The sequence below is a fragment of the Pseudomonas sp. JL2 genome (genome assembly GCF_031570495.1).
GTDB classification, from domain to species: Bacteria; Pseudomonadota; Gammaproteobacteria; order Pseudomonadales; family Pseudomonadaceae; genus Aquipseudomonas; species Aquipseudomonas rhizophila.
This window is the reverse complement of record NZ_JAKUDH010000019.1, coordinates 57,672-114,010: the sequence shown is the minus strand read 5'-3', so window position 1 is coordinate 114,010 and position 56,339 is coordinate 57,672. Positions and strand designations below refer to the sequence as shown.

The following is a 56,339-nucleotide window of genomic DNA, read 5'->3' as shown; positions in this document are numbered from 1 at the left end:
TGGCGCGAAGGTGCATTGCCATCGAACGTCACGGCCCAGGACCCCCGCCTGGAAGATGCTTTGGAGCGGGAACGGTTGCGCAAGGTCTTCAGTCAGGGCCTGGATAAAGTGATCGGGCAGGTCCTGCCGCTGGCGCGTACCGCCAAGGGCGATCAATGGCAAAGCGGTCGATGGTACCTGCGCGATAGTCACTGCCGGTTGGTACCGGGGGATTCGCCCCTGGGCTATCGCCTGCCATTGGCTTCCCAGCCCTGGGTGACAGCGGCCGAATACCCCTTCATTCATCCCACCGACCCGAACCAGGACCTGCCGGTGCTGCCCGATGCCGAACGCCTGGCCCGTCATGGTGAGCCGGCAACCGAGCAGGATCGTGCCCCGCAGATTGACGAATCCGCCGACTGGCTGACCCGCACGGCGTTTTGTGCCGAGGCTCGCGAGGGGCGTTTGTACCTGTTCATGCCGCCCCTGGAGCGGGTCGAGGATTATCTGGAACTGGTCAGCGCCATCGAAGCGACAGCCGAGGAGCTGCATTGCCCGGTACTGTTGGAAGGCTACGAGCCGCCGAGCGACCCGCGCCTGAGTAACTTTCGCATCACCCCCGATCCGGGTGTGATCGAGGTTAACGTGCAGCCGTCCGCGACCTGGGATGAACTGGTCGAGCGCACCGAGTTTCTTTACGAAGAGGCGCGACAGACCCGGCTGACCACCGAGAAATTCATGATCGACGGTCGGCACACCGGCACCGGTGGTGGCAACCATTTCGTACTAGGGGGCGCAACCCCGGCCGACTCTCCCTTTCTACGGCGCCCTGACCTGCTGCGCAGTCTCATCAGCTACTGGCATAACCACCCGTCGTTGTCCTACCTGTTTTCCGGCTTGTTCATCGGCCCGACGTCCCAGGCGCCCCGGGTGGACGAAGCGCGCAACGATGCGTTGTATGAGCTGGAAATTGCCTTCGCACAAATGCCGCAACCTGGCGAAGAGTGCCCGCCCTGGCTGGTTGATCGGCTGTTGCGCAATCTGTTGATCGACGTGACCGGCAACACCCATCGTGCCGAATTTTGCATCGACAAGCTCTATTCGCCGGACGGCGCCACCGGGCGTCTCGGTCTATTGGAGCTGCGGGCTTTTGAAATGCCGCCCCACGCCCGTATGAGCCTGGCCCAGCAGCTATTGCTGCGGGCGCTGGTGGCGCGGTTCTGGCGTGAGCCCTACCTGCCTGCGAAGCTGGCGCGGTGGGGGACCGAACTGCATGACCGCTTCCTGTTGCCGCATTTTATCGAACAGGATTTTGCCGACGTCATCAATGAACTGAACGCCGCCGGTTACCCGCTGCGGGCCGAATGGTTCGCCGCGCACCTGGAGTTTCGTTTTCCCAAGGTGGGTGATTACGCGGTCAGCGGCATCGAACTGCAATTGCGCCAGGCCCTTGAACCCTGGCATGTACTGGGAGAAGAGGGGGCAGCGGGCGGCACCGTGCGGTATGTGGACTCTTCTCTTGAACGTTTGCAGGTCAAGCTTAGCGGCCTGGCGCCGCAACGGTATCTGCTGACCTGCAACGGTGTTCCGGTGCCGCTTCAAGCCACCGGCCGGGTCGGCGAATTTGTCGCCGGGGTGCGTTTTCGCGCCTGGCAACCGGCCAACTGCCTGCAGCCGACCATTGCGGTCCATGCGCCGTTGGTCTTCGATTTACTCGACACCTGGACGCAACGTTCGGTGGGGGGGTGCCAGTATCATGTGGCCCATCCGGGGGGACGTAATTACGACAGCCTGCCGGTGAATGCCAATGAGGCGGAGAGCCGGCGAATGGCGCGTTTTTTCCGTCTCGGACACACGCCTGGGAAACTTCCGATACCTCACCTGACAGTGGACGACGAGTTTCCCCTCACGCTCGATCTGCGACGTTTTTGAGAGCGCTCCCTAAGTCGTACACGACACCCGGATATTTCAACTATCCGGGTGTCATGCGCTTGCGCTAGTCTCACGTTTCATTGCTGTCTGCCGAGCTTTCCATGCCTGACCTGCTTGACCGTTACCCGCTGACGACGGGCACCTATCACGAATTGATGGACGACAGTGGCGCGGTGCGCGGGCACTGGCGCCGCCTGCTCGACCATTTGCAGCGCAGTACGCCGGCCCAACTGCTCCAGCGTCAGGCACTGTTGGCCCGGCAGATCCAGGAAAACGGTGTCACTTACAACGTCTATGCGGACCCGAAGGGCGCCGACCGGCCGTGGGAGCTGGACCTGCTGCCCCACGTGATCGATGCGCAGGAGTGGAAGCAACTGTCGGCGGGCATCGCCCAGCGTGCACGCTTGCTCAACGCAGTACTGGCCGACCTGTACGGGCCGCAACGGCTGATCAGTGAGGGGCTGCTGCCGGCGGAGCTGGTGTTCGGGCACAACAATTTTCTCTGGCCGTGCCAGGGCATCACGCCACCGGACGGCATTTTCCTGCACCTGTATGCCGTGGATCTGGCCCGTACGCCCGACGGTCGCTGGTGGGTCACGGCGGATCGGACCCAGGCGCCTTCGGGGGCCGGGTATGCGCTGGAAAATCGCATGATCGTCTCCCGGGCCTTTCCCGACTTGTATCGTGACCTGAAGGTCAAGCACCTGGCCGGTTTCTTCCGCACCTTGCAGCAAACCCTTGCGCGTCAGGCCCCCAGTGATGGCGAGTCGCCGCTGGTGGTGCTGTTGACGCCTGGACGGTTCAACGAAAGCTATTTCGAACACCTTTACCTGGCGCGCCAGCTGGGCTATCCGCTGGTGGAAGGGAGCGACCTGACCGTTCGCGACGCCACGGTGTACCTCAAGACCCTGAGCGGGCTACGACGGGTTCACGCCATCATGCGCCGGCTCGACGATGATTTCTGCGACCCGTTGGAGCTGCGCACCGATTCGGCCTTGGGTGTACCGGGATTGTTGGAGGCGGTGCGCCAGGGCCGGGTTCTGGTGGCCAATGCCTTGGGCAGCGGCGTGCTGGAATCACCGGGCTTGTTGGGCTTTTTGCCAAAGATCAGCCAGTTTCTGTTCGGTGAGGAACTGATACTGCCGTCCATCGCCACCTGGTGGTGCGGTGAGCCGCCGGTGCTGGCCCAGGCCTTGGAAAAACTGCCGCATTTGCTGATCAAACCGGCGTTTCCTTCCCAAAGTTTCAGCCCGGTATTGGGGCGCGACCTGAACGAACAACAGCGTGTACTTCTGGCCGCGCGCATGCAGGCGCGTCCCTACGCCTATGTCGCCCAGGAACTGGCGCAGCTGTCCCAGGCACCGGTCTGGCAGGCCGAAGACGGTCAGCTTCAGCCGCGGGCCATCGGCATGCGCGTGTATGCCGTTTCCGGGGAGGATGACTATCGGGTGTTGCCGGGCGGCCTGACCCGCGTGGCGGCCGAGGCCGACGCCGAAGTGGTGTCGATGCAGCGAGGCGGCGCCAGTAAGGACACCTGGGTCCTGGGCGAACAGGCGCCCAGTGGCGAACAATGGAAGGCCCAGCGAACCGTGGGCGTCCACGATCTGGTTCGGCGTGATCCCTATCTGCCGTCCCGCGTCGTGGAAAATCTGTTCTGGTTCGGTCGCTACTGCGAGCGCTGTGACGACAGTGCGCGGCTGCTGCGGATCATGCTGGCGCGCTATGTCGATGGCGACGACCCGCAAGCGCTGCAGTCGGCGGTGTCCCTGGGGGAAAGCCTGATGCTGTTGCCGGAGGAGGGCGAGCTGCCCGAGCGACTGCTGGCGGCGTTGTTGGGGGACGATTGGTCGTTCAGCCTGCGTTCCAACCTGCAGCGATTGCAGTGGGCGGCCTCCCAGGTTCGCGGCAAGCTGTCCCGGGAGAACTGGCAGGCACTGGTGGAGCTGCAGCGCGAAGCCATGGAGCTAGAAACCGCGGAGCCGGATTTCGGTGAGTTGCTGGATTTTCTCAACCGTTTGGTGATGTCCCTGGCGGCGTTGTCCGGATTCGCGTTGGACGACATGACCCGCGACGAGGGCTGGCGTTTCCTGATGATCGGTCGTCGTCTGGAGCGCCTGCAATTTCTCAGCAGCAGCCTGGCGGCGTTCCTGCGAGGCGAGGCGGTGTTCGATCAGGCGGGGCTGGACTGGTTGCTGGAACTGGGCAACAGCAGCATCACCTATCGTTCGCGTTACCTGGCGGTGGCCCAGTTGATTCCGGTGCTCGACCTGCTGTTGCTGGACGAACAAAACCCTCACGCGGTGCTCTTCCAGTTGAAACTGGTGGCCCGTACCCTCAAGCGCTTGAACGATGACTTCGGCGCGCCCAGGGAAACCGCCTTGCCAGAGCTGGTCGCTCGCCTGTCATGCTTTGACCTGCGTTGCCTGGAGAGTCCGCTGTTCGGCGAGGCCAGCCTGCGCGCAGCCCTCGATGGCTTGGCCGATCTGTTGCAGGAAGTGGCCGACGTCAGCGGCCAGGTGTCCGATCGCCTGGCCTTGCGTCATTTCGCTCACGTCGATGACGTCAGCCAGCGTACGGTGTCCGTCTGATGAGCGCTCGTTACAAGATCTTCCACGACACCCACTACCATTACGACAGCCCGGTATCCCTGGCCCAGCAGCTTGCTCACCTGTGGCCGCGCCCCTGTGAGTGGCAGCGGTGCACCGAGCAGCAGTTGTTGATCAGCCCGGAGCCGACGACCCGCCGCGATGAGCTGGATGTGTTCGGCAACCCACTGACCCGCTTGGCGTTCGAACGGCCCCATGACGAGTTGCTGGTCAACGCGCGTCTGAGCGTGGAAGTGTTGGCGCGTCCTGTGCTGGACTTCAGTTTGTCCCCTGCCTGGGAGTCAACCTGCCATGCGTTGACCTACAGCGGCCGGCCACTGGCTGCTCCATTGCTGGATGCGTGCCGCTATCGTTTCGAGTCACCCTATGTGCACCTCAAGCGCAGCTTTGTCGAGTTTTCCGAAAGCTGTTTCGCGCCGGGGCGCCCATTGATGCTCGGCGTGCGGGCGCTGATGGAGAAGATATTCGAGGAGTTCACCTTCGATGCCGAAGCCACCCAGGTGGCAACGCCGCTGGTGGAGGTGCTGGAACGGCGGCGGGGCGTTTGCCAGGACTTTGCTCACCTGATGCTGGCCTGTGTGCGCTCCCGCGGGTTGGCGGCGCGTTACGTCAGCGGCTACCTGTTGACTCAACCGCCGCCGGGTCAGCCACGGTTGATCGGTGCCGATGCCTCGCACGCCTGGATCTCGGTGTTTTGCCCGGTGCTGGGCTGGGTGGACTTCGACCCGACCAACAACGTTCAGCCGGCGCTGGAACACATCACATTGGCCTGGGGCCGGGATTTTTCCGATGTGTCGCCGTTGCGGGGAGTCATTCTGGGCGGCGGTGATCATGACCCCGAAGTGCGGGTGACGGTGATGCCGCTTGAATCGTAAACAGATCCCAGTGTGGGAACGGACTGGGCTGTGAGGGCCGGCAGCGAGGCTGCCGACCCTGGACACAGAACCGGGGGGCCGGATCAGATCATCGGGCCCTGAGGGTATCAGGCGTCGGGCGTCTGATCTTTCGGTGCATCAACATCTACGTCTGCTGCCACGTCGCCTTCGGTATCCGGGGTCAGTGCTGCTGCTTCTTCTTCAGCGGTAGCTTTCTTGCGCTGAAGCTTTTCCTCTTTCTTCTGCTCCTTGGCCAAGTCTCTCTGACGTTTGGCGAAGGAATAATTGGGTTTGGCCATGGGCGATCCTCTGGGGTCGAAGGTGAGGTTGAGCGGCGCGTATTCTGCCCTGTATCGGGGTCGAGCCGTTAGCTGGGTTTTTGTTCGGCCCACTTTGGCTGCACCGACGGTTGCCATTCGTCCAGCGCATCGAGCAGGTGGTGGGGTGATTCGCTCACTTGCAGCATGTCACGGTGGGGCCCACGGACGAAGCCTTCGCCGACGATATGATCAAGAAAACCGGTGAGTTTGCTGTAGAAACCGTTCACTTCCAGCAGCCCCAGCGGTTTGCTGTGATAGCCGAGCTGGCCCCAGGTCCAGACTTCAAACAACTCCTCCAGCGTGCCAAGGCCGCCGGGCAGGGCGATGAAGGCATCGCTGAGCTGAGCCATGCGTGCCTTGCGGGCGTGCATGCCGTCCACCACTTCCAGGCGGGTCAGGCCGCTGTGGCCGATTTCCTTGTCTTTGAGGCTCTGCGGGATGATACCGATCACTTCGCCGCCGGCCGCCAGGGCCGCATCGGCGACGATGCCCATCAAGCCGACCGCGCCGCCGCCATAGACCAGGGTCAGTTTTCGTTCTGCCAACGCACGCCCCAAGGCCTGCGCCGCTTCACGATAGGCTGGGTGGCTACCGGTGCTGGCGCCGCAAAATACACAAACAGACGCTAAAGACATGCCTTACTCCGTGGTCAGTAACTGGACCAGAGTAAAGCCTGGCTTTGGCTGCGCAAAGCAATTAAACCTCGCGCCGGGGTTTTTCGTAGGTGCCACTGGCACCGCAGGCGTAGGCGGCAAGCAAGCTGCACAGCAGGCTGTTGAGGTTCATGATGCGGTACTCCAGAGAGGTGATGGAGCTGATCATATGGCCGCCTCATACCTTTGGCTGGTTGATTATGCTCATCAGGCTGATAGCCTTAAGTTGTATACAATCTTTGACTCAGGTCATAGGAACTTGTCTGAAATTCAGGCAGTCTTCCTCATTGACGGAATTTTTCTAACCATGCCTTGGAGATTCACCATGTTTGCCAAACTTGCTGCAGTATCCCTGTTGACGCTGGCCAGCAGCCAGCTGATGGCAGCCGAGTGCAAGACCACCATCGACTCGACCGACCAGATGTCCTTCAGCACCAAGGCCATCGAGATCGACAAGAGCTGCAAGACCTTCACCGTTGAACTGACTCACTCAGGCAGCTTGCCGAAGAACGTCATGGGCCATAACTGGGTACTGAGCAAAGAGGCTGACATGCAGCCGATTGCTACCGATGGCCTGGCAGCCGGCATCGACAAGAACTACCTGAAAGAAGGCGATGCGCGCATCATCGCTCACACCAAGCTCATTGGGGCCAAGGAGAAGGACTCGGTGACTTTCGATGTATCGAAACTGAGCGCCGATGAGAAATACGGCTTCTTCTGCTCGTTCCCGGGCCACATCTCGATGATGAAAGGCACGGTTACCCTGAAGTAATCACATCAGGCATAAAAAAAGCGTCCGTTTCAGGGCGCTTTTTTGTGCCTCGCCAATAACCGCACATCCTGTGGGAGCGAGCCTGCTCGCGATGACGGCAGCACATTCAACATCAATGCAAACTGACCCACCGCTATCGCGAGCAGGCTCGCTCCCACAGGGATTGCCGGTCACNCCAATAACCGCACATCCTGTGGGAGCGAGCCTGCTCGCGATGACGGCAGCACATTCAACATCAATGCAAACTGACCCACCGCTATCGCGAGCAGGCTCGCTCCCACAGGGATTGCCGGTCACGGCGCGTACGGCATCACCCGCTTGTGCTCGGTCTTGCGATAGGTCTCGCAAATGATTCGAGCGGCTTCTTCGCGCACCGGCAGCCCATGCAGGAACGCATCGATCTCGCCATAGGTCACGCCGTGGGCGGCTTCGTCGGGCTTGCCGGGCGACAGGTCCTCAAGGTCGGCAGTGGGGACTTTTTCCACCAGCGATTCCGGCGCGCCGAAGTCTCGGGCAATAGCCCGGACCTGGTTTTTCACCAGGCCGCTCAACGGGGCCAGGTCACAGGCGCCGTCACCGAACTTGGTGAAGAAACCCATCACGGCTTCGGCCGCATGGTCGGTGCCGATGACCAGGCCTTGCTCGGCACCGGCGATGGTGTACTGCGCCACCATGCGCATCCGCGCCTTGGTATTGCCCAGCACGAAATCCCGGGAGCCCGGCCCTTTGCCTTCGAACGCCAGCACTTCCTTGGCCAGTGCCTTGACTGCCGGACCGATGTTGACGGTATGGCGCTCGTCCGGCTCGATGAAGTCCACGCAGGCCTGGGCTTCATGTTCGTCGAACTGGGTTTCGTACGGCAGACGCACGGCAATGAACTTGTAGGCGGCGTTGCCGGTTTTCTCCCGCAGTTCACGCGCTGCGCGTTGGGCCAGCAGGCCGGCGGTCAGCGAATCGACCCCGCCGCTGATGCCCAGTACGAGGGTCTTGAGTCCGGAGTTGACCAGACAATCCTGGATAAAGCCCACCCGACGAGCGACTTCGGCCTTGAGGGCAGCGTCATCGGCGAACGGTGGCTGAACCTTGAGCTGTTCAGCAATCTCACGCTGTACGGCTTGCATGAATTCACTCCTTGCTTGGTGTGTCAAAGGGCGGCAGGTACTTGGAAAACGTGTCGCATGTAGGCGACGAAATTCGGGTCTTTGCAGTGGGTCTTGCCGGGCTCGTCTGAAATCTTGGCCACGGGTTGCCCGTCACAGCTGATCATTTTAAGCACGATGCTCATCGGCTCCACACCCGGGATGTCACACGTCAGGTTGGTGCCGATACCGAAGCTGACATTAATGCGACCACGCAATGCCCGAAAAATCTCCAGGCATTTGGGCAGTGTCAGGCTATCGGAGAACACCAGTGTCTTGCTCATCGGGTCGATACCGAGCTTGTGGTAGTGAGCAATGGCTTTTTCGGCCCAGATGACCGGGTCCCCGGAGTCATGGCGCAAGCCGTCGAACAGCTTGGCGAAGAACAGATCGAAGTCCTTGAGGAAAGCGTCCATGGTGATGCAATCGGTCAGTGCGATTCCCAGCAGGCCCCGGTACTCACGCACCCAGCAATCGAGGGCGGCGATCTGACTGTCGATCAGCCGCGGGCCCAGTTGCTGATGGGCCATGATCCATTCGTGGGCCATGGTGCCCAGGGGTTTCATGTCCAGCTCGCGGGACAGGTGCACATTGCTGGTACCGACGAAGCGTCCAGGGAAATCGTGCTTGAGCACGTTGACGACTTCTTCCTGGACGCGATAGGAAAACCGCCGGCGGGTGCCGAAGTCCGCGACCTGCAGTTCGGATAACTCGTCGGCGCTGGCGTTGGCGGTCAGCCAGTCGAACTTGCGATACAGCTGTTCGCGCGCCTGCTCCAGAACGATCTCGCGGTAGCGATAGCGATTACGTACCTCGCTGACGATGGCCAGCAGCGGCACTTCGAACAGAATCACATGCAACCATGGCCCACGCAGGCGGATAAACAGCTCGCCGTTCTCGATACCGGTGTGCACATAGCGCAGATTGAAACGGAACAGGCCCAGAAAACGCAGGAAATCGGGTTTGAGGAAGCTGATGCGCTCCAGGAAGCCCAACTGGTCGACGCTCAGACTCAGCTCGGCCAGGCGTTCGATCTGAAAGCGGATCTCTGCCAGATACGGGCGCAGGTCTTCGCTGTTGCGGCAGCGAAACTCCCATTCGACTTCGACGTTGGGGTAGTTGTGCAGCACCGCCTGCATCATCGTCAGTTTGTAGAAGTCGGTGTCGAGCAGGTTCTGCACGATGCGATCGGCAAATACACTCTCGCTCATGGCGGGAATCTCCAGACAGGCCGCTGCGGCGGGCAGCGGGGTGCAGCGGTTGGTGGTGAAGGGGCTAGTGGCGCATAACCGTGGTGAGTATTGCCAGCGATTTTTTAGCAACAGGTACCCCGCTGGAGTGTCTGGATAGGCCAACGGGCCTCATCGCGGGTAAGCTCAAGGTGCCATCGAAACCTCGTTCTGCTCCAGCATCCACTCCACAAAAAGCCTGACCTTGGGCACTTCCGCCGAATGTTCAGGATAGGCCAGGTAATAGGCATCGGTACTGGGCATCGCATAGTGCCAGGGGATCACCAGCTTGCCGTCAGCCAGTTCTTCTTCCACCAGAAACCGCGGCAGCAGGGCGACGCCGCAGCCAACCTGGGCGGCGCGGATGCACATGTAGAACGTTTCGAAGCGCGGCCCGTGGTAGCTGTGTTCGGTGTGATAACCCTGGCTGGCGAACCAGTCGTGCCAGGCCTGGGGGCGTGAGGCGTTTTGCAGCAGCACCAGATCGGTCAGTTGCGTCGGGTCGCTGAAGGGCTGGGCCGGCAGATTGCCAGGCGCGCAGACCGGCACCAGTTCTTCGCCGAACAGTTTCAGGGATTCGGCGCCGGGCCGTGAGCCCTGGCCGAAATAGAACGCCAGGTCGCTGCGCCCCTGAAGCAAGTCGTCGGCCTCCTGCTCGCTGCACAGGTCCAGATGAATTTTCGGGTGCCGCAGGCGCCAGCCTTTGAGCCGTGGGACCAGCCAGCGAGCTCCGAAGGTTGGCGGTGTGGAAACCCGTAGGACTTCGGTATCGCCGCCGTAGGAGCGCAAGTAGTGGGTCGACATCTCCACCTGCGTAAGGATTTTTCGTACCTCCCCCAGGTACAAATCCCCGGCCGGTGTCAGCTGCAAGCGTCGACGTACGCGGCGAAACAGCAAATGCTGTAGCAGTTCCTCCAACTGTGCGACCTGTTTGCTGACGGCGCTCTGAGTCAGGTTCAGCTCTTCGGCGGCGCGAGTGAAGCTCAGGTGTCGGGTCACCGCTTCGAAGCACTGTAGCGCCGTGATCGACGGCAAATAGCGTTTATTGATCATGATGAGGCCTTATTTCTTGTGGCGCTGCTTATCCGGTCATGGCCAGCATGAATAAACGGAATGATATCTCGCTTAAAGGTCGTTTGTTGGCAAGTCTCGGGCCAGCTACAACTACAGGTCTGATCAGCCGTGATCGTCCGGCTGCCAATTCTTTGTCTTTTGTTTGAGGAATTAACCATGGTTGCTGCATTGCTTGATCGTCTGGGTGTTGAACCGGCCTTGTACCAGAGCGGCACACAACCGGTGCATTCGCCCATCGACGGCAGTCGCATCGGCGCCGTGAACTGGGAGGGCGCCGCAGAGGTTGAGCAGCAGGTCAGCCGCGCCGAGCATGCGTTCGACCTGTGGCGCCAGGTGCCGGCCCCTCGCCGCGGCGAGCTGGTACGTCAATTCGGTGACCTGCTGCGCGAGTACAAGGCCGACCTCGGCGAGCTGGTGTCCTGGGAAGCCGGCAAGATCACCCAGGAAGGTTTGGGTGAAGTGCAAGAGATGATCGACATCTGCGACTTCGCGGTCGGTCTGTCCCGTCAGCTGTACGGCCTGACCATCGCCTCCGAGCGTCCGGGCCACCACATGCGTGAATCCTGGCATCCGCTGGGCGTGGTCGGCGTGATCAGCGCTTTCAACTTCCCCGTGGCGGTCTGGGCCTGGAACACCACGCTGGCCCTGGTTTGCGGCAATGCGGTGATCTGGAAACCCTCGGAAAAGACCCCGCTCACCGCCCTGGCCTGCCAGGCGTTGTTCGAACGTGTGCTGAAGAACTTCAGCGATGCGCCACCGTACCTCAGTCAAGTGATCATCGGCGGTCGCGATGCCGGCGAAGCGCTGGTGGACGATCCGCGCGTCGCGTTGATCAGCGCCACCGGCAGCACCCGCATGGGTCGTGAAGTGGCGCCGAAAGTCGCCGCGCGCTTTGCCCGCAGCATCCTCGAACTGGGTGGCAACAATGCGATGATCCTGGCCCCCAGCGCCGATCTGGACATGGCCGTGCGCGCCATCCTGTTCAGCGCCGTCGGCACCGCCGGCCAACGTTGCACGACGCTGCGCCGCCTGATTGCCCATGAGTCAGTGAAAGAAGAGATCGTCAGCCGGCTCAAGGCCGCTTATTCGAAAGTGCGCATCGGCCATCCGCTGGAAGGCAACCTGGTCGGGCCGCTGATCGACAAGCAGAGCTTCGAAAACATGCAGGATGCACTGGAGCAGGCCTTGAGCGAAGGCGGGCGAGTATTTGGTGGCAAACGCCAGCTTGAAGACCAGTTCCCGAATGCCTACTACGTATCGCCGGCCGTCGTCGAGATGCCGGAGCAGAGCGATGTGGTGTGCCACGAAACCTTCGCCCCGATCCTTTATGTGGTCGGCTACAAGGATTTTGCCCAGGCCCTGCAACTCAATAACGCGGTGCCTCAAGGCCTGTCGTCCTGCATCTTCACCACGGACGTGCGTGAAGCCGAGCAATTCATGTCAGCAGTGGGCAGCGACTGCGGCATCGCCAACGTCAACATCGGCCCGAGCGGCGCGGAAATCGGCGGCGCGTTCGGCGGCGAGAAAGAGACTGGCGGCGGACGTGAGTCAGGCTCCGATGCATGGCGCGGTTACATGCGTCGCCAGACCAACACCGTGAACTACTCGCTGGAGCTGCCGTTGGCGCAGGGGATTACTTTCGACTGAGAAACTGGATCTTCGACCGATGAAGATCCCCTGTGGGAGCGAGCTTGCTCGCGAAAGCGGACTGTCATTCAACATCAATGTCGACTGGTCTGCCGCCTTCGCGAGCAAGCTCGCTCCCACAATTGAACTGTGCAGTGGTTGGGTTTCATTTCCGGAGTCTGGCAATGCCGTTACGCGAAGAATGTCTGTGGGAAAAACTGACGCCGCAAAGACCTGAAAATACCGCCCTCACCGGCGAAATCACGGTGGATGTCTGCGTGATCGGCGCAGGTTTTACCGGTTTGTCGGCGGCGGTGCATTTGCTCGAACAAGGCAAGCGCGTGGCTGTGCTGGAGGCCCATCGGGCCGGGCATGGTGGGTCGGGGCGCAATGTCGGATTGGTCAACGCCGGCTTGTGGATCCCGCCGGATGAGATAGAAGCCGGCTTCGGCGAAGCGGTGGGCAGCCAGCTCAATCGTATGCTCGGGGCGGCGCCGGCGCTGGTGTTCAGCCTCGTCGATAAATACAACATTGATTGCCAGCTGCGACGCGAAGGCACGCTGCACATGGCTCACAACGCCAGGGGCGAAGCGGACCTGCGCAGTCGTGAAGAACAATGGAAGCGCCGTGGCGCCCCGGTGGAGTTGCTCACCGGCCAGGCGTGTGCCCAGGCCACGGGCACCTCGAAAATCGCTGCGGCATTGCTCGACCGGCGTGCCGGCACGCTCAATCCGATGGCCTACACCAGTGGGCTGGCCAAGGCTGCCAGCGACCTTGGTGGCCAGTTGTTTGATCATTCCCCCGTCACGCGCCTGGAACGCCAGGGCCAGCGCTGGTCGGTGCAAACTGCCCAGGGTTCGGTACTGGCCGAGCAAGTGGTGATCGCGTCCAATGCCTACACCGAAGGTGACTGGACCGAGCTGCGGCGCAATTTCTTTCCCGGTTACTACTATCAGGTTGCTTCCGCTCCGCTGACCGACGAAGCGGCGCAGCGCATCCTGCCAGGCGGCCAGGGCTCGTGGGACACCCGCCAGGTACTGAGCAGCATTCGTCGGGACAAGGACGGGCGTCTGTTGCTGGGCAGCCTGGGTAATGGCAATCGCAAACCCACCTGGTTCCTCAAGGCGTGGGCCGACCGGGTGCAACAGCACTATTTCCCTTACCTCAAGCCGGTGGAATGGGAATGCACCTGGACCGGATGTATCGCCTTCACCCCCGATCACCTGATGCGCCTGTTCGAGCCGGCCCCCGGTCTGGTGGCCGTGACGGGTTACAACGGCCGCGGCGTGACGACTGGCACAGTAGTGGGCAAAGCCTTTGCCGACTATCTGTGTCACGGCGACGCCAGCACGCTGCCGATTCCCTTCGCCGCCATGCGGCCACTGGCCGGGACAGGCTTGCGCAGCTGCTTGTATGAAGCGGGTTTTTCGCTGTATCACGCCGGCCAGTGCCTGCGAATTGTGATCTGAATGTTGAAAAATGTTGCCGCAGCGCTCGTTTTCCACCACAACGTCTAGCCTGTTATGGTGCGGGTTGTAGCAGTTGTGCACCGCCAGTGTGCAGTTCGGTGACGCGGGTTGTTACAGGTGGGTTGCACGTCGTTTCGTGTGATGGTTGCAATGATGGCTCAGGGAGGGTTGTACCCATTTGGTTCTATGGTTGTACCTTGTGCGGTTTAGACGGTTGCACGCCCAATAAAAAAGGGCTCGAAACAGTCGAAATAACAATAAAGCAGCGACTTTTTTAAGAATAAAAAACCGATGGCACGGCGCTTGCTCTGAGCTTTTCAGTGAAGTCGCAGTGCCAACTAAAAAAAACCTTGGAGCACCACCTCATGTCCCAGACGTTTTACAAGAAAGGCTTTCTGGCCCTCGCAGTGGCAGCTGCGCTGGGTGTTTCTGCGTTTGCTCAGGCCGACGTCAAGATCGGCGTAGCGGGTCCGATGACCGGTGCCAACGCGGCATTTGGCGAGCAGTACATGAAAGGCGCACAAGCGGCGGCAGACGAGATCAATGCCAAGGGTGGCGTGAACGGCGAGAAAATCGTTCTGGTACAGGGCGACGACGCCTGCGAACCGAAGCAGGCCGTGGCCGTGGCCAACCGCTTTGTCGATCAGGACAAGGTTCTTGGCGTGGTCGGTCACTTCTGTTCCTCGTCCACCATCCCGGCGTCCGAGGTCTACGGCGATGCCGGCATCATCTCCATCACTCCGGGTTCCACCAACCCGCAGGTCACCGAGCGCGGCCTGAGCGCGATGTTCCGTATGTGCGGTCGTGACGACCAGCAGGGCATCGTCGCCGGCGACTACATCGTTGACGTGCTCAAGGGCAAGAAAGTCGTCGTCCTGCACGACAAGGACACCTACGGCCAAGGCCTGGCGGATGCTACCAAGGCGCAGTTGGCCAAGCGTGGCGTGGAGCCGGTGCTGTACGAAGGCCTGACCCGTGGCGAGAAAGACTTCAGCGCCGTGGTCACCAAGATCCGTGCGGCCGGTGCCGACGTGGTCTACTTCGGCGGTCTGCACCCGGAAGCCGGCCCACTGGTCCGCCAGTTGCGTGAGCAAGGCCTCAAGGACGTGAAATTCATGTCCGACGACGGCATCGTCACCGACGAACTGGTCACCACCGCCGGCGGCCCGCAATACGTGGATGGTGTGTACATGACCTTCGGCGCCGACCCACGCCTGCTGCCAGACAGCAAGGCCGTGGTGGACGCGTTCCGTGCCAAGGGCACCGAGCCGGAAGGCTACACCCTGTACGCCTACGCCTCGGTCCAGGCCCTGGCGGCGGGTTTCAACGGCGCCAAGAAAAATGACGGCGAAGCCGCGGCCGAATGGCTCAAGGCCAATCCGGTCCAGACCGTGATGGGCAAGAAGGAGTGGGACTCCAAGGGCGACCTGAAAGTCTCCGACTACGTGGTTTACCAGTGGGACAAGGACGGCAAATACCATCAGTTGGAAAAACAGAAGTGACATGAACGGCTGAATCGCCCGGCGCCCCTGGTGCCGGGCGGTTTACCCGTGTTCATGCAGTACCTGTCTTTTCTCCCGAGAGCTGCGCGCACATCGTGCAGCGTCGGCGGCTGAACCCCGGTCCGTCGCAGCGGTGTGCGTGCAGTCTCTCAAATGCGTGAGATTGCGTTATGGATGGTATTTTCCTGCAGCAACTGATCAATGGCCTGACCCTCGGGTCGGTCTATGGTCTGATCGCCATCGGCTACACAATGGTCTACGGCATCATCGGCATGATCAACTTCGCCCACGGCGAGGTTTACATGATCTCTGCGTACCTCGCGGCGATCAGTCTGGCTCTGCTGGCCTGGTTCGGTATCGAATCCTTCCCCCTCATGATTCTCGGCACGCTGGTGTTCACCGTGGTGGTGACCGGCGTCTACGGCTGGGTGATCGAGCGCGTCGCCTACAAACCCCTGCGTAACTCCACTCGCCTGGCACCGCTGATCAGTGCCATCGGCATTTCGCTGATCCTGCAGAACTATGCCCAGATCAGCCAGGGCGCTCGCCAACAGGGCGTGCCCACGTTGCTCGAAGGCGCCATGCGCGTGGACATCGGCAGCGGCTTCGTCCAGCTGACCTACACCAAGATCTTCATCCTGGTCGCCGCATTCGCCGGGATGGCCTTGCTGACCTACATCATCAAGTACACCAAGCTCGGCCGTATGTGCCGCGCGACCCAGCAAGACCGCAAGATGGCCTCCATCCTCGGGATCAACACCGACCGGGTGATTTCCTATGTGTTCGTCATCGGTGCGGCCATGGCGGCCCTGGCCGGTGTGCTGATCACCATGAACTACGGCACCTTCGACTTCTATGCCGGCTTCATCATCGGCATCAAGGCGTTCACCGCGGCGGTACTCGGCGGCATCGGTTCCCTGCCTGGGGCGATGCTGGGCGGGATCATCCTCGGCATCTCCGAGTCGCTGTTCGCCGGTCTGATCAACTCTGACTACAAAGACGTGTTCAGTTTCTCGCTGCTGGTGCTGATTCTGATTTTCCGTCCCCAAGGCCTGTTGGGTCGCCCACACGTGGCGAAGGTATAAGTATGTCTGCTGCCAATAAACCGATTGATATCAAAAAGAGCGTCATCGACGCGATCCTGGCCGGCCTGATCTCGCTGATCGTGTTCGGGCCGATTGTCGGCGTGGTGCTCGACGGCTACAGCTTCAACCTGCAACCGGCCCGCGTGGGCTGGCTGGTGGCGATCGTGATGGTCGGGCGCTTTGCCTTGAGCCTGTTTCTGCAAACCCCCAAGGGTCTGAAGATTCTCCAGGGGTTCGAAAGCACCAGTTCCGGCGTGCATGTGCTGCCGCCAGACTACAAGTCGCGCCTGCGCTGGATCATCCCGGCGTTGATCGTGATTGCCATCGTGTTCCCGTTTTTTGCCAACAAATACGTGCTCACGGTGGTCATCCTCGGGCTGATTTATGTATTGCTGGGCCTGGGCCTGAACATCGTGGTCGGCCTGGCCGGGCTGCTTGACCTGGGTTACGTGGCGTTCTATGCCATCGGCGCTTATGGCCTGGCGCTGGGTTACCAATACCTGGGCCTGGGGTTCTGGACGGTGCTGCCGCTGGCGGCGATTGCGGCGGCGATGGCCGGGTGCATATTGGGATTCCCGGTGTTGCGAATGCACGGTGACTACCTGGCCATCGTGACCCTGGGTTTTGGCGAGATCATCCGGCTGGTGCTCAACAACTGGCTGTCGTTTACCGGCGGGCCGAATGGCATGCCGGTGCCGTCGCCGACCTTCTTCGGCCTGGAGTTCGGCCGGCGAGCGAAGGAGGGCGGGGTGCCGTTCCACGAGTTCTTCGGCATGGCCTACAACCCCAACGTCAAATTCCTGTTCATCTACATCGTCCTGTTCATCACCGTGCTGCTGGTGCTCTACGTCAAGCATCGCTTGACCCGCATGCCGGTCGGTCGCGCCTGGGAAGCCTTGCGCGAAGACGAGATCGCCTGCCGCTCCATGGGCCTGAACCATGTGCTGGTCAAGCTCTCGGCGTTCACCATTGGTGCTTCCACGGCGGGCCTGGCAGGCGTGTTCTTTGCCAGTTACCAGGGCTTCGTCAACCCCTCGTCGTTCACCTTCTTCGAGTCGGCGCTGATTCTGGCGATCGTGGTACTGGGCGGCATGGGGTCGACAGTGGGCGTGGTCATCGCTGCATTTGTCCTCACCGTGGCGCCGGAGTTGCTGCGCAGCTTCTCGGAATACCGGGTGCTGCTGTTCGGCGTGCTGATGGTGTTGATGATGATCTGGCGCCCGCGCGGCCTGATTCGCATCAGTCGTACCGGGGTGACGCCGCGTAAGGGAGTAGCGCCATGAGCGAAGTCGTGCTTACCGTTGAAAACCTGATGATGCAATTCGGTGGGATCAAGGCCCTCAGCGACGTCAGCCTGCAAGTCAAGCGCAACTCGATCTTCGCCCTGATCGGCCCCAACGGTGCGGGCAAGACCACGGTGTTCAACTGCCTGACCGGTTTCTACAAGGCCACGGGCGGCAAAATCGAGCTCAATGTGCGCGGCGAGCGGACCGATGTCATCAAGCTGTTGGGCGAACCGTTTCGTCCCACTGACTTCGTGTCCCCCAAATCCTTCGCCAGCCGGGTGTTCTACAAGATGTTCGGCGGCACCCACCTGGTGAACCGTGCAGGCCTGGCGCGGACCTTCCAGAACATTCGCCTGTTCAAGGAAATGTCCGTGCTGGAGAACCTGTTGGTGGCTCAGCACATGTGGGTCAATCGCAGTCTGGTGGCGGGCGTGCTCAACACCAAGGGTTACCGCCAGGCAGAAAGCGATGCCTTGGACCACGCCTTCTACTGGCTGGAAGTGGTGGACCTGGTGGATTGCGCCAACCGGCTGGCGGGCGAACTTTCCTATGGCCAGCAACGGCGCTTGGAAATTGCCCGGGCCATGTGCACCCGCCCGCAGATCATCTGTCTCGACGAACCGGCCGCCGGCCTAAACCCTCAGGAAACCGAAGCGCTGAGCGCGATGATCCGGCTGCTGCGCGACGAGCACGATCTGACCGTGGTGCTGATCGAACACGACATGGGCATGGTAATGAGCATTTCCGACCACATCGTGGTGCTGGACCACGGCAACGTGATCGCCGAGGGCGGTCCCGAGGCGATTCGCAACGATCCGAAGGTGATCGCAGCCTACCTGGGTGCCGATGAAGAGGAGCTGGTATGAGTGGACCTATCCTCGAACTCAAGGAGCTGGACGTATTCTACGGGCCGATCCAGGCCCTGAAAAAAGTCTCGATGCACATTGGGGAAGGTGAAACCGTCAGCCTGATTGGCTCCAACGGTGCAGGCAAGTCCACGTTGCTGATGTCGATTTTCGGCCAGCCGCGGGCGGCGAGTGGGCAAATTATCTACCAGGGCGTGGACATCACGCACAAATCGTCCCACTACATCGCCTCCAACGGCATCGCGCAATCGCCGGAAGGACGGCGGGTATTCCCTGACATGACTGTTGAGGAAAACCTGTTGATGGGCACCATTCCCATCGGTGACAAGCACGCCAGCGAAGACATGCAGCGCATGTTCGAGCTGTTCCCGCGGCTCAAGGAGCGGCGCAACCAGCGGGCCATGACCATGTCCGGCGGCGAGCAGCAGATGCTCGCCATCGCCCGGGCGCTGATGAGCCGGCCCAAGTTGTTGCTGCTCGATGAACCCAGCCTGGGACTGGCGCCGATCGTGGTCAAACAGATCTTCGCCACCTTGCGGGAACTGGCGTCCACCGGCATGACGATCTTTCTGGTGGAGCAGAACGCCAACCACGCCCTCAGGCTGTCGGACCGGGCCTATGTGATGGTCAACGGTGAAATCCGCCTGACCGGCACCGGCAAGGAACTGCTGGTCAACGAAGAGGTGCGCAACGCGTATCTGGGCGGCCATTGACACAAGGCCAGCCATGAAAAAACCGGCGATTGAATCGCCGGTTTTTTTATCTTTCAAATCCACCACCATTCCCCCTGTGGGAGCGAGCCTGCTCGCGATGGCGCCGGACCATCCAACCTCTCTGTATCGGACATGCCCCCCATCGCGAGCAGGCTCGCTCCCACAGGGTTTGGTGCTGTGCCCGAGAATTGTGGACAACAATCCTGAGCCCCTGCGAAACCGCGACATAAAGTCGCCGCAAACAGTTGTTTTGTCACGGTTTTGACTTGTCCCCGTTTGCTGTGGAACCGGCTGTGGGTAAGGTGGGAGTAGCTGGCTGTAAGCCTCTAAATACGTGGCTTTCAGGCGTGTGGTTGTTTTTTGATCAGAGGATTTCGGTCAAGCGGGTACGAGGGTTGTCAACACTTTTATGAGGGTCGCCGAAGGCTTGGAAATCTGTGCGCAAGCCTGTGGATAAGTCTGTGATTAAACTCTGGAAAGACCGCGCTGAGGGCCGAATTTGCTGGCTTGAAGCCATCGTTCTTTTTACCGTCGGCTTATAGCAGATAAGTCGATCTGCACAACCTGCATTGCAGGGTCAAGGGAAAAAATTTTCCAAATCCCTCGCAAAGCCTTATGCACAGCGGCTTGGGGAGTTTGCACTTGCCCCCGATTGCTGTGGACCCGCCTGTGGATAAGGTGCGGGCAACCGCCTGTGGCCCTTGTTTCATAAGGCCTGGCGCCGATTGGTTGTTTTATGATCAATGCTCGAATGAAACCTCGCTTCCAGAAGTCTTGCCCATGCTGTGCCAGGCCGGGCATGCTGTGGGCCGATTTCCATTCATTGGCTGTTTTGAGCCCCAAGGAGAACACGATGTCCAACACCCTGTTTATTACCGGCGCAACGTCCGGTTTCGGTGAAGCCTGTGCCCGTCGTTTTGCCGAAGCAGGCTGGAAACTGGTGCTGACCGGTCGTCGTGAAGAACGCCTCACTGCCCTGTGCGCCGAGTTGTCGAAGCAGACTGAAGTCCATGGTCTGGTGCTTGATGTGCGTGACCGCACAGCCATGGAGGAGGCGATCGCCAACCTGCCACCGTCCTTCGCCAAGTTGCGGGGCTTGATCAACAACGCCGGTCTGGCGCTGGGCGTTGATCCCGCGCCCAAGTGCGACCTCGATGACTGGGACACGATGGTCGATACCAACGTGAAAGGTTTGATCTACAGCACCCGCCTGCTGTTGCCGCGGCTGATCGCTCATGGCCGTGGTGCCGGGATCGTCAACCTGGGGTCCATCGCCGGCAACTATCCGTACCCTGGCAGCCACGTGTACGGGGCGAGCAAGGCGTTCGTCAAACAGTTCTCCCTGAACCTGCGTTGCGATCTGCAAGGCACTGGCGTGCGGGTAAGCAACATTGAGCCGGGTCTGTGCGAGAGCGAGTTTTCCCTGGTGCGCTTTGCGGGTGACCAGGAACGCTACAACGCGACCTATGCCGGGGCCGAGCCGATCCAGCCGCAGGATATCGCCGACACCATTTTCTGGGTGCTCAACACTCCGGCCCACATCAATATCAACAGTCTGGAATTGATGCCTGTGAGCCAGACCTGGGCCGGGTTTGCCATTGAGCGCAACAAGGCGTAAGACCGCGTTATCGTTCATCGCGGGCAAGCCTTGCTCCCACAGGGATTTGGCCGACCTTGCCCCCATAGATGAGCCAACTCTGTGGGAGCAAGGCTTGCCCGCGATAGCGATTTACCGGTCAGGCCAGATAATCAGCCAGCCCGCGATAGCAGGTCAGCAGGTGATACGGCGTGGTCGATGGCATGTCCTGGCGGCTGACAGTGCCGTCGGCGTCCAGGCATTCGTTCCAGCCGTTGGCATGCAGGAAGTGCTGCTGCAACGCCCGTAGTTGATGCAGCAATGCGCCCTGATTGCCCGGGCGTAATGTCAGTGCCCGCAAATATTCCGCCTGAGCCCAGATGCGCTGGGTGGCGTCCCGCGGTACCTGTGATCCCAGGCTCAGCATGGCGCACACCGCGCCGGACTGCGGGCTCACGCCTTGCTGTTCGGTACGGCTGAAGCTGCTATCAAGGGCTGTGTGCAACTTGCCGCCGCGCAACAGGGGCGATGAGGCCAGCAAGTAATACCACTCGAACTGATGGCCTGGCTCAAACCAGTTATCCACAGCCTTGACCGGTTTCTCCATCATGACGCGCTGCTGCGGGTCGATGAAGTGCTTGAACATGGCATCGCACAGGGCCAGCAATGCCTGGCGCACGTTGATGTCGTCGCGAACCGAGAGGGTGGCGAGGAAGGCTTCGGCCAGGTGCATCAACGGGTTTTGCAGCGGGCCGGATGCGCGGGTCGACCAATCGCGTCCCAGGCTGGCCTCGTAAAGGCCGTCTCCGGTCGCAAAGCGCCGGGCGATGACTTCCAGGGCCGCGTTGAGTACCGACTCCACCAGCGGCTCGCGGACCTTGCTCCAGTAATGGGCACAGGCAAACAGGATGAAAGCGTGGGTGTAGAGGTCTTTGCCGGTGTCCAGCGGTACGCCTTGGGGGTCAATGCTGTAGAACCAGCCACCATGTTCGCCATCATGGAAGTGCCGCTGCAGCGAGCGGAACAGTGCGCCAGCCCGTTCTTCGGCCTGTGGCGCTTCGCCGATCAGGCTGGCGAACACGTATAGCTGCCGCGCACAGGCCATCGCCCGGTAGCGCTGGGGCTCGAGCGGCTTGTGCCGGGTATCGAGGGATTCATAGGGCAGCGCCAGCTCGGCATTCCATCCCGGGCCTTGCCACATCGGCACGATCACGTCGTGAAAGTGCTGACGTACCGTGGCGAACAGGGCAGTCAGTTCAGGTGCAGGAGCGGGGCGGGAAGCATCGGGCATTGGTGGACGTCGTCACGGCTGGAGGGGTGATTGCGCGACATGGTAGCAGAGTGGCAAGTTCGAGAGAGGCGAGGCCTTCCAGTCTGTCAGCGCGAGCAGGCTCGCCCCCACATTTATTGGCGTACGCCATACCCTGTGGGAGCGAGCCTGCTCGCGATTAGCCTTGATGGGTGCTGAAAATCAACCCGCCAACAACCACACTCCAGCCGCCGCCGAACCCGCTCCGGCCAGACGCACCAGAGGGGCGGCCGCTTGCGGCAAGACGCGAACCACGGCGTAGCCTGCGCCATGCAACGCCGCCGTCGCCGCGACAAAACCGGCCGCATAAGCCCAAGGGCTTGTCATGTCCGGCAGTTCCAGACCATGGGCCACGCCATGGAACAGCGCGAACACCGCCGTCGCGCCAATCGCCAGGCTCAGCGGCGGGCGCACCGCCAGTGCCACCGCCAGGCCCAAGGCCAGCACCGAGGCGGCAATCCCGCTTTCCAGCGCAGGCAGGTCCAGGCCTTCAAAGCCCAGCAAACCGCCGATCAGCATGCTGACGACGAAGGTGCACGGCAGCGCCCAGCGCGCCGCGCCTTGTTGTTGGGCGGCCCACAAGCCGACCGCCAGCATGGCCAGCAGATGATCCAGCCCGCCGATGGGGTGACCGAGGCCGGCCATCAGGCCGTTATCGCCATGGCCAGGGTGAGCAAAGGCCAAGGCCGGGGTCAGCAACAGGGCGAGGGCGCCAAGCAGGCGTTTGAATGTCATGGATAAGCTTCCTTGTTGAGCGTGTGAACAGTTGAAGTTGAAAATCAGGCGGCGGTCAGCAGGCCCTGGCGTTCGATGAAGGCGATGATCTGCTCCAGGCCCTGGCCGGTTTTCTGGTTGCTGAACACGAACGGCTTGCCGTTGCGCATCCGACGGGTGTCGCTGTCCATCATTTCCAGGGACGCACCCACCAGTGGCGCCAGGTCGATTTTGTTGATCACCAGCAGGTCGGATTTACAGATGCCCGGCCCGCCTTTGCGCGGCAGCTTGTCGCCGGCCGAGACATCGATCACATAAATGGTCAGGTCCGAAAGCTCTGGGCTGAAGGTCGCCGAAAGGTTATCGCCGCCCGATTCCACCAGGATCAGATCCAGCCCCGGAAACCGTCGGTTCAATTGATCCACGGCCTCAAGGTTGATCGAGGCGTCTTCGCGGATCGCCGTGTGCGGGCAACCGCCGGTTTCCACGCCGATGATCCGCTCCGGCGCCAAGGCTTCGTTACGCACCAGAAAATCGGCATCTTCACGGGTGTAGATGTCGTTGGTGACCACCGCCAGGTTGTAGCGTTCACGCAGGGCCAGGCACAGGGCCAGGGTCAGGGCGGTTTTGCCGGAGCCTACCGGGCCGCCGATACCGACGCGCAGAGGTTGTGTATTCATGAGGGTCTCCTAGGAACGGAACAGGCGGCTGTACTGGCGCTCATGGGCCATGCACGCCAGGGACAGGCCAAACGTGGCGCTGCCGTAATGGTCGGGATCAATGTTCGAGGCGTTGTGTTGAGCCTGTTGCAGCAGTGGCAGCAGTTCGCTGGTCAGGCGCTGGGCGGCTTGCTGGCCCAGGGGCAGGGTCTTCATCAGGACGGCCAACTGGTTTTCCAGCCAGCTCCATAACCAGGCGGCCAGGGCGTCCTGGGGGCTGATGTTCCAGGCGCGGGCGGCCAAGGCCCAGCCCAGGGCCAGGTGCGGTTCAGTACGTTGTTCAAGAAAGCGCCGTGCCGCGGCATCGAGTTCCGGCAGGCCGCCCAGCAACTGCTGCAACGAATAACCCATCTGCCGACTTTCCTGATGCAGCTCGCGGGTTTCCCGGCTGGCGCGGTGTTCCTCGCAGTGTTGCAGCAAGGCGTCCCAGTCGTCGGCGGCGGCGGCGGTGCAGTGGGCCAGTAGCAAAGGCGCCTCGAAGCGTGCCAGGTTCAACAGCAACTGATCGCTGATCCAGCGACGGGCGTCGTCGCAGGTTTTGACTTGACCGTTATCCACCGCCATCTCCAATCCCTGGGAATAGCTGTAGCCGCCGATCGGCAATTGCGGGCTGGCCAGACGCAGCAGCGCCCACGCCGGGTTCATGTGCGTACGCCGAACTGATGCAGGCGTGGCGCGTAGTTGAAATCTTCGTCGCCGTGTCGGGAATGATGATGGCCGCCGCCATACGCGCCGTGTTCCGGTTGGAACGGCGCCTCTATGTTTTCGGCGCTGGCACCTAGTTGCTCGAGCATCGCCTTGAGCACGTAATCGTCCAGCAGGCGCAGCCAGCCATCGCCCACTTGCAGGGCGACATGGCGATTGCCCAGGTGATAGGCCGCGCGGGTCAGTTCAAATGCATTGGCGCAGGTGACATGCAGCAATTGTTCGGGGCGGGCGCAGACGCGCACGATGCGTCCGTCTTCAGCTTGCAGGCATTCGCCGTCGTATAACGGCGGCTGACCTCGCTCAAGGAACAACCCCACATCTTCACCCTCGGCACTGAAACAGCGCAGGCGGCTTTTGCTGCGGGCGTCGAAGGTCAGGTGCAGCTCGGCGTCCCAGCGGGGTTGAGTGTCGATTCTGCGATGAATCACCAGCATCGGAGTGCTTCCAGCAATGAACGGTGCTGTGTTTAGAGCAAGGGGCTTGCCAATCGAAGAAGGTGTAGGAAATAGCTGGGATGGCGTTTCAGGATGGGGCGGATTGCGTGCCGTTATGGTGCGCTTGTCGATGTCGCGCACCATTTTGCAGCTTGCGCGAAACACTGTGGGAGCGAGCCTGCTCGCGATTGCGGTGCATCGGTGGAATCAAGGTTGAATGAGCCACCGCTATCGCGAGCAGGCTCGCTCCCACAAAGGAAACATCTCGGCGGCTACTCGGTACTGCCCAGCCCTTGCCAATGTTTGAGGCCAATAAAGATGAACCGCAGTTGCTGGGTAATCTTCGCCTGGGGTGTGAGGTGTTCGGGGAGAGCGTGAGCGGGTGGGTCGATGATGTCAGGCAGGGTGGCGAACACGCTTTTGACGATCAGGTCGGCCATTACGCTCAAAGCGGCAAGGTCCAGGTGCTGCAATTTGGGCATCAATGCCAGGTCGGCGGCCAGGTCCGAGCTGATGCCTTCACGCAGACAGGCGATGGCCTTGCGCACGGGCAGCGAGCCGCCGTATTGCTCACGGGCCAAAAACAGGAATTGCGAACGGTTGGCTTGGACCACGTCGAGGAAAATACGCACGGAGGCATCAATGATGCCGCCCATGACGAATTCGTTGTGGCGCACCAGCCGGATCGTTTCGCGGAAGGTCTGACCGACTTCGCTGACCAGTGCCAGGCCCAGTTGGTCCATGTCGTCGAAATGCCGGTAGAACCCGGTGGGTACGATGCCGGCGGTTCTGGCTACTTCGCGCAGGCTCAGGCTGCCGAACCCTCGGCCGCACTCCATCAAATGACGGGCTGCATCCATCAAGGCATTGCGGGTCTGTTGTTTCTGTTCGGCGCGGGGCAGCATCGCAGGGCTGACTTCTGATTCACGGAAGCGACGCACTCTAGCAAATCGGCTTTGCCGACGTCGAACGGTAGAGGGGGATATAGCGGGGAAAACGAGGTTCTCGGAAAGTCAAAAGCCCGATTGCAGGAATCGGGCTTTTTTCCAGGCCACCATGGGCTCAGCTCACTGCGCTGTTGCGTTCGATCACACGGTCACCACCACCTTCGGCAATGGCGCCCTGTGGGGTGCGCTCGTAGCCACCTTCAACCAGGCCTTTTTCTTCCAGGCGGTCACGGCCACCTTCAGCGACTTCCTGACCCTGAGGGGTACGTTCGTAGCCACCTTCAGCCACTTCCTGGCCCTGAGGGGTACGTTCGTAGCCGCCTTCAGCTACTTCTTGGCCTTGAGGGGTACGTTCGTAGCCGCCTTCAGCCACTTCCTGACCTTGACGGGTCTGGTCGAAGCCATCTTCAGCAACGGTCTGGCTATAGACCGAACGGCTGTCTTTAACCTGCGGCGTGGCTTGTTCGGAGGCTGGCAGTGCGAAAGCAGTGGAGGCCAGCATTGAAAGGGTGAGGCTCATCAGTAATTGGCGTTTCATGATCATTGCTCCTTGGGAGGGCGATAAAGTGGGTACGGAGGCAATGCTACTCTCGATAAGTCGATATAAAAGTTCATAAAGGCAATGGTAATAATCAACGGAATTGATTGTTCTGTGGAAAGGCTCTAGAACGGGCCTTTGCGAGGCGTGGTTTTGCACCGCAGTGGGTATTTTGTACCCATTGATGCCACGCAAAAGTGCGGGGGCGGTAACAGGTAGTTGGCGGTTTGGTCAGGATTTTTTCAGTTTTTTGTACCGCCCGTCGCCCAAAGTGTTAAACCAGTTGGCCGTATCGCCAGTCCTACTCTTCACAACGAGCCGATTACAGGCTCGTGTTTCCAAGGCGTCGCCGTCCGGACGCAGATTTGTCATCAGGAGCCTTGTGCATGACGCGCACCTCAAAAATCTTCGCCTGGACCTTCGCCAGCCTTGTTTTCCTGCTGGCCGTATTGGTGCTGGTCATCGCGTTCTTCGATTGGAACCGGATAAAGCCGCCGCTCAATGCCAAGGTTTCCGAAGAGTTGCATCGCCCGTTCGCCATCAATGGCAACCTGGCGGTGGTCTGGCAGCGCGAACCGCTGGAAGGCGGCTGGCGGGCCTGGGTGCCGTGGCCCCATGTGGTGGCCGAAGACTTGAGCCTGGGCAACCCGGAATGGTCGAAAACTGCGCAAATGGTCACGCTCAAGCGCGTCGAATTACGCATTTCGCCCCTGGCCTTGCTGGCCCGGCGAGTGGCAATTCCCCGCATCGACCTGACCGAGCCCGACGCCAACCTGCAACGCCTGGCCGATGGTCGCGCCAACTGGACGTTCGAGTTCGATCCGAAAGACCCCGACGCCGAGCCGTCCAGCTGGGTCGTGGACATTGGCACCATTGGCTTTGACAAAGGCCATGTCACTGTTGATGACCAGACGCTGAAAACCCGCCTGGACCTGTTGATCGACCCGTTGGGCAAACCCATCCCGTTCAGCGATATCGTCGGCGACAAAGCTGCGAAAAAAGCCCGGGACGCAGGTGCGGCTCCCCAGGATTATGCGTTTGCCTTCAAGGTCAACGGCCAGTACCACGGGCAGAACCTGGCAGGCTCCGGCAAGGTCGGTGGCCTGTTGGCCCTGCAGGATGCGTCGCAACCTTTTCCGTTGCAGGCTCAGGCGAAGATCGGTGATACCCGAGTCGAACTGGCCGGCACGCTGACCGACCCGATGAACCTGGGGGCGCTGGATCTGCGCTTGAAGCTGGCCGGGAACAGCCTGGCCAATCTTTATCCGCTGACCGGCGTGACCCTGCCGGATTCGCCGCCCTATTCCACCGATGGCCGCCTGATCGCCAAACTCCACGAGCCCGGCGGGGCACTGTTTCGTTATGAGGCCTTCAACGGCAAGATCGGCGATAGCGATATTCACGGTGACCTGGCCTACGTTGCCAGCCAGCCGCGGCCAAAACTCAGTGGCGCGCTGGTGTCCAATCAACTGTTGTTCAGCGACCTGGCCCCCCTGATCGGCGCCGATTCCAACGCCGAACAAAAGGCCCGAGGCGGCGCGAGCAAACAGCCGTCCGACAAAGTACTGCCCGTGGAAGAGTTTCGTACCGAGCGCTGGGGCGTGATGGATGCCGACGTGGAGTTCACTGGCAAACGAATCGTCCACAGTGAGCAGTTACCGTTCACCGACCTTTACACGCATCTGGTGCTCAACGACGGTCAACTAAGCCTCGAGCCCCTGCGCTTCGGTGTGGCCGGTGGCCGGCTCGACGCGCAGATCCGCCTCAACGGCCGCACCCGGCCCCTTGAGGGACAGGCGAAGCTGACGGCGCGGGGTTTCAAGCTCAAGGAGTTGTTCCCCGGTTTCGCGCCGATGAAAACCAGCTTCGGTGAGCTGAACGGCGATGCCGATATCGCCGGCCGTGGCAATTCGGTGGCGGCGTTGCTGGGCACCTCCAACGGCACGTTGAAAATGCTCATCAACGACGGCGCCATCAGTCGGGAACTGATGGAACTGGCGGGGCTGAACGTCGGCAACTATGTGGTGGGGAAAATCTTTGGCGACGAGGAAGTGAAGATCAACTGCGCAGCAGCGGACTTCGACATCAAGACCGGCCTGGCGACCACTCGCCTGTTCGTGTTCGACACGGCGAACGCGATTATTTATGTCGATGGCACGGCGAACATGGCCACCGAACAACTGGACCTGACCATCACTCCGGAGTCCAAGGGTTGGCGCTTGATTTCCCTGCGCTCGCCCTTGTACGTGCGAGGCACCTTCGCCAAGCCGGCGGCGGGCGTCAAGGCCGTGCCGTTGATGCTGCGTGGGGCCGGGATGGTAGCGCTGGGCGTCATTGCCGCGCCGGCGGCCGGGTTGTTGGCCCTGGTTGCGCCCAGCGGTGGCGAGCCGAACCAGTGTGCGCCGTTGCTGGAGCAGATGAAGGCCGGCAAGGCACCGGTGACGGTCAAACCAACCCGCTAGCCAGGCTTTGCGGTGAGGTTACTGGCCCCATCGCGAGCAGGCTCGCTCCCACATCGACCGCGACAGGACACGATTCAATGGGGGAGCGAGCCTGCTCGCGATAGCGGTATTACAAATCGGCCAGGATGTCGGCCATGTCATCGGCATGCTCTTCTTCCTGAGCCAGGATGTCTTCGAAGATTCGCCGGGTGGTCGGGTCCTTTTCGCCGATGTACTGGATGATTTCCCGGTAGCTGTCTATGGCGATCCGTTCGGCGACCAGGTCTTCGTAGACCATTTCCTTGAGGGTGTTCCCCGCCACGTACTGGGCGTGGGAGTTACGGGTCAACAGGTCGGGGTTGAACTCCGGCTCGCCGCCCAACTGCACAATGCGCTCAGCGAGCTTGTCGGCGTGTTCGGCTTCCTGGTTGGCGTGTTCGAGAAACTCGCTTGCCGCCACGCTGGCCTTGAGGCCGGTGGCCATGAAGTAGTGGCGCTTGTAGCGCAGCACGCACACCAGCTCTGTGGCCAGCGCTTCATTGAGCAGGCGAATGACTTCCGGTCGATCGGCGCTGTAGCCCTCGGTCACCGCGCCGTTCTGCACATTCTGCCGTGCCCGTTCGCGCAGGGTGGTTACATCGGATAGGTGCATGTCACTCATAGCATTCTCCTGGAGGCTGATCCGGTAGGGCGTCACGCTCTGTTGGCGTGATCGCTCTAAATCTGAGTGACGCGATCCTCGAAAAGTTTTACCGAATTTTTCAGTGCATGAGCGGACTGCCGCGCCTCTTCCTCCAGCCACTGGAAGAATGCCCGCACCGGTGGATGGCGTTCACGGCCTGGAACGCACAGGGCACTGTAGCCAGCGCCGTTGACCTGAATCTGCGGCCGATAAGCCACCAACAGGCCACTGGCGAGGCTTTCGGAAGCGAGGATGTTGCTCGCCAGTACCAGGCCTTGCCCGGCTATCGCCGCTTGCAGGGCGTAATGCTCCTCATCGTACTCGCGCATGCAAGGTTGCCGGGCCAGCCAGGTTTCGCCGGCCTGAGCGCACCAGGCTTCCCAGCCATGGGCATACAGTTTGGAATTGTGCCAGCGCACGCTGATCAGCGTGGGCTGCCTCTGCGCGGCCAGGGCCACTTGTTCCGGCGAGCCGTACACGCCGAAGTGTTCATCGAAAAGGCACAGGCCGTACAGGTTCGGGTAGCTGTCCAGGCTGTAGCGCACCACCAGATCGACGCTGGCGTCCTGATGCAGATCGACCACTTCGCAGTGGGTGTCCAGGCGCACGTTGATATTCGGATGACGCGCATAAAACCGGCCCAGGCGCGGCACCAGCCACAGGGTGGCAAACGCTGCGGTGGTGGACAGTGTCAGGTGAGTGTTGGTGCGTTGCGGGCGCAGGGTGTCGACGCTTTGCGCCACTTCCAGCAGGGCCCCGTGCAGGCTGTGGAACAAGCGTTGGCCGCCGTCGGTGAGCCGCACCTGGCGCGGCTGGCGTTCGAACAGCTGCACACCTAGCCAGGTTTCCAGGGCGCGGATCTGATGGGAAACCGCTGTGGGTGTCACCGACAGCTCCGCCGCCGCAGCCTTGAAGCTGAGCAGCCGTGCGGCAGACTCAAAGGCCCGCAGTGCGTTGAGGGGCAGCGTGGCAAACATTACTGATCTCCTGAAGTGCCATGGATGAAATTAACTCATCTTGCGTGACGAGTCCTCATTTGCCCGGCTACCGCGTTGGACATCAAGCTTTAAGCCGAAAAGTTCTATTGATTGTAGTCGCAACCCAAGGAGATTCAGATGAGCAAAATTCTTGTCGTGCATGGCAGCCCTCGTGGCGAGCGTTCTCACTCCCGACGCCTGACCGAAAGCTTTGTCTCGGCCTGGCAGGCGGCCCATCCGCACTCCCAGCTGAGCCGGCGCGAAGTGGGGCGCACCGTGATTCCTCCGGTCAACGAAGCGTTCATCGCGGCGGCGTTCTACCCCGAACCGCAAGCCCGACCGCTGACCATGCAGGCGGATCTGGCACTCAGTGATGCATTGGTGACGGAATTGCAGGCCCATGATCGGTTGGTCATCTCCGCGCCCATGCACAACTTCAGCGTGCCCAGCGGTGTAAAAGCCTGGATCGACCAGATCGTGCGGATCGGGCTGACGTTCAACCACAGCCTGGATAACGGTGTGTCACAGTACGAACCGCTGGTACTGGGCAAGAAAGCGCTGATCGTGACCAGTCGAGGCGACTTCGGTTTCGGGCCGGGTGGTCAGCTTGAAGGGATGAACCACGCCGACACGCTGCTGCGCACCGTGCTGGGCTTTATCGGTATCACCGATGTGACGGTGGTTGCCGCCGAAAGTGAGGAGTCGGCTGAGCGCAGTTTCGCCCAATCCTGTGCCGAGGCCGAGCAACGCTTGCTGGGGTTGGCGCAGACGTTCTGATGGCGCGGGTGTCATAGACTGGTCATCATCGATACCGATGCTGACCACCTATTGATCAAGGATGTCGCCATGTCACAACAGTGCGCCACTCGTTACCCGCTGGTGCTGGTCCCCGGAATGCTCGGGTTCATTCGTCTGGTGCTGTATCCGTATTGGTACGGGATCGTCTCGGCGTTGCGCCGGGGTGGGGCAGTGGTGGTTGCTGTGCAGGTGTCACCGCTGCACTCATCCGAGGTGCGCGGCGAGCAGTTGCTCGCGCGGATCGAGGAGATCCTCACGCAAACCGGTGCGCAGAAGGTCAACCTGATCGGCCACAGCCAGGGCGCCCTCACGGCACGCTACGCGGCGGCCAAGCGCCCGGACCTGGTGGCATCGGTCACTTCGGTGGCCGGCACCAACCATGGGTCCGAGCTGGCTGATTACCTGCAGGCCCATTACCCGGCCAACAGCGCCAAGGGTCGCCTGCTCAGTGCTTTGCTGCGGTTGATCGGCGCCCTGATGAGCCTGCTGGAAACCGGTTATCGCGGGCCCCGGTTGCCGGTGGATATCCAGGCGTCCCACGCCTCTCTCACTACCGCGGGCGTGGCCCTGTTCAACCAGCAATATCCCCAGGGCCTGCCAGAAACGTGGGGCGGGAACGGACCGGAAGTGGTCAATGGCGTGCGTTATTACTCCTGGTCCGGAACCTTGCAGCCAGGCAAGACCAACAGGGGGCGTAACCTGTTTGATGGCACCCACCGGAGCTGCCGGCTGTTCGCCCGCACTTTCGTGCGTGAGGCCGGGCAGTGCGACGGCATGGTCGGGCGTTACAGCTCGCATTTGGGCACGGTGATCGGCGATGACTATCCGCTGGATCACTTCGATATCATCAACCAGTCGCTGGGGCTGGTGGGCAAGGGCGCCGAGCCGGTTCGCTTGTTCGTCGAGCATGCGCAGCGGTTGAAGGCTGCCGGCGTGTAGGGCTTCAGGTCGGGTTGTCCGTCATCGCGAGCAGGCTCGCTCCCACATTCGGATTGGGTTTCTTCTGGCGGAGTGCGGTCAACTGTGGGAGCGAGCCTGCTCGCGATGACGGTCAATCAGGCACGGAAATTCGCGCAGATGAAGGTGTAACAGGCGTTGTCTACACTGCACCTCATCGCCGTACCCATCGTGCGGCAGCCAGGAGAAAACATCATGAAGATGCTGCGTGTTCCTTTGTTGGTGATCGGGTTGCTGCTGTCTTCCCAGGGTTTCGCCGCCACGGCCCAACAGAACAAGATGACCACCTGCAATGCCGACGCCACCGCCAAGGCCCTCAAGGGAGACGAGCGCAAAGCCTTCATGAGCAACTGCCTCAAGGCCACCCCCGTCGATGCCAGCACCCCGCAGGAACGCATGAAAACCTGCAACGCCACGGCCACGACCCAGGCACTGAAAGGCGATGCGCGTAAAGCGTTCATGAGTGAGTGTCTGAAGAAAAAATAACCGCCGGGATTTTTTCAGACGGTGAAGGCCTCATCGCGAGCAGGCTCGCTTCCACAGTTGATTTGCACTGCCCGGTCCATTGTGGGAGCGAGCCTGCTCGCGATGGGGCCGGCAAAGGCGCTACAAAAAAACACCTGCACTGTGATCGAGGTCAGCCGATACAATCCCTAGTGCTGTTGGTGGAACGCTGGCAGACTGCCGATCCTTTCACGCCGTTTTGTTCTGAGGCTGTATGCCAACGTTTTCTCAGCGTCATGTCTTGTTGGTGATCAGTTGGGTGATCATTTTTGGTGGGTTGTTGCTGGTGCTGCCACTGCGCCTGTTGCCGAGCCTTTTGGCCGGTTTGCTGGTGTTCGAGCTGGTCAACATGCTCACCCCGCAGTTGCAACGGCTGATCGAGGGCCGGCGGGCCCGCTGGTTGGCGGTGGCGCTGCTGGGCACGCTGGTGGTCAGTGTGCTGTCGTTGATTTTCGCCGGGGCCTTCAGTTTCCTGCTCCATGAGGCGGAAAACCCTGGCGCATCCCTGGACATGTTCATGACGGTGGTCGACCGCGCCCGGGGGCAGTTGCCACCGTTCATCGACGCCTACCTGCCGGCCAGCGCGGCCGAGTTTCGGGTGGCCATTGGCGACTGGATGAGCAAGCACCTGAGCGAGCTGCAGTTGGTGGGCAAGGATGCGGCCCACATGTTCGTGACGTTGTTGATCGGCATGGTCCTGGGGGCTATCGTCGCCCTGCAGCGCATCCCCGACCTGACCAAGCGCAAGCCCCTGGCGGCGGCGCTGTTCGACCGTCTGAGCCTGTTGGTCAAGGCGTTCCGCAACATTGTGTTCGCCCAGATCAAGATTTCCCTGCTCAACACCTTCTTCACCGGGATTTTCCTGGCGGTGGTGCTGCCGCTGTTCGGCATCCACCTGCCGCTGACCAAGACCCTGATCGTCATGACGTTCCTGTTGGGGCTGCTGCCGGTCATTGGCAACCTGATGTCCAACACCCTGATCACCATCGTCGCCTTGTCGCTGTCGATCTGGGTGGCAATGGCGGCGCTGGGTTACCTGATCGTGATCCACAAGCTCGAATACTTCCTCAATGCCCGCATCGTCGGTGGGCAGATCAGCGCCAAGTCCTGGGAATTGCTCATGGCGATGCTGGTGTTCGAAGCCGCGTTCGGCCTGCCGGGCGTGGTGGCGGGGCCGATTTATTATGCTTACTTGAAGAGTGAGTTGAAGCAGGTGGGGATGGTTTGATCCGGTGGGTGTGGCGTCTGATCTGGCGCCATCGCGAGCAAGCTCGCTCCCACAGTGGACCGGATTTCTTCAGAAGGAACGCGGTTGACTGTGGGAGCGAGCTTGCTCGCGATGCAGGCGCCTCGGTGTCAGGTCAGACCTGCGTGCCGTAGCGCTTCATCGCCTCGATCGCCAGCCCGCTACCAATACTGCCGAAGATATTACCTTCCACATGCAGCGCTTGGGGCAGCATCGCCGAGACGCTGTTGCGCAGTGCCGGGATGCCGCTGGAGCCACCGGTAAAGAACACCGTATCCACCTGATCGACGCGTACGTTGGCATCGTTGAGCAATTGCGTGACGCTGCCGCGCACCCGCTCCAGCAGGCCGTCGATGGCCGATTCAAACAGTTCCCGGCTCAGGTCCACACTCAGGCCTGCCTCGATTCGGTCCAGGAGCAAATGGCGCTGGTCGCTGTGAGTCAGCTGGATCTTGGTTTCTTCCACTTCCATCGCCAGCCAGTGCCCCGCGCGCTGTTCGATCAACTTGAACAACCGGTCGATGCCGCCGGTGTCTTCGATGTCGTAGCGCATGCTGCCCAGGGCCAGGGTGGATTTCTGCGAGTACACCGCGTTGATGGTGTGCCAGGTCGCCAGGTTCATGTGGTGGCTGGTGGGCATGTAGGCGCCGCTTTTCATGCGGCTGCCGTAGCCGAACAGCGGCATCAGGCCGGCCAGCGAGAGCTGCTTGTCGAAGTCGGTGCCGCCGATGTGCACGCCACCGGTGGCGAGGATGTCGGCGTGACGGTTGTCATGGGTGCGCCGCTCGGGCGACAGGCGTACCAGGGAGAAGTCCGAAGTCCCGCCACCGATGTCGACGATCAGTACCAGCTCTTCCCTCTCGATGGTCGACTCATAGTCGAAGGCCGCCGCGATGGGCTCATACTGGAACGAGACTTCCTTGAAGCCGATGGCACGGGCCACGTCCACCAAGGTGTTCTCCGCTTCCTGATCGGCCATTTCATCGTCGTCGACGAAAAATACCGGGCGACCCAGTACCACTTCTTCGAATTCCCGACCGGCGGTGGCCTCAGCGCGCTTCTTCAACTGGCCGATGAACAGTCCCAAAAGATCCTTGAACGGCATGGCCGTGCCCAGCACGCTGGTGTCGTGCTTGATCAGCTTGGACCCCAGCAGGCTCTTGAGCGAGCGCATCAGCCGGCCTTCGTAGCCTTCCAGGTACTCGTGCAGGGCCAGGCGGCCATACACCGGGCGGCGTTCCTCGAGATTGAAAAAGACCACCGAGGGCAAGGTGATCTTGTCGTCCTCCAGCGCAATCAGCGTTTCCATGCCGGGGCGCAGCCAGCCGACAGTGGAGTTGGACGTGCCGAAGTCGATGCCGCAGGCACGGGCCGGAGATGCGTTTTTCATGTCTTTCGGATTCCAGTTGAAAAAACGGCCGCGCAGTGTATGTCAGTGCGGCACGGATTCGAAGGCCGGTTATCTGCTAATTCGTAAACTCCGGCCTTGAAAGACAGCGTCGCACCCCCAAACTTGCTGGCATGGGCCTGGCAGCCACAAGGCGAGTACAAGAACCGCCACCGGCTGCCGATAAACTTCTGAAGCGCCGCCCGGTCACAAACCTTGAGATCGGTCAAACCCCAGGACTTGTATCACGAGCATGCTGCGGGTGGCGGTGCGATATCGATAACGGATGGTGATCCTTCGATGGACTTCAAAGACTATTACAAGATTCTGGGTGTGGAGCCGACGGCTGATGACGCCACGATCAAGGCTGCTTATCGCAAACTGGCCCGCAAATACCACCCGGATGTGAGTAAGGAAAAGGATGCCGAGACCAAATTCAAGGACGTCTCCGAAGCCTATGAAGCGCTGAAGAGCGCCGACAAACGCGCCGAGTACGATGACCTGCGTCGCTATGGCCAGCACGGCCAGCCTTTCCAGGGACCGCCGGGCTGGCAAAGCCGGGGCGGCTTTGGCGGTGGACAGGACACCGGCGATTTTTCGGATTTCTTCAGCTCGATTTTTGGTAATCGCGGGCCGGGTTTCGGTGGCGGACAGTCAGGCCGCAGCACCGGCCGTCGAGGGCAAGACGTGGAAATGGAACTACCGATTTTCCTGGAAGAGACCCTGTCGAGCGAATCGAAGAAGGTCAGCTTCCAGGTGCCGCAGTACAACGCCGCCGGCCAGCACGTCAGCAATACCAGCAAAAGCCTGAACGTGAAGATTCCCCTGGGCGTGACCGACGGCGAACGCATCCGCCTCAAGGGCCAGGGTGCGCCGGGTATTGGCGGCGGTGCCAATGGCGATTTGTACCTGACCATTCGTTTTGCCCCGCACCCCAAGTTCGACGTCGAAGGCCAGGATCTGATCATCACGTTGCCCCTGGCGCCGTGGGAATTGGCGCTGGGCACTGAAGTGGCGGTGCCGACCCTCACCGGCAAGATCAACCTCAAGGTTCCGGCCGGCAGCCAGAATGGCCAGCGCATGCGCGCCAAGGGCCACGGCCTGCGCAACAAGGCCGGCGAGCGCGGTTACCTGTTCGTACAGCTCAAGGCCGTGATGCCCAAGGCCAGCGACGAGGCAGTCAAGGCGTTGTGGGCGGAGCTGGCGAAGAAGGCTGCGTTCGATCCGCGGGAGAATTTCTGACTGTTTTGAGGCGCTAGACTCGACAGTTAAAGCATTGGGAGAAGCAGACCATGAACAACCCGATCATTGAACTGAACCTGATGGAATTTTGCGAGGCCGCTGCGTTGGCGGATGTCCATGTGATCGAAATCGTCGAGCATGGCATTCTCGAACCCCATGGCGCGGCCCCGGCGGATTGGCGCTTCACCGATTACGAACTGGTCTTGGCCCGGCGTGCGGCCAAGCTGCGCCGCGAGCTGGAACTGGAATGGGAAGGTGTCGCCCTGGCGCTGGACCTGCTGGAAGAAGTGCAGCAACTGCGCAGCGAAAACCGCATGCTCAAGCAGCGGTTGGGGCGGTTGGTGGAGTAGGTTGATTAAGCCTGCCCGAGACCAGGGCCAGGCACATAATTTCCTCATTCTGTGGCGAGGGAGCTTGCTCCCGCTGGGCTGCGTAGCAGCCCCTCCTTTGGCGGTTGCTGCGCAACCGAGCGGGAGCAAGCTCCCTCGCCACAGGGGTATGTGTCTGGCCTGATTCACCTCAAAACAGAAAATAGCGCTGCGCCATCGGCAGCACATCAGCCGGTTCACACCACAACAACACTCCATCGGCCTTGACCTGGTAGGTCTGTGGATCGACATCGATGTTCGGTAGGTAATCGTTGTGGATCAAGTCGGTTTTCTGCACATCCCGGCAGCCTTTGACCACGGCAATTCTTTTCTTTAGTCCAAGCTGTTCGGGCAGCCCCGCCTCGGCGGCGGCCTGACTGATGAACGTCAGGCTGGTGGCGTGCCGCGAGCCGCCGAAGCTTGCGAACATCGGTCGGTAGTGCACCGGTTGCGGTGTCGGTATCGAGGCGTTGGCGTCGCCCATCAGGCTGGCGGCAATCGCCCCGCCCTTGAGGATCAGGGTCGGCTTGACGCCGAAGAACGCCGGGCGCCACAGCACCAGGTCGGCCCACTTGCCCACTTCGATGGAGCCCACTTCATGGCTGATGCCATGGGTGATCGCCGGGTTGATGGTGTACTTGGCGATGTAGCGCTTGATGCGGAAATTGTCGTTGCCTTCGCCATCGCCGGGCAGGGCGCCGCGTTGCTTTTTCATCTTGTCGGCGGTCTGCCAGGTGCGGGTGATGACTTCACCGACGCGGCCCATGGCCTGGCTGTCGGAACTGATCATCGAGAACGCGCCCAGGTCGTGGAGGATGTCTTCGGCGGCGATGGTTTCACGACGGATGCGGCTTTCAGCGAAGGCCACGTCTTCGGCGATGCTCGGGTCCAGGTGATGGCAGACCATCAGCATGTCCAGGTGTTCGTCGATGGTGTTGCGGGTGAACGGCCGGGTCGGGTTGGTGGAGCTGGGCAACACATTGGCAAAACCGCAGGCCTTGATGATGTCTGGCGCATGGCCGCCACCGGCGCCTTCGGTGTGATAGGTGTGGATGGTGCGGCCCTTGAACGCGGCCAGGGTGGTTTCCACGAAACCCGATTCGTTGAGGGTGTCGGTATGGATCGCCACCTGCACGTCGTACTGGTCGGCCACGCTCAGGCAGTTGTCGATGGCCGCCGGGGTGGTGCCCCAGTCTTCGTGCAGCTTCAGGCCGATGGCACCGGCCTTGACTTGCTCGATCAACGGCTCTGGCAGGCTGGCGTTGCCCTTGCCGGTGAAGCCGATGTTCATTGGGAAAGCGTCGGCGGCCTGGAGCATGCGCGCCAGGTGCCACGGCCCGGAGGTGCAGGTGGTGGCATTGGTCCCGGTGGCCGGGCCCGTACCGCCGCCGATCATGGTGGTGACACCGCTCATCAAGGCTTCTTCGATCTGCTGCGGGCAGATGAAGTGAATGTGGGTGTCGATACCGCCGGCGGTGAGGATCATGCCTTCACCGGCGATCACTTCGGTGCTGGCGCCAATGGCGATGGTCACATCGGGCTGGATGTCCGGGTTACCGGCCTTGCCGATGGCTTTGATGCGCCCGTCCTTGAGACCGACATCGGCCTTGACGATGCCCCAGTGATCGATGATCAGCGCGTTGGTGATCAGCGTGTCGACGACCTCGGCGGCCAGCAGCTGGCTCTGGCCCATTCCGTCGCGAATCACTTTGCCGCCGCCGAATTTCACTTCTTCGCCATAGGTGGTGAAGTCCTTTTCCACCTCGATCCACAGTTCGGTGTCGGCCAGGCGGACCTTGTCGCCGACGGTGGGGCCGAACATGTCGGCGTAGGCTTGGCGGGAGATTTTCATGTGCTTGCCTTGAGATTCAATTGAATGTTGAAACCGTTCGCTGCGCTCACTTATCGCGAGCAAGCTCGCTCCCACAGGGATACGCGATCAAATGTGGGAGCGAGCTTGCTCGCGATGAGGCCAGTACAGGCCTCCATGGCTTAAAGGTCGCCCATCACCCGCCCGGCAAACCCGAACACCCGGCGATGCCCCGCCAAATCCACCAGTTCCACCTCGCGGCTCTGGCCCGGTTCGAAGCGCACCGCGGTGCCGGCCGGAATGTTCAGGCGCATGCCACGGCTGGCGGCGCGGTCGAAGGTCAGGGCGTCGTTGGTTTCGAAAAAGTGATAGTGCGAGCCGACCTGGATCGGCCGGTCGCCGCTGTTGGCGACGTTCAGGGTGAGGGTGCGGCGACCGACGTTGAGTTCGATGTCGCCGGGCTGGACCTGGTATTGGCCTGGAATCATTGCGGTTGCCCCAAAGTCTTGTAGTAAATGGCGGTCGGGGTGTACGTCCCGTCCGGGCTCTGGCAATAGTCGGGCAGTTCACCGACGCGGGTGTAGCCCATGGCGCGGTAGAATGCCTCGGCCTCGGAACCAGCCTCCGTGTCGAGGTACAACAGGCCGCGCTTGTGCTGGCGGGCGCCGAGTTCCAGGGCGCTCATCAATTGCTGGCCCAGGCCGCGGCGGCGAGCCTCGCCGCGCACCAGCAGCTTTTGCACTTCGGCACGGTTGAGGCCGTTGGGTTTCTGGCACAGGGCAAGTTGGACGCTGGCCTGCACCTGTTCATCCTTGACCACCACCCACAGCAGCAAGTGGCCCTGGTTGAGACTGGCCTGAACCTCATCGAAATAGGCGCGTGCCTGGACCGCATCGAGATCGGCCATGAACCCCACGCTGGCGCCATAGCCGACGGCGTCGAGCAACAGATCGATCAGGCCCTGGCGGTAGTGCGCAAAGCTCTCGGCGTGGACTCGGCGCAACTGGGCGGGGTTCATAGGCATCACTCCTTGTCGACGGCAGGCGGTAGCGCCCCTGGGTTGAGGATCAACTGCATGAAAGTCAGGTCCAGCCAACGGCCGAACTTGGTGCCCACCTGGGGCATCTGCCCGGTGGTGATGAAGCCAGCCCGCTCGTGCAGGCGAATCGAGGCGGCGTTGCCGCTTTCGATGGCCGCGACCATGACGTGTTTGCCGCACGCCCTGGCGCGCTCGATCAGGGCCGTCATCAACAGTGAGCCCAAGCCGTTGCCGCGTTGGTCATCACGTACGTACACCGAATGCTCCACGGTGTGCCGGAAACCATCGAAGGGTCGCCAGTCGCCGAACGAGGCATAGCCGAGGACGTTATCCTCGTCATCGACCACCACCAGCACTGGATAGCCTTGCGATTGCCGGGCGCTGAACCATGCCTGGCGATTGCCCAGGTCCACGGCCTGTTCGTTCCAGATCGCCGTGGTGTTCAGCACCGCGTCGTTGTAGATGTCACGGATCGCTGGCAAGTCGGCGTGGCGGGCGTCTCGAATGTCATAGGTCATGGTGTGGCCTCACGCGATCGGCTGGTGGACAGTGACCAGTTTGGTGCCGTCGGGAAACGTCGCCTCGACCTGGATCTCCGGGATCATTTCCGGGATGCCCTCCATTACCTGTTCGCGGGTCAACAGCGTGGTGCCGTAATGCATCAGCTCGGCCACGGTCTGGCCGTCGCGGGCGCCTTCGAGCAGGGCGGCGGAAATATAGGCCATCGCCTCCGGGTAGTTGAGCTTCAAGCCGCGAGCCAACCGTCGCTCGGCGACGAGGCCGGCGGTGAAGATCAGCAGCTTGTCTTTTTCGCGTGGGGTCAGGTCCATGTGCAATCCATAAGGGCAGATAAAAAATTCTTGCTGTAAACACAGATCTCCTTGTGGGAGATCCTTTGTGGGAGCGAGCTTGCTCGCGATAGCGGTGTGTCAGTCGACATTAATGTTGAATGTTCCATCGCCATCGCGAGCAAGCTCGCTCCCACAGGAAAGCAGATTCATGTACTCCAGATTCTGGGCGGCATGGCCTCTCTTCCAAGCAATGCAGGCCTGAGCAAACGCCACAATTCAATCAACCAACCCCGCGCCAGCAGCGCCTCGCTCGCCAGACATCGGGCCACGATCAGGCCGGGCAATTGGGTCAGGTCGCCGCGCACGTCATGGCCCAGGGATCGGCACTGTTCCAGCAACGCACTATCGATTTCCCCGGTCACCAACAACGTGGCAAACACCGGATCGCCGCCCAGCCCGATGGGCGAGTCGAGCAACCCGTCACCGCCCACAATGCGCTGGCGTTCATGCCAGAGCAACTGCCCGTCGCGGCGAATGTCCAGCCGCGACTGGAAGTGTCCCAGGTCAAATCGTTCACCGCTGGCCGGCCGGCCGAGGGCCACCATGTCCCAGTAGAACAAGCGCCCGTCACCTTGCAGGTCGATGCTGGTGCTGAGTTCGGCCTGGGCGGCGCTGAAGACGATGGTTTCCTGGGGCAGCCATTCCAGGGTCGCCCCCGCGGCCACGCTCAGGTTCAGTTGCTGATAGGCCGGGCCGGCGGCGCGATACCACTTGGCCGCGCCGGGACTGGTCAACTGCGCCCAGGCAGCGGGGCCGACGTGGGCCGCGATGTCCAACCGATCACCGCCGGCAATTCCGCCGGGCGGGTGGACGATGATGTGTTGGCACACTTCGGGGCCTTCGGCGTACAGGTGTTTTTGCACCCGCAGCGGACCTTTGTGGCGGCGCTGCACCGGACGCGTGCAGTCACCGAACCGGGCATAACCCAGTTCCAGCTCGGCATGCCAGCTGGGGGTGAACAGGGCCGAAGGCGCCAGTAAGGAGACAGGTAGGTTCATGATTTCCGATTATCGTTAGAGCGCTACAGACTAGATCGTAACCAGCCCGCGCACACCCTCGGCTTCCATATTTTCTCCGCGCCCCTGCTGCACGATCTCGCCCCGGGACATCACCAGGTATTGATCGGCCAGCTCGGCGGCGAAGTCGTAGAACTGCTCCACCAGCAAAATCGCCATGTCGCCCCGGGCCGCCAGTTTCTTGATGACCACGCCGATCTCCTTGATCACCGACGGTTGAATGCCTTCGGTGGGCTCGTCGAGAATCAGCAGGCGCGGACGGCTGGCCAGGGCCCGGCCAATGGCAAGTTGCTGTTGCTGGCCACCGGACAGGTCACCGCCACGGCGTTGTTTCATTTGCAGCAGCACCGGGAACAATTCGTAAATGAACGCCGGCACCTCCTTGGCCTCGGCGGCGGGAAAACGCGACAGGCCCATCAGCAGGTTTTCTTCCACCGTCAGCCGTCCGAAAATCTCCCGGCCCTGAGGCACGTAGGCAATACCGGCGTGCACCCGTTGGTGCGGTTTGAAGGTGGTGATGGGTTTGCCTTCCCAGCTCACCGCCCCTTCCTTGGCCGGCAACAGGCCCATCAGGCATTTGAGCAGGGTGGTCTTGCCCACGCCGTTGCGGCCCAGCAGGCACGTCACCTCGCCGACCTTCACGTCGAACGACAGGCCGCGCAGGATGTGGCTACCGCCGTAGTATTGGTGCAGCTTGTCGACTTGCAGCATTTTCCAGATTCTCCTCGAACCCCTGTGGGAGCGAGCCTGCTCGCGATAGCGTCAGAACATTCAGAATGGATGCTGACTGACACACCGCCATCGCGAGCAGGCTCGCTCCCACATAAAAAGCAATTTTGCGCCTCAGCGCCCGAGATACACCTCGATCACCCGCTCATTGTCCTGCACCTGCGCCAGCGACCCTTCGGCCAGCACGCTGCCCTGGTGCAGCACGGTGACGTGGTCGGCAATCGCGCCGACGAAGCCCATGTCGTGTTCCACCACCATCAGCGAATGCTTGCCCGCCAGTGATTTGAACAGCTCGGCAGTGAACTCGGTTTCGGCGTCGGTCATGCCCGCCACGGGTTCGTCGAGCAGCAAGAGTTGTGGGTCCTGCACCAGCAGCATGCCGATCTCCAGAAACTGTTTCTGCCCGTGGGACAGCAACCCGGCGGCGCGATTGACCGACGTCGTGAGGCGGATGGTCTCCAGCACTTCGCTGATGCGCTCGTGTTGCTCGCCAGTGAGTTTGGCCCGCAGGCTGGCCCACACCGATTTGTCGGTTTTCAGCGCCAGCTCCAGGTTCTCGAACACGCTCAAGGCTTCGAACACCGTGGGTTTCTGGAATTTGCGACCGATGCCGGCCTGGGCGATCTGCACTTCGCTCATGCTCGTCAGGTCCAGGGTTTCACCGAACCAGGCCTTGCCGTGGCTGGGCCGGGTCTTGCCGGTGATCACGTCCATCAGCGTGGTCTTGCCCGCGCCGTTGGGGCCGATGATGCAGCGCAATTCGCCGACGCCGATGTACAGGTTCAGAGCGTTCAGGGCCTTGAAACCGTCGAAACTGACGCTGATGTCTTCCAGGGTCAGGATGGTGCCGTGACGGGTGTTCAGGCCCTTGCCGGCGGCCTGACCGAGGCCGATGGCGTCGCGACTGCTGCCTTGGTCTTTGTTGGGATCCAGTATGGGTTCGAGCATGAAATCGGCTGTGGGTGTGATTCGCATCATTCGCCCCTTTTCTTGAGTAGCCCGATCACACCCTTGGGCAGATACAGGGTCACAACGATGAACAGCGCGCCGAGGAAGAACAGCCAGTACTCGGGAAAGGCCACGGTGAACCAGCTCTTCATGCCGTTGACCACACCGGCCCCCAGCAGCGGCCCGATCAGCGTGCCGCGCCCGCCAAGGGCCACCCACACGGCGGCCTCGATGGAGTTGGTCGGCGACATTTCGCTGGGGTTGATGATGCCCACCTGCGGCACATACAACGCCCCGGCCAGGCCGCACAACACCGCGCTCAACACCCAGACGAACAGCTTGAAGCCACGGGGATCGTAGCCGCAGAACATCAGGCGGTTTTCCGCGTCGCGCAGGGCGGTCAGCACTCGGCCGAACTTGCTGCGGGCCAGGCGCCAGCCGATGAACAGGTTCGCCACCAAGAGCAGCACCGTGGCCAGGAACAGCACCGCTCGGGTGCCCGGCTCGGTGATGCCAAAGCCCAGGATCGAGCGAAAGTTGGTGAAGCCGTTGTTGCCGCCAAACCCGGTTTCGTTGCGGAAAAACAGCAGCATCCCGGCAAACGTCAGGGCCTGGGTCATGATCGAGAAATACACGCCCTTGATCCGCGAGCGGAAGGCGAAGAAGCCGAACACCAGCGCCAGCAACCCTGGTGCCAGCACCACCAGGCACATGGCCCAGACAAAGCTGTCGGTGCCGCTCCAGTACCAGGGCAATTCGCTCCACGACAGAAAGGTCATGAACGCCGGCAAGCCGTCACCGGCGGCCTGGCGCATCAGGTACATGCCCATGGCATAGCCGCCCAGGGCGAAGAACAGACCGTGGCCCAGGGAGAGCAGGCCGGCGTAGCCCCAGACCAGGTCCAGCGCCAGAGCGACGATGGCGTAGCAGAGAATCTTGCCCACCAGGGTCAGGGTGTAAGCCGAGACATGCAGCGGGTTATCCACTGCCAACAGCGACAGCAGCGGCAGGCTCAACAGCACTGCCAGGATCACCACGCCGACGGCGAGGGTGACTTTCGGGCCGGCCTTTTGCGCGGCCGTGAGCATCAGGGGCTGGTTCATCAGTCGATTACCCGTCCTTTGAGCGCGAAGAGGCCTTGCGGACGCTTCTGGATGAACAGAATGATCAGCGCGAGGATCAGGATCTTGCCGAGCACGGCGCCGATCTGCGGTTCAAGAATCTTGTTGGCGATGCCCAGCCCGAACGCGGCGAACACACTGCCGGCCAACTGACCGACGCCACCGAGCACCACCACCAGGAACGAGTCGATGATGTAGCTCTGGCCCAGGTCCGGGCCGACGTTGCCGATCTGGCTCAGGGCCACGCCGCCAAGCCCGGCGATGCCCGAGCCGAGGCCGAAGGCGAGCATGTCCACGCGGCCGGTGGGCACGCCGCAGCAAGCGGCCATGTTGCGGTTCTGGGTCACCGCGCGCACGTTCAGGCCCAGGCGGGTCTTGTTCAGCAACAGCCAGGTCAGCGCCACCACGAACAGGGCGAAGGCGATGATCACGATGCGGTTGTAGGGCAGTACGAGATTCGGCAGTACCTGGATGCCGCCGGACAGCCAGGCCGGGTTGGCGACTTCGACGTTCTGCGCGCCGAACACCAGGCGCACCAGTTGGATCAGCATCAGGCTGATGCCCCAGGTGGCGAGCAGGGTTTCCAATGGCCTTCCGTAGAGATGGCGAATCACCGTGCGCTCCAAAACCATACCGATGGCGGCGGTGATGAAAAACGCCACCGGCAGGGCGATCAACGGGTAGAACTCGATGGCATTCGGGGCGAAGCGCTGGAACAGCATCTGCACCACGTAGGTGGAATAGGCCCCCAACATGAGCATCTCGCCGTGGGCCATGTTGATCACCCCCAGCAGGCCGAAGGTGATTGCCAGGCCCAGGGCGGCCAGGAGCAGGATCGAGCCCAGGGACATGCCGCTGAAGGCCTGGCCCAGCAATTCACCGATCAGCAGCTTGCGCTTGACCTGGCCGAGGCTGGTTTCGGCGGCGGTGCGTACCGTGGCGTCGGTTTCAACGCCGGGTTCGAGCAGGCCTTCGAGGCGGGTGCGGGCCAACGGATCGCCGGTTTCCCCCAGTAGCCGGACGGCAGCCAGGCGAACCGACGGGTTGGGGTCCACCAGTTGCAGGTTCGCCAACGCCAGGCTCAGGGCTGCATGCACGTCTTCGTCCTGCTCGCCGGCCAGTTGCCGATCGAGAAACGCCAGTTGGGCTGGGCGGGCGCTTTTTTGCAGTTGTTGGGCAGCGCTCAGGCGCACGCTGGCGTCAGCGGCCAATAGTTGATGGCTGGCCAGGGCGGTTTCAATCAACCCTCGCAAGCGGTTGTTCAGGCGCAGGGTCTTGGGCTGGCCGTCGACGGTCAACTGGCCTTGTTGCAAGGCGTTGATCAGTTCGACACGCTCAGGTTCCGGCTGCGCGGCCCAGGTTTCCAGCAGCGTGGCTTGCTGGGGCGGCTTGGCGGCGAGGAAATCTTCGGCATCACCGGCGTGGGCCTCCAGTGGCAATAGCAGCACCAGGGCGAGGATGAGGCGGTAGAGGGCGGTGGGCATATGCTTGGCCTTGCGCGAACTTCTTTCTTATGTGGGAGCGAGCCTGCTCGCGATAGCGGAGAGTCAGTCACATCATTTCTAGCTGACCCACCGCTATCGCGAGCAGGCTCGCTCCCACAAGGTTGTGTGTCGGTCCCGGGATCCAGGACCGACACCCATGGACTCAGTTGCTCTTCACCGCATAGTCAGGCTTCTTGTCGTTGCCTTCGATGAACGGGCTCCATGGCTGGGCGCGGATCGGGCCCTCGGTCTGCCAGACCACATTGAACTGACCGTCGGCCTGGATCTCGCCGATCATCACCGGCTTGTGCAGGTGGTGGTTGGTCTTGTCCATGGTCAGGGTGTAGCCCGACGGTGCGTCGAAGGTCTGGCCGGCCAGGGCTTCGCGGACTTTGTCAACGTCAGTGGACTTGGCTTTTTCAACCGCTTGCGCCCACATATGGATGCCCACGTAGGTGGCTTCCATCGGGTCGTTGGTCACGGCTTTGTCGGCGCCCGGCAGGTTCTTGGCTTTGGCATAGGCCTTCCAGGAATCGACGAATTTCTTGTTCGCCGGGTTATCCACGGACTCGAAGTAGTTCCACGCCGCCAGGTTACCCACCAGCGGCTTGGTGTCGATGCCGCGCAGCTCTTCTTCGCCCACCGAGAACGCCACCACTGGTACGTCGGTGGCTTTCAGGCCCTGGTTCGCCAGTTCTTTATAGAACGGCACGTTGGAGTCGCCGTTGACCGTGGAGATGACCGCGGTCTTGCCGCCGGCCGAGAACTTTTTGATGTTGGCCACGATGGTCTGGTAGTCGCTGTGGCCGAACGGGGTGTAGACCTCTTCGATGTCCTTGTCCACCACACCTTTGGAATGCAGGAACGAACGCAGGATCTTGTTGGTGGTGCGCGGGTAGACGTAGTCGGTGCCCAGCAGGAAGTAGCGCTTGGCACTGCCGCCTTCTTCGCTCATCAGGTATTCCACCGCCGGAATGGCCTGCTGGTTCGGCGCCGCGCCGGTGTAGAAGACGTTCGGCGACATCTCTTCGCCTTCGTATTGCACCGGGTAGAACAGCAGGCCGTTGAGCTCTTCGAACACCGGCAACACGGATTTGCGCGACACCGACGTCCAGCAGCCGAACACCACCGCGACCTTGTCCTGGGTCAGCAATTGACGGCCTTTTTCGGCGAACAGCGGCCAGTTCGAGGCCGGGTCCACGACCACCGCTTCGAGCTGCTTGCCATTGACCCCACCCTTGGCGTTGATCTCGTCGATGGTCATCAGCGCCATGTCCTTGAGGGACGTCTCGGAGATCGCCATGGTGCCGGACAATGAATGCAAGATGCCGACCTTGATGGTTTCGGCGGCCTGGACGGTCCAGGCCATGCCCATCGCGGCAATGCTTGCCGAGAGTGTAAAAGCCTTGATCAAGCTACGACGCTTCATTGTGCGATCTCCGTGCAATTATGAGTTTTTTTCGATGGCAGATGCGGACGCTGAAGGGGCTTTTGCAAGGGGTGTGCCCGGTTGGGCAAAGGCATTGAGAATGCGGGGTTGGCGCGCTGGGGTAAAAGTGCGAATGCACCACTAGCGACCGCGGCCTAGGCGCTGGTGCGATCAGATGCGCCACATTGGGGCGAAGGCTTGCAGTTCCCCTGTTATTTGCAAGTCAGGGAAACAGGGGTGGATTCAGCGACGGCGCATCAGGCCGATGAAGAACAGGCCACCGATAGCGGCAGTGGCGACGCCAATGGGCAAGTCCTCCGGTGCGATCAGGGTCCGGGCCGCCACATCCACCCACACCAGGAACAGGCTGCCCAGCAGAACACACGCAGGCAGCAGCCGACGGTGTTCGGCACCCACCAGGCGCCTGGCAATGTGCGGCACCATTAGCCCGACAAAACCGATCGAGCCGCTGATGGACACCAGCACGCCGGTCATCAGCGAGGCGATCAGGAAAATCCACAACCTCACCTTCGCCGCGTTCAGGCCCAGGGTCACGGCGGTCTGTTCGCCCGCCATCAGTGCATTCAGCGGCCGGGCCATGCCCAGCAGCAATCCCAGCCCCAGCAATACACTGGCCGCCGGCACCGCCAGCAATTCCCAGCGCGCCAGGCCCAGGCCGCCGAGCATCCAGAACATCACTGCGGAACTGGCGCGATGGTCACCCAGAAACAGCAAGAGGTTGGCCGCCGCCATCATCACGAATGACACCGCCACGCCGCACAGCAACAAGCGATCGCTTTCCAGACGGCCTTGGCGGCTGGCGATGGCCAGTACCAGCAACATGCTCAACAATGCGCCGATAAATGCGGCCAGCGGCAGGGTCAGCAGACCAATGATCTCACCGACATGCAGCACCACAATGACCGCACCCAGGGTCGCGCCGGACGTGACGCCCAGCAGGTGCGGGTCGGCCAGGGGGTTGCGCGTCACCGCTTGCAGGACCGCACCGATCAACGCCAGCCCAGCGCCCACCAAGGCACCGAGCAGCAGGCGCGGTACGCGGATCAGCCAAACGATATGTTCCTGGCCGGGCGACCAATACACGTCACCCACACCGAAAGCCTTGTTCAGCAGGATGTCCCAGACCACAGCCACCGGCACCCGCGCCGGACCGAACCCCAGGGACACCACGCACGACACCAGCATCAGTGCACCGAGGCACACCAGCAGCGCGCCATAGCGACGATTGCTCATGGACGGTGAAAACCCTTTGCCAGGGTTTGCACCGCCAATACGTTATCGATACCCGGCGTGGCCTGGACGTAAGGGATCACGATGAAGCGCCGGTGCTTGATCGCATCCACTGATTGCAGGGCCGGGTTGTTCAGCAGGAATTGCTGCTTCTGCTCGGCGCTGACTTCGCCGTAATCGACAATCACGATCACTTCGGGGTTGCGCTCGACCACGTTCTCCCAGCTCACCCGGGTCCAACTGGTCTGCACGTCATCAAGAATGTTGCGCCCGCCGGCCGCATCGATCAGGGCCTGTGGCATGCCGAGACGGCCGGAGGTCATGGCGCGGTCTTCGCCACTGTCGTACAGGAACACTCGGGGCTGATCAGCAGGCAACTGCTTGCGCACTTGCGCCACCTGGGCCTGCATCGAGGCGATCAACTCATTGGCGCGATCCTGCACATCGAAAATCCTTCCCAGGTTGCGCAGGTCGTTATAGGTGTCTTCCAGTGTGGCCGGCGGGCGTTTCATCACGAACGCGCAGGATTCGGTCAACTCGTACACATTGATGCCCAGCGGTTGCAGGGTTTGCGGCGTCAGGTCGCCGCCCACCCGCATGCCGTAGTCCCAGCCGGCAAAGAAGAAATCCACGTTGGCATTGAGCAGGGTTTCCACCGACGGGTATTTGGCCGCCAGCTCCGGCAGGCCATCGAGGATTTTCTCCATGTCGGGCGTCACGGACTTCCAGCCGCTGATGCCGCTGTAGCCCACCATGCGCGACTTGAGCCCCAGGGCGAGCATCATCTGGGTCATGTTGATGTCATGGCTGACGGCGTGTTTCGGCGCCTGGTTGAAGGTGACTTCGCGATTGCAGCTTTGGATCGTCAATGGGTAGCGGGTGGCCTCGGCCAAAGCATGTGCACTGCCGAGCAGCAGCGGCAGAAGCAGCAGGGAACGCAAGATCATGGTTGGGTTATCCAGGTGATTCGGGGGTGGGCGGCCAAGGGGTGTTCGTCAATCAGCGCCTGCACGCCGAATACGTCGCGCAATAGCGTGACCGTCAGCACTTCCTTGGGCGTGCCGCTGGCGACGATGTGTCCGTGGTCGATGACGTAGAGCCGATCACAGAACGCAGCGGCCAGGTTCAGGTCGTGGATGCTGGCGAGGGTGCCGATCCCCAGGCGTTTGATCAGTTGCAGCAGTTGGAGTTGATAACGCGGGTCGAGGTGATTGGTCGGCTCATCGAGGATCAGCACCTGCGGCTGCTGCGCCAGGGCGCGAGCCAGGATCACCCGTTGCTTTTCCCCGCCCGAGAGTGTGGCGAAAGCATGGTCGCCGAAACCTTGCAGCCCCACCGATTCCAGTGACTGGCTGACCAGGCTCAGATCCCGCTGATTGTCGCCATCGAACAGGCCTTTGTGTGGCGTGCGCCCCATGGCGACCACTTCCTGGACCGTCAGGCCGAAGGCGTCGGGAAACTCTTGCAACACCACAGCGATGCGTTGGGCGCACCAGCGCGAGGACTGTTTCCAGACGTTGTGATGGTCAAGTTTGACCTCTCCCGCCTCCGGCTGACTGAACCGATAGGCGCAGCGCAACAGACTGGTCTTGCCGCTGCCATTGGGCCCGATCAACCCGACAAACTCCCCGGCACCCACCTGCAACGTGGCGTCACGCAGCTGGAACTGATGATGGCAGTGGCCATGGCCCAGGGGTGTCCAGGCGAGGTGGGAGAGGGTTAGTGCGGTCATGCAGCTACTCAAATGGTTGGATCGAGACACAGCCCCCTGTGGGAGCGAGCCTGCTCGCGATAGCGCTGGATCAGCCTGCAGAGAGGTGGCTGACAGACCGCTATCGCGAGCAGGCTCGCTCCCACAGGAACACCGTGTTCACAATTCGCAAGGCGGGCGCGATTGTAGAGGTTTCGCGCCGTCTTTCGTTAACGCGCTGTCTTCAACTTGAAGATGAAACCACCTCAGGCTGGCGATTGAAACGGGTGACGAGCCGATCCAGCAACCCCATCACCAGCAGCGACGCCCCCACCAGCGGAAACACCACTGCCAGGGCCAGCATGATGAACACCCCGGTCTTCCAGGTCGGCAAGTCGTGACGCAGCGCCGGTACGCCGAACTTGCCCTGGGGCCGACGCTTCCACCAGATCACCACGCCGCTGACGGCGCTGAGCAGGATCATCAAGCAAATCAGCAACACGATGATCTGGTTCAGCGGGCCGAACATCTTGCCTTCGTGCAGCATCACGCCGGTTTCGGTGGCGCGGGCGACGACGCCGTAATGTTCCCAACGCACATCCGCCAGGACCTTGCCGGTGTACTGGTCCACGTGCAGGGTCGCGTCGTTGCGCGGGTCGTCGGCGAATACAGCGATGGTGAATACGCCGGTAGCGGTGGTCGGCAGGGTGATGCTGTAGCCAGGTTCCACTTTGCGTTCGGTGGCGATGTCCTGCACCGCTTGCAGGCTTACGGTCGGCGCGGCGGGACCTTCATGGGCGCCGCCGTGGGCCATGTGTTCGGCATGGTCGCCGGACATCGGCATCGGGGTATTTTCCACGGCCCAGGGTACGGTCTGGCGGTGCGCATTGTTGAGGCTGCCGGCGGCGACGTCGGACTTGGGCATGTCGTTCCACATGGCAGCCGGGAAGCGGTTCCAGAGGTCAGCATATTGCTTGCCCCAGAAGCCGGTCCAGGTCATGCCGCTGAGCAGCATCACCAGCAGAAACGCCGCGCCCCAGAAGCCGACGACCCCATGCAGGTCGCGCCAGAACAAACGACCGCGAGCGCTCCAGCGTGGCCACAACACTCCGGCCGACGACTGCCCGCGAGGCCACCACAGGTACAGGCCCGACACCACCAGGACCACGCCCCAGCCGGCGGCCATTTCCACCAGTCGGTCACCCACGGTGCCGATCATCAACTCACCGTGGATGGCCCGGGCGATGGCTTGCAGGTTGTCCTTGGCGTCCTGTTCACCGAGGACATCGCCATGGTACGGGTCGATGAACACGTTCAGCTCGCGGCTCTTGTCGATCACCACGAATTGCGCACTGCGCTCGGCATTGATCGGCGGCAGGTACTGTTTGACCTGGCCTTCGGGGTAGGCCTGGCGGACCTGTTTGAGCAGGTCGTCCGCCGCCATCGTGTGATGGCCGGCCGGCACGTTCAGCAGGCTGCCGTACATCAGAGGGTCGAGTTGCGGCTTGAACAGGTAAATGATGCCGGTCAAGGCCAGCATCACCATGAACGGCGCCACGAACAGCCCGGCATAAAAATGCCAGCGCCAGGCCAGGTTGTAGAAATTGGGTTTCGGTTGGCTCATTTTAGAAGCGCTCCGCAGGGCAAATGTGATCGTTATGTTTTTGGCGCTTTTGATCGTTCCCACGCTCCCGCGTGGGAACGCATCCAGTGACGCTCTGCGTCACCGCAGGACGCGAAGCGTCCCGTGCTGCATTCCCACGCAGAGCGTGGGAACGATCAATCAGGTCAGTTGTTAGAAGCTCATATCCACCTTGGTCCAGAGCGTGCGCCCCGGTTCGTTGATGGCTTGCGGGTCACTCGCCGGGTAGCCGAACCCGGCGTTGCCGGCCAGGTTCAGATGTTCGGCGTAGGCTTTGCCGAACAGGTTGTCGACGCCGCTGCTGACCTTCCAGTGCTTATTGATGCGGTAGGCACCGTTGAGGGAGAACACCCCGAACCCGGAACTCTTGCCGTAGTCCTTGCCCACTACGTTGCCCTTGTTCTCGTCGACACGGTTTTGCGCGGCCACCACGCGCCACAGGGCGCCGGCGCTCCAGCGATCTTCGCTGTAGGTCAGGCCCAGGCGGGCATCGAGCGGCGGCATCTGTGCCAGGGCGCTGCCATCGCTGCTGTTTTTGCCCCAGGCGTAGGCCAATGTCGCATCGGCTTTCCAGCGCTCGGTCAGCTTGTAGGCCGCGCCCAGCTCACCACCCATGATCCGCGCATCAATGTTCTCGGCCCGGGAGGTGGTGCCCATCATGCCGGGCGTGTAGTCGAACAGGATGTAGTCGCGCACCTGCCCGACATAACCTGACGCCCAGGCCTCAAGGGTTTCGGTCTTGTACTGCAGGCCGAAGTCGAGTTGGGTGGTTTTCTCCGGTTTGATCGAGTCGAAAGCATTCAGCGAACCGGCGGGGCCGGCGTTGGCCGAAAACAGCTCCCAGTAATCCGGAAAGCGTTGTGCGTGGCCCAGGCCCGCATAGAGGGTAGTAGGGCTGTCGGCCAGATCGTGTTCGTAGCGTACGAAACCACTGGGCAGCGTGTCGGCGCGGGTTTGGTCGGCAGTGGGATTGGGCCGGGCGGACATGCCGGAGCCGATGCTTTGACGGTAATCCTTGGCCGAGGCACGGTCGAGGCGGGCGCCGCTGACCAGCCGGTCGCGGTCGGCGGCGTACCAGGTCAACTCACTGAACACGCCGTAGTTATGAAAGTCGGCGTCCTTGGTGCGCGGCCGTTCCTTGTAGGTGTCGATGCCCATGCTACTGCGTTGGCGATGCTCGTTGGTCTGGGCGTCCAGGCCACTGATCAATTGCACATCGGCCCAGCGCCAGGTGGCCTTGATGCGTGCGCCGAGGGTGCGGCGGTCGACGTTGGACGCCATGGGGCCGGCCATCATCCCGGTGCCGGACGGCGTGCGCAGCGTGTAGTTGTCCATCACATGGTCGGCGTAGTTGTAGTAGACCTGCGCTTCGAGCGTATCCAGCACATTGCCCATGTTCGAACGCTCGAAACGCAAGCCCAGGCTTTCACGCTTGAACTGCGAGCCATCCATGCCACGTCCGGCGTAGCGTGCTTCACCGTCGCCCTTGCCAGCGGTCAGTTCCAGCAGGGTATCGGCATCCGGCGTCCAGCCCAGCGTCACGTCGCCGTTCCACTTGTCGTAGCGCGACGGCACCGTGTCGTTGTTGCCGTCACGATAATCGTCTGAATGAGCGGTGTTGCCGATCACCCGCACGTAACCCAAAGATCCGCCGGCAGCCGCATCCACGACCTTGTCGAAGCGACCGTTGGAACCGGCCAGTACGCTGGCGTTGATCCGGGTGCCCAGTTCGCCGAACTGCTCCGGCTCGCGTTCGAACAGCACGGTCCCGGCCGATGCACCAGGGCCCCAGAGCACGGTTTGCGGGCCCTTGATAACGGTGAGTTTGTCGTAGGTTTCCGGCGAAATATAGGACGTCGGCGCGTCCATCCGGCCCGGGCAAGCGCCCAGCAGCATGCTGCCATTGGTGAGAATGTTCAGCCGCGAGCCGAACATGCCCCGCAGTACCGGGTCGCCATTGGTGCCGCCGTTGCGCACCAGGGCGAAGCCGGGAATGGTCTTGAGATAATCGCCGCCGTCGCTGGCCGGCACCGGTTGGCGCGGATCCTTGGGGTTAGTGACCACGGTCAGGGGCGAGCTGGGAGCGACGGCGGTAATGACCGTCGGGCTCAGCTCTTCGATCTGAGCTTCGTGGTGAGCATGCTCGTCGGCCAGCGCACAGGGCGTGAGCAGCAGGCCGCACAGTGCGGTGGCGGTGTAGCGAAAACGAACCCGGGGCTCGTTCGGGGAGCAGCGAACCTGGGCTGCCCCCAATGCGATGTCGGCAGAAAACCTGGACATGATGATTCCATCGAACAGACGTAAACGACACGGTCGGGCAACCTGGGGCTGTCTTTTGCGACCGGGTGAAGTAAGTGTGGGGTCTACGCGTCGAGGGGCGGTGCGCGGGTGCGGGCACCGGGGAAGAATGACGTCCGGGCATGGCCCAGGCGTGGCGAGGGGCTGGTGTAGGTGTGGGGTGGCGGGGTATCGAAGACGGCGAAGCTATGACCCCCCGTCAGCGCGGGGCAATTGAACAGCAGGCTGCAATAACCACACTTTTCCCACAGTACGTGATGCTCACTCTGGGGCGGGCAATGTTCGGCTTTCGGTGCTTCATGCTCGGCGTGAACGCCCGCCGACATGTCCATGTTCATGGTCATGGACGAAGACATGCGCTGATCCATCGGCATCGACTGAGAAATCAGCGGACCGATAAAGATCATCAGCATGGCGAACAGGCTGATCCAGCTGCCGCGTGTCAGGCTCATCAGCTGACGGCGGGGCATGACCGACCTGGCGCGGGGCGTTCGCATGGGCAAAGGTGATCAGTGGGCGTGCGTTTGGGTTTTGCTGCTGTCGGGGGCTTTTTTCTGCACCGCGACATCGACCGTGACATCCCCCGCTTTTTCGAAATGCAGGGTCAGAGGGAAGCGTTTGCCGTCGCTGAGCAGGCTGCGATCCTCCAGCCCCAGCAGCATCACGTGATACGCCATCGGCGCGAAGGTGACAGTCGCACCGGGGGCGATATCAACGACGGGCACCGCTTGCATTTTCATCAGGTCGTTTTGCATCACGTGTTCGTGGAGCTCGGCTTTGTCGGCAATCGGCGAATCGAGGCTGAGCAGTTTGTCGGCGGTTGTGCCCTTGTTGTGAATCACGAAGTACGCGGCCACGGTCGGTGCATTGGGCGGCAACTCCTGGGACCATGGATGAGCGATTTCAAGCTCGCCCGCTTTGTACTGGTGAGCTTGGGCGAAGCCGACGGGAAGCAGCAGGGCGGCCAGCAGGATAAGTCTGTTCAGCATGGGTAGTTCTCCGGAACGATTCAGGGCGCAGTGTCATGCGAGAAGAATCAGGCCAGAGGTGAGGCGCGGGGATTGAGGCTCGGCCATTGCTGGCGCGGTGTGGGGCTGTCGAGCAGTGGGTGGGCCGCGCCGCGATGGGCCGGCTGAGCATTCAGGTACAACTGCGGCTCGTGCCCGGTGAGCGCCACCAAGGGCGGCGACCCCGCACAGCACCAGCAATGCTGCATCGTCGAGTGATCGTCGTTCTGCGGCGTGCTCTGCTCGAACTTGCCCAGGGAAATCGCCACCAGTTTCGTGCCGCTGGAAGAGCAGAAACTGCCCCACAGCAATTGCTCGGCTGGCGACTGGGCCTTTGCCATCGCACCACCGCTGCCGGAAAGCGGCATGGCAAGCATGTTGAACAGCACTGCGAAGCAGGCGATCCAGGCAAATGCAAGCCGTTGTCGGGACATGGGGCAATCCGCTCGATGGTCGATCAGGTGGCGGTATTTAGCCTGATCGGGGTTGATAAGTAAAAAGAGCACGTGCGGTGTAGGGTCGCAGGGCTTGGGTTAACAGTAGCAACAGATCTTCAAGGGAGTGCTTTTATGGCAATGGATTTTGATCATCTCCTGCTCTGCGTTCAAAAGCAGAGTAGGGGCTTCATCGTGTGTTTATAGCTTCGTGTGAGGGCCATAGCATTCCTTTGAAACTCTAGGGGTGTGCGCACTCATTGTGGCGAGGGGATTTATCCCCGTTGGGCTGCGAAGCAGTCCAAAAATCTGATCTCGCGGTTTGTCGGGTGGACTACATTCACTGCTCTTGGGGCTGCTGCGCAGCCCAACGGGGATAAATCCCCTCGCCACAGGATTGGGTTTGACCAATCGTTTTTGATCAAACCCAACGCCCTGTGGCTTATCTCGGGTCGACCACATCCAGCGCCCGATTCGCCAGCAACTGGCCCAGCTCAATCATTTGCTGGACCCCTTGCGCGATATGTCGTCGCGAGCCCTCCAGATCGAATGCCAGGTCGCTGACCATGGCATTGGCCGACGCCAGGGTTTCGCTGAGGTTGGCGAGCAGGCATTCGGCGTCGACGTTAGGTGCGATGACGAAAAGGGTATTTAGCGTGTCGGATGGTTCTTTGTCGGCTGACGGCTTGAGGTAATAGTCCAAGGCGCGGGTGGCCGCGTCGTCGAGTTTTTTGGCGTTGGCTGACTGGCAACGGGACGTGTGGTCGTCTGGGGTTGGGGGATTCGGTGTGTTCTTGAACATTGCTGGAAACTCCATGTTATGGAGCCGCAACCGTTTCGCGACTAAACGAAGGGCGGCGGCTGTGCGCAGGTTAGTCGACCGGGGAGTCCAGCATTACCGGCGCGCCCGAAGGCGC

The 56,339-nt window shown here is 61.5% G+C and carries 55 protein-coding genes (1 of these 55 only partly in view); 19 read left to right on the top strand and 36 right to left on the bottom strand.

All coding sequences use genetic code 11. The features are described from left to right. The 3 genes from MKS85_RS21780 to MKS85_RS21770 all read left to right on the top strand — a co-directional run. Positions 1-1,911, top strand: the 3' portion of a protein-coding gene (locus MKS85_RS21780; RefSeq protein ID WP_188252151.1) for a DUF2126 domain-containing protein. Its footprint begins 1,365 nt before the window's first position; the window shows 1,911 of its 3,276 coding nt (coding positions 1,366-3,276); its start codon lies off the left edge, out of view; the stop codon is at positions 1,909-1,911. Positions 1,912-2,012: 101 nt separating this feature from the next. Beyond that, the gene (locus tag MKS85_RS21775; protein WP_188252150.1) at positions 2,013-4,499 is read left to right on the top strand and encodes a circularly permuted type 2 ATP-grasp protein; all 2,487 of its coding nucleotides are present in this window, start codon (positions 2,013-2,015) and stop codon (positions 4,497-4,499) included. After that, positions 4,499-5,392, top strand: a complete 894-nt coding sequence (locus MKS85_RS21770; protein WP_188252149.1) for a transglutaminase family protein — start codon at positions 4,499-4,501, stop codon at positions 5,390-5,392. The genes MKS85_RS21775 and MKS85_RS21770 overlap by 1 nt, the downstream gene beginning before the upstream one ends. Before the next feature lie 107 nt (positions 5,393-5,499). Here MKS85_RS21770 and MKS85_RS21765 read toward each other — a convergent pair whose 3' ends face one another. The 3 genes from MKS85_RS21765 to MKS85_RS21755 form a co-directional block, all read right to left on the bottom strand. Beyond that, entirely contained in the window at positions 5,500-5,691 is a 192-nt protein-coding gene (locus tag MKS85_RS21765) for a hypothetical protein (protein WP_047227327.1), read from the bottom strand. A 68-nt stretch (positions 5,692-5,759) separates the two neighbouring features. After that, the gene (locus tag MKS85_RS21760) at positions 5,760-6,347 is read right to left on the bottom strand and encodes a TIGR00730 family Rossman fold protein (protein WP_107321468.1); all 588 of its coding nucleotides are present in this window, start codon (positions 6,345-6,347) and stop codon (positions 5,760-5,762) included. Between the two features lie 61 nt (positions 6,348-6,408). After that, a complete protein-coding gene (locus tag MKS85_RS21755) occupies positions 6,409-6,534 on the bottom strand; it encodes a hypothetical protein (protein ID WP_262927085.1) in 126 nt (41 codons plus the stop codon). A 156-nt stretch (positions 6,535-6,690) separates the two neighbouring features. Here MKS85_RS21755 and azu point away from each other — a divergent pair, with 156 nt between their 5' ends. Further along, the gene (gene azu / locus MKS85_RS21750; protein WP_107321469.1) at positions 6,691-7,137 is read left to right on the top strand and encodes an azurin; all 447 of its coding nucleotides are present in this window, start codon (positions 6,691-6,693) and stop codon (positions 7,135-7,137) included. 293 nt (positions 7,138-7,430) lie between these two features. Here the strand turns inward: azu and nadE are convergent, their stop codons facing one another. The 3 genes from nadE to MKS85_RS21735 all read right to left on the bottom strand — a co-directional run bounded on the left by nadE (position 7,431) and on the right by MKS85_RS21735 (position 10,558). After that, on the bottom strand, positions 7,431-8,258 hold the full coding sequence (gene nadE, locus MKS85_RS21745; protein ID WP_047227330.1) for an ammonia-dependent NAD(+) synthetase: 828 nt from the start codon (positions 8,256-8,258) through the stop codon (positions 7,431-7,433). 23 nt (positions 8,259-8,281) lie between these two features. Continuing rightward, the gene (pncB, locus tag MKS85_RS21740) at positions 8,282-9,487 is read right to left on the bottom strand and encodes a nicotinate phosphoribosyltransferase (protein ID WP_047227331.1); all 1,206 of its coding nucleotides are present in this window, start codon (positions 9,485-9,487) and stop codon (positions 8,282-8,284) included. Positions 9,488-9,652: 165 nt separating this feature from the next. After that, entirely contained in the window at positions 9,653-10,558 is a 906-nt protein-coding gene (locus MKS85_RS21735; protein ID WP_107321470.1) for a LysR family transcriptional regulator, read from the bottom strand. Between the two features lie 177 nt (positions 10,559-10,735). Here MKS85_RS21735 and MKS85_RS21730 point away from each other — a divergent pair, with 177 nt between their 5' ends. From MKS85_RS21730 to MKS85_RS21690, 8 genes are all read left to right on the top strand, one after another. Beyond that, positions 10,736-12,226: an aldehyde dehydrogenase family protein gene (locus tag MKS85_RS21730; protein WP_139048506.1), complete on the top strand. Its 1,491-nt coding sequence runs from the start codon at positions 10,736-10,738 to the stop codon at positions 12,224-12,226. Between the two features lie 164 nt (positions 12,227-12,390). After that, on the top strand, positions 12,391-13,674 hold the full coding sequence (locus MKS85_RS21720) for an FAD-binding oxidoreductase (RefSeq protein WP_139048505.1): 1,284 nt from the start codon (positions 12,391-12,393) through the stop codon (positions 13,672-13,674). Between the two features lie 365 nt (positions 13,675-14,039). Then, on the top strand, positions 14,040-15,176 hold the full coding sequence (locus tag MKS85_RS21715; RefSeq protein ID WP_139048504.1) for a branched-chain amino acid ABC transporter substrate-binding protein: 1,137 nt from the start codon (positions 14,040-14,042) through the stop codon (positions 15,174-15,176). A gap of 170 nt (positions 15,177-15,346) precedes the next feature. Then, positions 15,347-16,261, top strand: coding sequence for an ABC transporter permease subunit (locus MKS85_RS21710; RefSeq protein WP_047227336.1), 915 nt, complete (start codon positions 15,347-15,349; stop codon positions 16,259-16,261). 2 nt (positions 16,262-16,263) lie between these two features. Beyond that, positions 16,264-17,544, top strand: a complete 1,281-nt coding sequence (gene livM, locus MKS85_RS21705) for a high-affinity branched-chain amino acid ABC transporter permease LivM (RefSeq protein ID WP_076382888.1) — start codon at positions 16,264-16,266, stop codon at positions 17,542-17,544. Continuing rightward, a complete protein-coding gene (locus MKS85_RS21700; RefSeq protein ID WP_047227338.1) occupies positions 17,541-18,413 on the top strand; it encodes an ABC transporter ATP-binding protein in 873 nt (290 codons plus the stop codon). Before livM ends, MKS85_RS21700 begins: the two co-directional genes overlap by 4 nt. Next, positions 18,410-19,126 (top strand): ABC transporter ATP-binding protein, encoded by a 717-nt coding sequence (locus tag MKS85_RS21695; protein ID WP_076382886.1) that lies wholly within the window; start codon positions 18,410-18,412, stop codon positions 19,124-19,126. Before MKS85_RS21700 ends, MKS85_RS21695 begins: the two co-directional genes overlap by 4 nt. An 853-nt stretch (positions 19,127-19,979) precedes the next feature. Further along, positions 19,980-20,744 carry an SDR family oxidoreductase gene (locus MKS85_RS21690; RefSeq protein ID WP_047227340.1) on the top strand — a complete coding sequence of 255 codons (765 nt, stop codon included), beginning with the start codon at positions 19,980-19,982 and terminating at the stop codon, positions 20,742-20,744. Between the two features lie 118 nt (positions 20,745-20,862). Here MKS85_RS21690 and MKS85_RS21685 read toward each other — a convergent pair whose 3' ends face one another. From MKS85_RS21685 to MKS85_RS21655, 7 genes are all read right to left on the bottom strand, one after another. Next, positions 20,863-21,993: an AGE family epimerase/isomerase gene (locus MKS85_RS21685; protein ID WP_139048502.1), complete on the bottom strand. Its 1,131-nt coding sequence runs from the start codon at positions 21,991-21,993 to the stop codon at positions 20,863-20,865. A gap of 180 nt (positions 21,994-22,173) precedes the next feature. Further along, complete coding sequence (locus MKS85_RS21680; protein ID WP_047227342.1) at positions 22,174-22,746, bottom strand: HupE/UreJ family protein; 573 nt, start codon at positions 22,744-22,746, stop codon at positions 22,174-22,176. 44 nt (positions 22,747-22,790) lie between these two features. Beyond that, a complete protein-coding gene (ureG, locus tag MKS85_RS21675) occupies positions 22,791-23,405 on the bottom strand; it encodes an urease accessory protein UreG (RefSeq protein ID WP_047227343.1) in 615 nt (204 codons plus the stop codon). A 9-nt stretch (positions 23,406-23,414) separates the two neighbouring features. Then, a complete protein-coding gene (locus MKS85_RS21670; RefSeq protein ID WP_076382884.1) occupies positions 23,415-24,089 on the bottom strand; it encodes an urease accessory protein UreF in 675 nt (224 codons plus the stop codon). After that, entirely contained in the window at positions 24,086-24,586 is a 501-nt protein-coding gene (ureE, locus tag MKS85_RS21665) for an urease accessory protein UreE (protein ID WP_047227345.1), read from the bottom strand. Before ureE ends, MKS85_RS21670 begins: the two co-directional genes overlap by 4 nt. Before the next feature lie 272 nt (positions 24,587-24,858). Continuing rightward, the gene (locus MKS85_RS21660) at positions 24,859-25,491 is read right to left on the bottom strand and encodes a TetR family transcriptional regulator (protein ID WP_047227346.1); all 633 of its coding nucleotides are present in this window, start codon (positions 25,489-25,491) and stop codon (positions 24,859-24,861) included. Between the two features lie 157 nt (positions 25,492-25,648). Next, a complete protein-coding gene (locus MKS85_RS21655; RefSeq protein WP_139048501.1) occupies positions 25,649-26,071 on the bottom strand; it encodes a hypothetical protein in 423 nt (140 codons plus the stop codon). A gap of 386 nt (positions 26,072-26,457) precedes the next feature. Here MKS85_RS21655 and MKS85_RS21650 point away from each other — a divergent pair, with 386 nt between their 5' ends. Further along, entirely contained in the window at positions 26,458-28,533 is a 2,076-nt protein-coding gene (locus MKS85_RS21650; RefSeq protein ID WP_188252147.1) for an AsmA family protein, read from the top strand. 109 nt (positions 28,534-28,642) lie between these two features. Here the strand turns inward: MKS85_RS21650 and MKS85_RS21645 are convergent, their stop codons facing one another. Further along, positions 28,643-29,173: a bacterioferritin gene (locus MKS85_RS21645; RefSeq protein ID WP_047227349.1), complete on the bottom strand. Its 531-nt coding sequence runs from the start codon at positions 29,171-29,173 to the stop codon at positions 28,643-28,645. Between the two features lie 56 nt (positions 29,174-29,229). Then, positions 29,230-30,171, bottom strand: a complete 942-nt coding sequence (locus tag MKS85_RS21640) for a LysR substrate-binding domain-containing protein (RefSeq protein WP_047227350.1) — start codon at positions 30,169-30,171, stop codon at positions 29,230-29,232. Between the two features lie 138 nt (positions 30,172-30,309). Here MKS85_RS21640 and MKS85_RS21635 point away from each other — a divergent pair, with 138 nt between their 5' ends. From MKS85_RS21635 to MKS85_RS21620, 4 genes are all read left to right on the top strand, one after another. After that, positions 30,310-30,948: an NAD(P)H-dependent oxidoreductase gene (locus tag MKS85_RS21635; protein ID WP_310663133.1), complete on the top strand. Its 639-nt coding sequence runs from the start codon at positions 30,310-30,312 to the stop codon at positions 30,946-30,948. 69 nt (positions 30,949-31,017) lie between these two features. Next, positions 31,018-31,908 carry a triacylglycerol lipase gene (locus MKS85_RS21630; RefSeq protein WP_047227352.1) on the top strand — a complete coding sequence of 297 codons (891 nt, stop codon included), beginning with the start codon at positions 31,018-31,020 and terminating at the stop codon, positions 31,906-31,908. Between the two features lie 213 nt (positions 31,909-32,121). Then, a complete protein-coding gene (locus MKS85_RS21625) occupies positions 32,122-32,412 on the top strand; it encodes a PsiF family protein (RefSeq protein ID WP_047227353.1) in 291 nt (96 codons plus the stop codon). A 232-nt stretch (positions 32,413-32,644) separates the two neighbouring features. After that, complete coding sequence (locus MKS85_RS21620; protein WP_047227354.1) at positions 32,645-33,658, top strand: AI-2E family transporter; 1,014 nt, start codon at positions 32,645-32,647, stop codon at positions 33,656-33,658. Positions 33,659-33,791: 133 nt separating this feature from the next. Here MKS85_RS21620 and MKS85_RS21615 read toward each other — a convergent pair whose 3' ends face one another. Beyond that, on the bottom strand, positions 33,792-35,066 hold the full coding sequence (locus MKS85_RS21615; RefSeq protein ID WP_188252146.1) for an Hsp70 family protein: 1,275 nt from the start codon (positions 35,064-35,066) through the stop codon (positions 33,792-33,794). Positions 35,067-35,363: 297 nt separating this feature from the next. On the opposite strand from MKS85_RS21615, the gene MKS85_RS21610 reads away from it, so the two are divergent. Next, complete coding sequence (locus MKS85_RS21610; protein ID WP_047227356.1) at positions 35,364-36,305, top strand: DnaJ C-terminal domain-containing protein; 942 nt, start codon at positions 35,364-35,366, stop codon at positions 36,303-36,305. 50 nt (positions 36,306-36,355) lie between these two features. Continuing rightward, complete coding sequence (locus MKS85_RS21605) at positions 36,356-36,655, top strand: chaperone modulator CbpM (protein WP_047227357.1); 300 nt, start codon at positions 36,356-36,358, stop codon at positions 36,653-36,655. Positions 36,656-36,824: 169 nt separating this feature from the next. Here MKS85_RS21605 and ureC read toward each other — a convergent pair whose 3' ends face one another. The 20 genes from ureC to MKS85_RS21505 form a co-directional block, all read right to left on the bottom strand. Then, positions 36,825-38,525: an urease subunit alpha gene (gene ureC, locus MKS85_RS21600; protein ID WP_188252145.1), complete on the bottom strand. Its 1,701-nt coding sequence runs from the start codon at positions 38,523-38,525 to the stop codon at positions 36,825-36,827. Between the two features lie 140 nt (positions 38,526-38,665). Beyond that, entirely contained in the window at positions 38,666-38,971 is a 306-nt protein-coding gene (locus tag MKS85_RS21595; RefSeq protein ID WP_014336352.1) for an urease subunit beta, read from the bottom strand. After that, positions 38,968-39,501 (bottom strand): N-acetyltransferase, encoded by a 534-nt coding sequence (locus MKS85_RS21590; RefSeq protein WP_003197345.1) that lies wholly within the window; start codon positions 39,499-39,501, stop codon positions 38,968-38,970. Before MKS85_RS21590 ends, MKS85_RS21595 begins: the two co-directional genes overlap by 4 nt. Positions 39,502-39,506: 5 nt before the next feature. After that, positions 39,507-40,040 carry a GNAT family N-acetyltransferase gene (locus tag MKS85_RS21585; protein WP_047227359.1) on the bottom strand — a complete coding sequence of 178 codons (534 nt, stop codon included), beginning with the start codon at positions 40,038-40,040 and terminating at the stop codon, positions 39,507-39,509. A 9-nt stretch (positions 40,041-40,049) separates the two neighbouring features. After that, positions 40,050-40,352: an urease subunit gamma gene (gene ureA, locus MKS85_RS21580; protein WP_047227360.1), complete on the bottom strand. Its 303-nt coding sequence runs from the start codon at positions 40,350-40,352 to the stop codon at positions 40,050-40,052. A 167-nt stretch (positions 40,353-40,519) separates the two neighbouring features. Then, on the bottom strand, positions 40,520-41,371 hold the full coding sequence (locus MKS85_RS21575; RefSeq protein WP_047227361.1) for an urease accessory protein UreD: 852 nt from the start codon (positions 41,369-41,371) through the stop codon (positions 40,520-40,522). Between the two features lie 30 nt (positions 41,372-41,401). Then, entirely contained in the window at positions 41,402-42,100 is a 699-nt protein-coding gene (gene urtE, locus MKS85_RS21570; RefSeq protein WP_047227362.1) for an urea ABC transporter ATP-binding subunit UrtE, read from the bottom strand. 132 nt (positions 42,101-42,232) lie between these two features. Further along, positions 42,233-43,093, bottom strand: coding sequence for an urea ABC transporter ATP-binding protein UrtD (gene urtD, locus MKS85_RS21565; protein WP_047227437.1), 861 nt, complete (start codon positions 43,091-43,093; stop codon positions 42,233-42,235). Further along, a complete protein-coding gene (gene urtC / locus MKS85_RS21560) occupies positions 43,093-44,169 on the bottom strand; it encodes an urea ABC transporter permease subunit UrtC (protein WP_188252144.1) in 1,077 nt (358 codons plus the stop codon). Before urtC ends, urtD begins: the two co-directional genes overlap by 1 nt. Continuing rightward, a complete protein-coding gene (urtB, locus tag MKS85_RS21555) occupies positions 44,169-45,671 on the bottom strand; it encodes an urea ABC transporter permease subunit UrtB (RefSeq protein WP_047227364.1) in 1,503 nt (500 codons plus the stop codon). The genes urtC and urtB overlap by 1 nt, the downstream gene beginning before the upstream one ends. Positions 45,672-45,834: 163 nt before the next feature. After that, entirely contained in the window at positions 45,835-47,100 is a 1,266-nt protein-coding gene (urtA, locus tag MKS85_RS21550) for an urea ABC transporter substrate-binding protein (RefSeq protein WP_188252143.1), read from the bottom strand. A gap of 243 nt (positions 47,101-47,343) precedes the next feature. Beyond that, entirely contained in the window at positions 47,344-48,354 is a 1,011-nt protein-coding gene (locus MKS85_RS21545) for an iron ABC transporter permease (RefSeq protein ID WP_092395852.1), read from the bottom strand. Continuing rightward, complete coding sequence (locus tag MKS85_RS21540) at positions 48,351-49,298, bottom strand: ABC transporter substrate-binding protein (RefSeq protein WP_160893714.1); 948 nt, start codon at positions 49,296-49,298, stop codon at positions 48,351-48,353. The genes MKS85_RS21545 and MKS85_RS21540 overlap by 4 nt, the downstream gene beginning before the upstream one ends. Further along, positions 49,295-50,083 carry an ABC transporter ATP-binding protein gene (locus tag MKS85_RS21535; RefSeq protein ID WP_173407438.1) on the bottom strand — a complete coding sequence of 263 codons (789 nt, stop codon included), beginning with the start codon at positions 50,081-50,083 and terminating at the stop codon, positions 49,295-49,297. The genes MKS85_RS21540 and MKS85_RS21535 overlap by 4 nt, the downstream gene beginning before the upstream one ends. 202 nt (positions 50,084-50,285) lie before the next feature. Beyond that, positions 50,286-51,665 carry a PepSY domain-containing protein gene (locus MKS85_RS21530; protein WP_076382860.1) on the bottom strand — a complete coding sequence of 460 codons (1,380 nt, stop codon included), beginning with the start codon at positions 51,663-51,665 and terminating at the stop codon, positions 50,286-50,288. Positions 51,666-51,836: 171 nt separating this feature from the next. Then, a complete protein-coding gene (locus MKS85_RS21525) occupies positions 51,837-53,963 on the bottom strand; it encodes a TonB-dependent copper receptor (protein WP_188252142.1) in 2,127 nt (708 codons plus the stop codon). Positions 53,964-54,046: 83 nt separating this feature from the next. Next, positions 54,047-54,478: a DUF2946 domain-containing protein gene (locus MKS85_RS21520; RefSeq protein ID WP_188252141.1), complete on the bottom strand. Its 432-nt coding sequence runs from the start codon at positions 54,476-54,478 to the stop codon at positions 54,047-54,049. A gap of 12 nt (positions 54,479-54,490) precedes the next feature. Continuing rightward, positions 54,491-54,970, bottom strand: coding sequence for a copper chaperone PCu(A)C (locus tag MKS85_RS21515; protein ID WP_310663132.1), 480 nt, complete (start codon positions 54,968-54,970; stop codon positions 54,491-54,493). A 47-nt stretch (positions 54,971-55,017) separates the two neighbouring features. Next, positions 55,018-55,422: a DUF2946 domain-containing protein gene (locus MKS85_RS21510; protein ID WP_188252140.1), complete on the bottom strand. Its 405-nt coding sequence runs from the start codon at positions 55,420-55,422 to the stop codon at positions 55,018-55,020. A 442-nt stretch (positions 55,423-55,864) separates the two neighbouring features. After that, entirely contained in the window at positions 55,865-56,224 is a 360-nt protein-coding gene (locus MKS85_RS21505; RefSeq protein ID WP_188252139.1) for a DUF6124 family protein, read from the bottom strand. Positions 56,225-56,339: the final 115 nt, after the last annotated feature.

Coding starts and splice junctions, on each gene's coding strand:
- MKS85_RS21775 (WP_188252150.1), top strand. CDS start 2,013: ATGCCTGACCTGCTTGACCGTTACCCGCTGACGACGGGCACCTATCAC.
- MKS85_RS21770 (WP_188252149.1), top strand. CDS start 4,499: ATGAGCGCTCGTTACAAGATCTTCCACGACACCCACTACCATTACGAC.
- MKS85_RS21765 (WP_047227327.1), bottom strand. CDS start 5,691: ATGGCCAAACCCAATTATTCCTTCGCCAAACGTCAGAGAGACTTGGCC.
- MKS85_RS21760 (WP_107321468.1), bottom strand. CDS start 6,347: ATGTCTTTAGCGTCTGTTTGTGTATTTTGCGGCGCCAGCACCGGTAGC.
- MKS85_RS21755 (WP_262927085.1), bottom strand. CDS start 6,534: ATGATCAGCTCCATCACCTCTCTGGAGTACCGCATCATGAACCTCAAC.
- azu (WP_107321469.1), top strand. CDS start 6,691: ATGTTTGCCAAACTTGCTGCAGTATCCCTGTTGACGCTGGCCAGCAGC.
- nadE (WP_047227330.1), bottom strand. CDS start 8,258: ATGCAAGCCGTACAGCGTGAGATTGCTGAACAGCTCAAGGTTCAGCCA.
- pncB (WP_047227331.1), bottom strand. CDS start 9,487: ATGAGCGAGAGTGTATTTGCCGATCGCATCGTGCAGAACCTGCTCGAC.
- MKS85_RS21735 (WP_107321470.1), bottom strand. CDS start 10,558: ATGATCAATAAACGCTATTTGCCGTCGATCACGGCGCTACAGTGCTTC.
- MKS85_RS21730 (WP_139048506.1), top strand. CDS start 10,736: ATGGTTGCTGCATTGCTTGATCGTCTGGGTGTTGAACCGGCCTTGTAC.
- MKS85_RS21720 (WP_139048505.1), top strand. CDS start 12,391: ATGCCGTTACGCGAAGAATGTCTGTGGGAAAAACTGACGCCGCAAAGA.
- MKS85_RS21715 (WP_139048504.1), top strand. CDS start 14,040: ATGTCCCAGACGTTTTACAAGAAAGGCTTTCTGGCCCTCGCAGTGGCA.
- MKS85_RS21710 (WP_047227336.1), top strand. CDS start 15,347: ATGGATGGTATTTTCCTGCAGCAACTGATCAATGGCCTGACCCTCGGG.
- livM (WP_076382888.1), top strand. CDS start 16,264: ATGTCTGCTGCCAATAAACCGATTGATATCAAAAAGAGCGTCATCGAC.
- MKS85_RS21700 (WP_047227338.1), top strand. CDS start 17,541: ATGAGCGAAGTCGTGCTTACCGTTGAAAACCTGATGATGCAATTCGGT.
- MKS85_RS21695 (WP_076382886.1), top strand. CDS start 18,410: ATGAGTGGACCTATCCTCGAACTCAAGGAGCTGGACGTATTCTACGGG.
- MKS85_RS21690 (WP_047227340.1), top strand. CDS start 19,980: ATGTCCAACACCCTGTTTATTACCGGCGCAACGTCCGGTTTCGGTGAA.
- MKS85_RS21685 (WP_139048502.1), bottom strand. CDS start 21,993: ATGCCCGATGCTTCCCGCCCCGCTCCTGCACCTGAACTGACTGCCCTG.
- MKS85_RS21680 (WP_047227342.1), bottom strand. CDS start 22,746: ATGACATTCAAACGCCTGCTTGGCGCCCTCGCCCTGTTGCTGACCCCG.
- ureG (WP_047227343.1), bottom strand. CDS start 23,405: ATGAATACACAACCTCTGCGCGTCGGTATCGGCGGCCCGGTAGGCTCC.
- MKS85_RS21670 (WP_076382884.1), bottom strand. CDS start 24,089: ATGAACCCGGCGTGGGCGCTGCTGCGTCTGGCCAGCCCGCAATTGCCG.
- ureE (WP_047227345.1), bottom strand. CDS start 24,586: ATGCTGGTGATTCATCGCAGAATCGACACTCAACCCCGCTGGGACGCC.
- MKS85_RS21660 (WP_047227346.1), bottom strand. CDS start 25,491: ATGCTGCCCCGCGCCGAACAGAAACAACAGACCCGCAATGCCTTGATG.
- MKS85_RS21655 (WP_139048501.1), bottom strand. CDS start 26,071: ATGAAACGCCAATTACTGATGAGCCTCACCCTTTCAATGCTGGCCTCC.
- MKS85_RS21650 (WP_188252147.1), top strand. CDS start 26,458: ATGACGCGCACCTCAAAAATCTTCGCCTGGACCTTCGCCAGCCTTGTT.
- MKS85_RS21645 (WP_047227349.1), bottom strand. CDS start 29,173: ATGAGTGACATGCACCTATCCGATGTAACCACCCTGCGCGAACGGGCA.
- MKS85_RS21640 (WP_047227350.1), bottom strand. CDS start 30,171: ATGTTTGCCACGCTGCCCCTCAACGCACTGCGGGCCTTTGAGTCTGCC.
- MKS85_RS21635 (WP_310663133.1), top strand. CDS start 30,310: ATGAGCAAAATTCTTGTCGTGCATGGCAGCCCTCGTGGCGAGCGTTCT.
- MKS85_RS21630 (WP_047227352.1), top strand. CDS start 31,018: ATGTCACAACAGTGCGCCACTCGTTACCCGCTGGTGCTGGTCCCCGGA.
- MKS85_RS21625 (WP_047227353.1), top strand. CDS start 32,122: ATGAAGATGCTGCGTGTTCCTTTGTTGGTGATCGGGTTGCTGCTGTCT.
- MKS85_RS21620 (WP_047227354.1), top strand. CDS start 32,645: ATGCCAACGTTTTCTCAGCGTCATGTCTTGTTGGTGATCAGTTGGGTG.
- MKS85_RS21615 (WP_188252146.1), bottom strand. CDS start 35,066: ATGAAAAACGCATCTCCGGCCCGTGCCTGCGGCATCGACTTCGGCACG.
- MKS85_RS21610 (WP_047227356.1), top strand. CDS start 35,364: ATGGACTTCAAAGACTATTACAAGATTCTGGGTGTGGAGCCGACGGCT.
- MKS85_RS21605 (WP_047227357.1), top strand. CDS start 36,356: ATGAACAACCCGATCATTGAACTGAACCTGATGGAATTTTGCGAGGCC.
- ureC (WP_188252145.1), bottom strand. CDS start 38,525: ATGAAAATCTCCCGCCAAGCCTACGCCGACATGTTCGGCCCCACCGTC.
- MKS85_RS21595 (WP_014336352.1), bottom strand. CDS start 38,971: ATGATTCCAGGCCAATACCAGGTCCAGCCCGGCGACATCGAACTCAAC.
- MKS85_RS21590 (WP_003197345.1), bottom strand. CDS start 39,501: ATGAACCCCGCCCAGTTGCGCCGAGTCCACGCCGAGAGCTTTGCGCAC.
- MKS85_RS21585 (WP_047227359.1), bottom strand. CDS start 40,040: ATGACCTATGACATTCGAGACGCCCGCCACGCCGACTTGCCAGCGATC.
- ureA (WP_047227360.1), bottom strand. CDS start 40,352: ATGGACCTGACCCCACGCGAAAAAGACAAGCTGCTGATCTTCACCGCC.
- MKS85_RS21575 (WP_047227361.1), bottom strand. CDS start 41,371: ATGAACCTACCTGTCTCCTTACTGGCGCCTTCGGCCCTGTTCACCCCC.
- urtE (WP_047227362.1), bottom strand. CDS start 42,100: ATGCTGCAAGTCGACAAGCTGCACCAATACTACGGCGGTAGCCACATC.
- urtD (WP_047227437.1), bottom strand. CDS start 43,093: ATGCGAATCACACCCACAGCCGATTTCATGCTCGAACCCATACTGGAT.
- urtC (WP_188252144.1), bottom strand. CDS start 44,169: ATGAACCAGCCCCTGATGCTCACGGCCGCGCAAAAGGCCGGCCCGAAA.
- urtB (WP_047227364.1), bottom strand. CDS start 45,671: ATGCCCACCGCCCTCTACCGCCTCATCCTCGCCCTGGTGCTGCTATTG.
- urtA (WP_188252143.1), bottom strand. CDS start 47,100: ATGAAGCGTCGTAGCTTGATCAAGGCTTTTACACTCTCGGCAAGCATT.
- MKS85_RS21545 (WP_092395852.1), bottom strand. CDS start 48,354: ATGAGCAATCGTCGCTATGGCGCGCTGCTGGTGTGCCTCGGTGCACTG.
- MKS85_RS21540 (WP_160893714.1), bottom strand. CDS start 49,298: ATGATCTTGCGTTCCCTGCTGCTTCTGCCGCTGCTGCTCGGCAGTGCA.
- MKS85_RS21535 (WP_173407438.1), bottom strand. CDS start 50,083: ATGACCGCACTAACCCTCTCCCACCTCGCCTGGACACCCCTGGGCCAT.
- MKS85_RS21530 (WP_076382860.1), bottom strand. CDS start 51,665: ATGAGCCAACCGAAACCCAATTTCTACAACCTGGCCTGGCGCTGGCAT.
- MKS85_RS21525 (WP_188252142.1), bottom strand. CDS start 53,963: ATGTCCAGGTTTTCTGCCGACATCGCATTGGGGGCAGCCCAGGTTCGC.
- MKS85_RS21520 (WP_188252141.1), bottom strand. CDS start 54,478: ATGCGAACGCCCCGCGCCAGGTCGGTCATGCCCCGCCGTCAGCTGATG.
- MKS85_RS21515 (WP_310663132.1), bottom strand. CDS start 54,970: ATGCTGAACAGACTTATCCTGCTGGCCGCCCTGCTGCTTCCCGTCGGC.
- MKS85_RS21510 (WP_188252140.1), bottom strand. CDS start 55,422: ATGTCCCGACAACGGCTTGCATTTGCCTGGATCGCCTGCTTCGCAGTG.
- MKS85_RS21505 (WP_188252139.1), bottom strand. CDS start 56,224: ATGTTCAAGAACACACCGAATCCCCCAACCCCAGACGACCACACGTCC.